This is a genomic window from Pseudomonas sp. B19(2017), from assembly GCF_002113165.1.
GTDB lineage: Bacteria > Pseudomonadota > Gammaproteobacteria > Pseudomonadales > Pseudomonadaceae > Aquipseudomonas.
Genome location: NZ_NEJR01000008.1, coordinates 57672 through 114728, shown reverse-complemented (window position 1 = coordinate 114728; position 57057 = coordinate 57672). Strand labels below are relative to the sequence as shown.

Annotated in this window: 47 protein-coding genes and 1 pseudogene (2 of these 48 running past the window's edge); 28 read left to right on the top strand and 20 right to left on the bottom strand. The window is 65.1% G+C overall.

All coding sequences use genetic code 11. The features are described from left to right. Positions 1–241 (bottom strand): annotated as a pseudogene (locus tag CAF70_RS13540) (helix-turn-helix domain-containing protein); its annotated part reaches 161 nt to the left of the window's first position; the annotation flags it as partial. Here CAF70_RS13540 and CAF70_RS13535 point away from each other — a divergent pair. From CAF70_RS13535 to CAF70_RS13525, 3 genes are all read left to right on the top strand, one after another. Further along, positions 206–757, top strand: a complete 552-nt coding sequence (locus CAF70_RS13535; RefSeq protein ID WP_085625267.1) for a carboxymuconolactone decarboxylase family protein — start codon at positions 206–208, stop codon at positions 755–757. The pseudogene CAF70_RS13540 and the gene CAF70_RS13535 overlap by 36 nt on opposite strands. 197 nt (positions 758–954) lie before the next feature. Further along, entirely contained in the window at positions 955–2991 is a 2037-nt protein-coding gene (locus CAF70_RS13530) for an NADPH-dependent 2,4-dienoyl-CoA reductase (RefSeq protein ID WP_085625266.1), read from the top strand. Between the two features lie 134 nt (positions 2992–3125). Then, the gene (locus CAF70_RS13525; protein WP_085625265.1) at positions 3126–4016 is read left to right on the top strand and encodes a 1-aminocyclopropane-1-carboxylate deaminase/D-cysteine desulfhydrase; all 891 of its coding nucleotides are present in this window, start codon (positions 3126–3128) and stop codon (positions 4014–4016) included. Here the strand turns inward: CAF70_RS13525 and CAF70_RS13520 are convergent. Next, on the bottom strand, positions 4007–4552 hold the full coding sequence (locus tag CAF70_RS13520; protein WP_085625264.1) for a cytochrome b: 546 nt from the start codon (positions 4550–4552) through the stop codon (positions 4007–4009). The two genes, CAF70_RS13525 and CAF70_RS13520, sit on opposite strands and share 10 nt — an antisense overlap. A 224-nt stretch (positions 4553–4776) precedes the next feature. Continuing rightward, a complete protein-coding gene (locus CAF70_RS13510) occupies positions 4777–5709 on the bottom strand; it encodes a DUF1853 family protein (protein WP_085625263.1) in 933 nt (310 codons plus the stop codon). Positions 5710–5797: 88 nt separating this feature from the next. Between CAF70_RS13510 and CAF70_RS13505 the strand changes: the two genes are divergently transcribed. The 11 genes from CAF70_RS13505 to CAF70_RS13455 all read left to right on the top strand — a co-directional run bounded on the left by CAF70_RS13505 (position 5798) and on the right by CAF70_RS13455 (position 17847). Further along, positions 5798–6688: an NAD(+) kinase gene (locus CAF70_RS13505; protein WP_025338255.1), complete on the top strand. Its 891-nt coding sequence runs from the start codon at positions 5798–5800 to the stop codon at positions 6686–6688. After that, entirely contained in the window at positions 6688–7659 is a 972-nt protein-coding gene (locus CAF70_RS13500) for a metallophosphoesterase (protein ID WP_085625262.1), read from the top strand. Before CAF70_RS13505 ends, CAF70_RS13500 begins: the two co-directional genes overlap by 1 nt. Next, on the top strand, positions 7656–8543 hold the full coding sequence (locus CAF70_RS13495; RefSeq protein ID WP_085625261.1) for a rhomboid family intramembrane serine protease: 888 nt from the start codon (positions 7656–7658) through the stop codon (positions 8541–8543). The genes CAF70_RS13500 and CAF70_RS13495 overlap by 4 nt, the downstream gene beginning before the upstream one ends. 13 nt (positions 8544–8556) lie before the next feature. After that, positions 8557–8817, top strand: a complete 261-nt coding sequence (locus tag CAF70_RS13490; protein ID WP_003247224.1) for a YeaC family protein — start codon at positions 8557–8559, stop codon at positions 8815–8817. Continuing rightward, positions 8814–9644, top strand: coding sequence for a DUF2797 domain-containing protein (locus tag CAF70_RS13485; RefSeq protein ID WP_085625260.1), 831 nt, complete (start codon positions 8814–8816; stop codon positions 9642–9644). Before CAF70_RS13490 ends, CAF70_RS13485 begins: the two co-directional genes overlap by 4 nt. Positions 9645–9656: 12 nt before the next feature. Beyond that, the gene (pepN, locus tag CAF70_RS13480; protein ID WP_085625259.1) at positions 9657–12314 is read left to right on the top strand and encodes an aminopeptidase N; all 2658 of its coding nucleotides are present in this window, start codon (positions 9657–9659) and stop codon (positions 12312–12314) included. Positions 12315–12579: 265 nt separating this feature from the next. Then, a complete protein-coding gene (locus CAF70_RS13475) occupies positions 12580–13599 on the top strand; it encodes a YCF48-related protein (protein WP_085625258.1) in 1020 nt (339 codons plus the stop codon). 20 nt (positions 13600–13619) lie between these two features. After that, on the top strand, positions 13620–15995 hold the full coding sequence (locus tag CAF70_RS13470; protein WP_085625340.1) for an RND family transporter: 2376 nt from the start codon (positions 13620–13622) through the stop codon (positions 15993–15995). Between the two features lie 163 nt (positions 15996–16158). Next, positions 16159–16449: a DUF5629 family protein gene (locus CAF70_RS13465; protein ID WP_085625257.1), complete on the top strand. Its 291-nt coding sequence runs from the start codon at positions 16159–16161 to the stop codon at positions 16447–16449. Next, positions 16415–17545, top strand: a complete 1131-nt coding sequence (locus CAF70_RS13460; RefSeq protein WP_256573290.1) for a lactonase family protein — start codon at positions 16415–16417, stop codon at positions 17543–17545. Before CAF70_RS13465 ends, CAF70_RS13460 begins: the two co-directional genes overlap by 35 nt. Positions 17546–17667: 122 nt before the next feature. Next, entirely contained in the window at positions 17668–17847 is a 180-nt protein-coding gene (locus tag CAF70_RS13455; protein ID WP_063913828.1) for a hypothetical protein, read from the top strand. A 130-nt stretch (positions 17848–17977) separates the two neighbouring features. Here the strand turns inward: CAF70_RS13455 and CAF70_RS13450 are convergent, their stop codons facing one another. The 9 genes from CAF70_RS13450 to CAF70_RS13410 form a co-directional block, all read right to left on the bottom strand. Next, on the bottom strand, positions 17978–18571 hold the full coding sequence (locus CAF70_RS13450) for a glutathione S-transferase (protein WP_085625255.1): 594 nt from the start codon (positions 18569–18571) through the stop codon (positions 17978–17980). After that, a complete protein-coding gene (locus CAF70_RS13445) occupies positions 18568–22212 on the bottom strand; it encodes an AAA family ATPase (RefSeq protein WP_085625254.1) in 3645 nt (1214 codons plus the stop codon). The genes CAF70_RS13450 and CAF70_RS13445 overlap by 4 nt, the downstream gene beginning before the upstream one ends. Next, positions 22209–23447 (bottom strand): exonuclease SbcCD subunit D C-terminal domain-containing protein, encoded by a 1239-nt coding sequence (locus CAF70_RS13440; protein ID WP_085625253.1) that lies wholly within the window; start codon positions 23445–23447, stop codon positions 22209–22211. The genes CAF70_RS13445 and CAF70_RS13440 overlap by 4 nt, the downstream gene beginning before the upstream one ends. Positions 23448–23788: 341 nt before the next feature. Continuing rightward, positions 23789–25423: a BatD family protein gene (locus tag CAF70_RS13435; protein ID WP_085625252.1), complete on the bottom strand. Its 1635-nt coding sequence runs from the start codon at positions 25421–25423 to the stop codon at positions 23789–23791. Further along, on the bottom strand, positions 25420–27138 hold the full coding sequence (locus CAF70_RS13430) for a tetratricopeptide repeat protein (protein WP_085625251.1): 1719 nt from the start codon (positions 27136–27138) through the stop codon (positions 25420–25422). Before CAF70_RS13430 ends, CAF70_RS13435 begins: the two co-directional genes overlap by 4 nt. Next, positions 27135–28211: a VWA domain-containing protein gene (locus CAF70_RS13425; RefSeq protein ID WP_085625250.1), complete on the bottom strand. Its 1077-nt coding sequence runs from the start codon at positions 28209–28211 to the stop codon at positions 27135–27137. The genes CAF70_RS13430 and CAF70_RS13425 overlap by 4 nt, the downstream gene beginning before the upstream one ends. Next, positions 28204–28698 carry a DUF4381 domain-containing protein gene (locus CAF70_RS13420; RefSeq protein WP_085625249.1) on the bottom strand — a complete coding sequence of 165 codons (495 nt, stop codon included), beginning with the start codon at positions 28696–28698 and terminating at the stop codon, positions 28204–28206. Before CAF70_RS13420 ends, CAF70_RS13425 begins: the two co-directional genes overlap by 8 nt. A gap of 13 nt (positions 28699–28711) precedes the next feature. Beyond that, positions 28712–29656 (bottom strand): DUF58 domain-containing protein, encoded by a 945-nt coding sequence (locus CAF70_RS13415; RefSeq protein WP_085625248.1) that lies wholly within the window; start codon positions 29654–29656, stop codon positions 28712–28714. 4 nt (positions 29657–29660) lie between these two features. After that, positions 29661–30620, bottom strand: coding sequence for a MoxR family ATPase (locus tag CAF70_RS13410; RefSeq protein WP_013971644.1), 960 nt, complete (start codon positions 30618–30620; stop codon positions 29661–29663). Between the two features lie 232 nt (positions 30621–30852). Here CAF70_RS13410 and CAF70_RS13405 point away from each other — a divergent pair, with 232 nt between their 5' ends. After that, positions 30853–32160, top strand: a complete 1308-nt coding sequence (locus tag CAF70_RS13405; protein WP_085625247.1) for a DUF2235 domain-containing protein — start codon at positions 30853–30855, stop codon at positions 32158–32160. Between the two features lie 67 nt (positions 32161–32227). Here CAF70_RS13405 and CAF70_RS13400 read toward each other — a convergent pair whose 3' ends face one another. Both CAF70_RS13400 and CAF70_RS13395 read right to left on the bottom strand, forming a co-directional pair. Continuing rightward, a complete protein-coding gene (locus CAF70_RS13400; RefSeq protein WP_085625246.1) occupies positions 32228–33424 on the bottom strand; it encodes an MFS transporter in 1197 nt (398 codons plus the stop codon). A gap of 59 nt (positions 33425–33483) precedes the next feature. Continuing rightward, positions 33484–34698, bottom strand: coding sequence for a benzoate/H(+) symporter BenE family transporter (locus CAF70_RS13395; protein ID WP_085625245.1), 1215 nt, complete (start codon positions 34696–34698; stop codon positions 33484–33486). Between the two features lie 101 nt (positions 34699–34799). On the opposite strand from CAF70_RS13395, the gene CAF70_RS13390 reads away from it, so the two are divergent. Beyond that, positions 34800–36311: a PLP-dependent aminotransferase family protein gene (locus CAF70_RS13390; protein ID WP_085625244.1), complete on the top strand. Its 1512-nt coding sequence runs from the start codon at positions 34800–34802 to the stop codon at positions 36309–36311. Between the two features lie 37 nt (positions 36312–36348). On the opposite strand, the gene CAF70_RS13385 is transcribed toward CAF70_RS13390, so the two are convergent. Together CAF70_RS13385 and CAF70_RS13380 are read right to left on the bottom strand one after the other, a co-directional pair. Continuing rightward, on the bottom strand, positions 36349–37236 hold the full coding sequence (locus CAF70_RS13385; protein WP_085625243.1) for a dihydrodipicolinate synthase family protein: 888 nt from the start codon (positions 37234–37236) through the stop codon (positions 36349–36351). A 44-nt stretch (positions 37237–37280) separates the two neighbouring features. After that, complete coding sequence (locus CAF70_RS13380) at positions 37281–38063, bottom strand: aldolase (protein WP_015269467.1); 783 nt, start codon at positions 38061–38063, stop codon at positions 37281–37283. Between the two features lie 236 nt (positions 38064–38299). Between CAF70_RS13380 and CAF70_RS13375 the strand changes: the two genes are divergently transcribed. The 3 genes from CAF70_RS13375 to CAF70_RS13365 all read left to right on the top strand — a co-directional run bounded on the left by CAF70_RS13375 (position 38300) and on the right by CAF70_RS13365 (position 42384). Next, a complete protein-coding gene (locus CAF70_RS13375) occupies positions 38300–39847 on the top strand; it encodes an AMP-binding protein (RefSeq protein WP_085625242.1) in 1548 nt (515 codons plus the stop codon). A 14-nt stretch (positions 39848–39861) separates the two neighbouring features. Continuing rightward, on the top strand, positions 39862–41028 hold the full coding sequence (locus CAF70_RS13370) for an acyl-CoA dehydrogenase family protein (RefSeq protein ID WP_085625241.1): 1167 nt from the start codon (positions 39862–39864) through the stop codon (positions 41026–41028). Positions 41029–41130: 102 nt separating this feature from the next. Continuing rightward, positions 41131–42384: an MFS transporter gene (locus CAF70_RS13365; protein ID WP_085625240.1), complete on the top strand. Its 1254-nt coding sequence runs from the start codon at positions 41131–41133 to the stop codon at positions 42382–42384. Positions 42385–42408: 24 nt separating this feature from the next. Here the strand turns inward: CAF70_RS13365 and CAF70_RS13360 are convergent, their stop codons facing one another. Next, positions 42409–43341, bottom strand: coding sequence for a LysR family transcriptional regulator (locus CAF70_RS13360; RefSeq protein ID WP_085625239.1), 933 nt, complete (start codon positions 43339–43341; stop codon positions 42409–42411). A gap of 214 nt (positions 43342–43555) precedes the next feature. Here CAF70_RS13360 and CAF70_RS13355 point away from each other — a divergent pair, with 214 nt between their 5' ends. From CAF70_RS13355 to CAF70_RS13340, 4 genes are read left to right on the top strand one after another with little or no spacing between them, the layout of a single operon-like run. After that, positions 43556–45409: a DUF1302 domain-containing protein gene (locus CAF70_RS13355; RefSeq protein ID WP_085625238.1), complete on the top strand. Its 1854-nt coding sequence runs from the start codon at positions 43556–43558 to the stop codon at positions 45407–45409. A gap of 22 nt (positions 45410–45431) precedes the next feature. After that, positions 45432–46742 carry a DUF1329 domain-containing protein gene (locus tag CAF70_RS13350; RefSeq protein WP_085625237.1) on the top strand — a complete coding sequence of 437 codons (1311 nt, stop codon included), beginning with the start codon at positions 45432–45434 and terminating at the stop codon, positions 46740–46742. After that, complete coding sequence (locus tag CAF70_RS13345) at positions 46742–47128, top strand: YidH family protein (RefSeq protein ID WP_085625236.1); 387 nt, start codon at positions 46742–46744, stop codon at positions 47126–47128. Before CAF70_RS13350 ends, CAF70_RS13345 begins: the two co-directional genes overlap by 1 nt. Continuing rightward, positions 47121–47414, top strand: a complete 294-nt coding sequence (locus CAF70_RS13340; protein WP_085625235.1) for a DUF202 domain-containing protein — start codon at positions 47121–47123, stop codon at positions 47412–47414. The genes CAF70_RS13345 and CAF70_RS13340 overlap by 8 nt, the downstream gene beginning before the upstream one ends. 82 nt (positions 47415–47496) lie before the next feature. Here CAF70_RS13340 and CAF70_RS13335 read toward each other — a convergent pair whose 3' ends face one another. Both CAF70_RS13335 and CAF70_RS13330 read right to left on the bottom strand, forming a co-directional pair. Continuing rightward, positions 47497–49458, bottom strand: a complete 1962-nt coding sequence (locus CAF70_RS13335) for an alkyl/aryl-sulfatase (protein ID WP_085625234.1) — start codon at positions 49456–49458, stop codon at positions 47497–47499. Positions 49459–49559: 101 nt separating this feature from the next. Further along, positions 49560–50483 (bottom strand): LysR family transcriptional regulator, encoded by a 924-nt coding sequence (locus CAF70_RS13330; RefSeq protein WP_085625233.1) that lies wholly within the window; start codon positions 50481–50483, stop codon positions 49560–49562. Between the two features lie 83 nt (positions 50484–50566). Here CAF70_RS13330 and CAF70_RS13325 point away from each other — a divergent pair, with 83 nt between their 5' ends. From CAF70_RS13325 to CAF70_RS13305, 5 genes are read left to right on the top strand one after another with little or no spacing between them, the layout of a single operon-like run. Next, positions 50567–51805: a 3-hydroxyacyl-CoA dehydrogenase gene (locus tag CAF70_RS13325; protein WP_085625232.1), complete on the top strand. Its 1239-nt coding sequence runs from the start codon at positions 50567–50569 to the stop codon at positions 51803–51805. Continuing rightward, a complete protein-coding gene (locus CAF70_RS13320) occupies positions 51802–53577 on the top strand; it encodes an acyl-CoA dehydrogenase C-terminal domain-containing protein (protein WP_085625231.1) in 1776 nt (591 codons plus the stop codon). The genes CAF70_RS13325 and CAF70_RS13320 overlap by 4 nt, the downstream gene beginning before the upstream one ends. A gap of 30 nt (positions 53578–53607) precedes the next feature. Next, entirely contained in the window at positions 53608–54771 is a 1164-nt protein-coding gene (locus CAF70_RS13315; protein WP_085625230.1) for an iron-containing alcohol dehydrogenase, read from the top strand. Next, on the top strand, positions 54771–55223 hold the full coding sequence (locus CAF70_RS13310; RefSeq protein ID WP_085625229.1) for a thioesterase family protein: 453 nt from the start codon (positions 54771–54773) through the stop codon (positions 55221–55223). Before CAF70_RS13315 ends, CAF70_RS13310 begins: the two co-directional genes overlap by 1 nt. Beyond that, positions 55220–56404, top strand: a complete 1185-nt coding sequence (locus tag CAF70_RS13305) for an acetyl-CoA C-acyltransferase (RefSeq protein WP_085625228.1) — start codon at positions 55220–55222, stop codon at positions 56402–56404. The genes CAF70_RS13310 and CAF70_RS13305 overlap by 4 nt, the downstream gene beginning before the upstream one ends. Before the next feature lie 52 nt (positions 56405–56456). On the opposite strand, the gene CAF70_RS13300 is transcribed toward CAF70_RS13305, so the two are convergent. Beyond that, a protein-coding gene (locus CAF70_RS13300; protein WP_085625227.1) for a CAP domain-containing protein crosses the window boundary here: on the bottom strand, positions 56457–57057 show its 3' portion. The gene runs 260 nt beyond the window's last position; the window shows 601 of its 861 coding nt (coding positions 261–861); its start codon lies beyond the right edge, outside the window — the gene reads right to left on this strand; the stop codon is at positions 56457–56459.

Below are 57057 nucleotides of genomic sequence, written 5' to 3'. Positions count from 1 at the left end.
TGGCCAGGTAATCCGCAGGGGTGGCGCCCACGGTCTCGCGAAAGTGCGCAGCAAAGCTCGCGCGTGACATACCGGCACGATCCGCCAACTCCGCCACGGACCAGTTTTGCCGGGGCTCGTTGTGGATAGCCACCAACGCACGGGACAGCTGGGCGTCGGCCAGCCCGGCCATCATCCCCGAGGCGATGCTGCGGCTGGCGATGAGATGGCGAAGCAGCTGAATCACCATCAGCTCGAACAGGCCTGTATCGCCGCTCTCTCGCTGGACCAAGCCCCTGCTGGCTCGCGCGCTGCCCTCGAAGGCATTCAAAAAGGTCTCGGCTTCATTCCCAACGCATTCAAGACCCTGGCCCACTCCCCGGCCGCACTCAACGGTTACCTGGGCCTCGCACAGGCCCTGGGTAAAAGCTCACTGAGCGCCGCCGAACGCGAGGTTGTGGCCCTGGCGACCTCGGAAATCAACGGTTGCGATTACTGCCTGGCCGCACGCGCCTTCTTTGGCGCCAAGGCGGGCTTGAGCGATGAAGCCATCAGCCAGGCTCGCAGCGGCACCCTCAGCGCGGTCGCAGCGCTGGCGCAGCAGATCACCGCAAGCCGCGGCCAATTGAGTGACGAGCAGGTCGCTGCAGCGCGAGAGGCCGGTCTTGACGATAGCAAGATCGTGGAGGTGGTGGCGCAAGTCACGCTGCTGACCCTGACCAACTACCTGAACAACATCGCTACGACCGATATCGACTTCCCACCGTCGGCACGCTAGGAGGGTAACCGCCATGAGTCAAGTGCAGTGCTTGAAGAGCAGCGCGGTGAAACCCTGTGCACCAGGATCATCAACTTGTCAGTTTTGATCATTGAGCCCGTTCAAACGGCTGTTTAATGTCGCAGGCAGACAAACGACGGGGCCCGCCGCCCGGTGCGGCCCCGCATCCCGTGAATATGCCATCTGGGGACCTTTCCATGGCCGCCGACCGCTACCCGCACCTGCTCGCCCCGCTGGACCTGGGCTTCACCACCTTGCGCAACCGCACCTTGATGGGGTCGATGCACACCGGCCTCGAAGAGCGCCCGGGCGGCTTCGAGCGCATGGCCGCGTACTTTGCCGAGCGCGCTCGCGGTGGCGTCGGCCTGATGGTGACCGGCGGCATCGCGCCGAACGATGAGGGTGGGGTGTATTCCGGCGCGGCCAAGCTCAGTACCGAGGAGGAGGCCGACAAGCACCGCATCGTCACCGAGGCGGTGCACGCTGCCGGTGGCAAGATCTGCCTGCAGATCCTGCATGCCGGGCGCTATGCCTACAGCCCGCGCCAGGTCGCACCCAGCGCGATCCAGGCGCCGATCAACCCGTTCAAGCCCAGGGAACTGGACGAGGCGGGTATCGAAAAGCAGATCGCCGACTTCGTCACGTGCGCGGTGCTGGCCCAGCGCGCCGGTTACGACGGCGTCGAGATCATGGGTTCGGAAGGCTACTTCATCAACCAGTTCCTCGCCGCCCACACCAACCACCGTACCGACCGCTGGGGCGGTAGCTATGAAAACCGCATGCGCCTGGCGGTGGAAATCGTCAGCCGGGTGCGTGGCGCGGTAGGGCCGAACTTCATCATCATCTTCCGCCTGTCGATGCTCGACCTGGTGGAGGGTGGCAGCACCTGGGACGAGATCGAACTGCTGGCCAAGGCCATCGAGCAGGCCGGCGCGACCCTGATCAACACCGGCATCGGCTGGCACGAAGCGCGTATCCCGACCATAGCCACCAAGGTGCCGCGCGCGGCATTCAGCAAGGTCACTGCCAAGCTGCGTGGCGTGGTGAACATTCCGCTGATCACCACCAACCGCATCAACACCCCGGAAGTGGCCGAGGCGGTGCTGGCCGAGGGTGATGCCGACATGGTCTCGATGGCCCGGCCATTCCTGGCCGACCCGGATTTCGTCAACAAGGCCGCCGCCGGGCGCGGCGACGAGATCAACACCTGCATCGGCTGCAACCAGGCCTGCCTGGACCATACCTTTGGCGGCAAGCTGACCAGCTGCCTGGTCAACCCGCGTGCCTGCCACGAGACCGAGCTCAACTACCTGCCGGTGCGCACCGTGAAGCGCATTGCCGTGGTCGGCGCTGGCCCGGCCGGCCTGGCGGCAGCCACGGTAGCGGCCGAGCGCGGCCACACGGTGACCCTGTTCGAGGGTGCAAGCGAGATCGGCGGGCAGTTCAATGTGGCCAAGCGGGTACCGGGCAAGGAAGAGTTCCATGAAACCCTGCGTTACTTCCGCAACAAGGTCAAAAGCACGGGCGTGGACCTGCGCCTGAACACCCGGGTCGATGTGCAGGCGCTGGTGGACGGTGGCTATGACGAGATCATCCTGGCCACCGGCATCGCCCCGCGCACGCCGGCCATCCCCGGTGTCGAGCATGCCAAGGTACTCAGCTACCTGGACGTGCTACTTGAGCGCAAGCCGGTGGGCAAGGCTGTCGCGGTGATTGGTGCGGGTGGCATCGGTTTCGACGTTTCCGAGTACCTGGTGCATCAAGGCGTGGCCACCAGCCAGGACCGCGAGGCGTTCTGGAAGGAATGGGGCATCGATACCCATCTGCAGGCGCGCGGTGGCGTGGCCGGGATCAAGGCCGAGCCGCATGCCCCGGCGCGGCAGGTGTACCTGTTGCAGCGCAAGAAATCCAAGGTGGGTGACGGCCTGGGCAAGACTACCGGCTGGATTCACCGTACCGGCTTGAAGAACAAGCGGGTGCAGATGCTCAACAGTGTCGAGTACCTGGGCATCGACGATGCCGGCCTGCACGTTCGCGTGGCCGACGGCGAGCCACAAGTGCTGGCAGTGGACAATGTGGTGATCTGTGCCGGGCAGGAGCCGCTGCGCGAACTGCAGGACGGGCTGGTGGCGGCGGGGCAGTCGGTGCACCTGATTGGTGGGGCCGATGTGGCGGCGGAACTGGATGCCAAGCGGGCGATCAACCAGGGTTCGAGGTTGGCGGCTGAGCTCTGAGTTGCCGGGGCCGCTTTGCGGCCCTTCGCGGGCTTGCCCGCTCCCACAGGGGTAGCGCACCTCGGACTGTGGGAGCGGGCAAGCCCGCGAAGGGCTGCAAAGCAGCCCCAGGATTTCGCTGGTAAACTCGCAGCATGCTCCTCGACCTTCCCCAAGCTCCCCTGCACCCCCTTAACCTGCCCTGGCTGCAACAGGCCAAGGTCGAAGCCGCCATCCTGCGCCTGGACCTGATCGACCCGCTGATCAGCGGCAACAAGTGGTTCAAGCTACGCCACCACCTGCAACAGGCCAGCGCCAGCAACGCCCAGGGCCTGATCAGCCTCGGCGGCAACCATTCCAACCACCTGCACGCCTTGGCCGCAGCCGGCAAGCGCTTCGGCTTCGCTACCGCCGGCCTGCTGCGCGGTCACGCCCAGGACACGCCAACCGTGCGGGACCTGCAGGCGCTGGGCATGGAGCTTCACTGGCTGGGCTATGGCGGCTACCGGGCACGAAACGAAGCGGGTTTCTGGGAGCCCTGGCAGGCACGCTATCCGGGTTGGCACTGCATCCCCGAAGGGGGCGGCGGGCTCGCCGGTGCACGGGGCTGCGCGCTGATCGTGCAGCAAGCGCGCGGGCAAGTCGCGGCACTGGGCTGGTCGGGCTACGACGCCTGGTGGCTGGCCAGCGGAACGGGAACTACCCTGGCCGGCCTGGTAATGGCCGAGGCCGGCGCACATGTGGTGCATGGTGCATTGGCTGTACCCAGGGACCATGGAGTACCGGAAGCGGTAGCGACACTGGCCGGCGCGCATGGCTACCAGCTGCACGACGCCTGCCGTGGCGGGTTCGGCAAATTCGATGATGAGCTGCTGGCGTTCATCGCCGACTGCGAGCGGCACACCGGCGTGCCACTCGAAGCCCTGTACACCGGCAAGGCTCTGCTGGCCTTGCGTGAGCAGGTCGGGGCCGGGCTGTTCGCGCCCGGCGCCCGCCTGATCGTGGTGCACACCGGCGGCCTGCAGGGCCGACGCGGTTACTTGTAAGGCAGCATGCGCAGCAGTGTGTTGTCGCGCTGCACATAGTGATGATACAGCCCGGCCAGCGCGTGCAGGCCGATCAGCCAGTAGCCCCAGCTGCCGATACGTTCATGCCAGCCTTTGATGAACTTGGCCTGGTCCGGGTTCGGGCCGATCAGGTGCGGCAGCTCCAGGCCGAAGAACGGCACCGGCTTGTCGGCGGCGCTGAGGATAAGCCAGCCGGCCAGCGGCAGGATGATCATCAGCAGGTACAAAGCCAGGTGCATCAAGTGCCCGAGGCCGGTCTGCCAGGCCGCAGGCTTGGGCACGATGGGCGGGGTCGGGCGGCTCAGGCGGATGGCCAGGCGCAACCAGACCAGCACGAACACGCTGAGCCCAAGCATGAAGTGCAGATCTTTCATCAGGTTGCGTTCGACGCTGTCCTTGGGGAACAGCCCACGCAGTTCGATAAGGGCGTACACCGCAGCCAGCAGCACCAGCATCAGCCAGTGCAGGGCAATGGAAAGGCGCGCGTAATGGGTCGCGGGGGTGGATGAAACCATGATCGGTCCTCGTCATCAGGTCGGAATGGCGCTCTTGCTGGCGCTCAGGTAGTACTGTAATGGCTATCAGGGAACGGATTTTTGCTCTGGGTCTGTGAAAATTGTGTTGTCTGCACCGGCCTCTTCGCGGGCTTGCCCGCTCCCACAGGTACTGCACAGCGTTCAGAACCTGTGCTGTATCTGTGGGAGCGGGCAAGCCCGCGAAGAGGCCGGAACTGCTGGCATCATGCCTCGGGAGTAAATGGCCAAGTGTCAGCCACCAGAAACACCCGCTCGGCCTCCTGCCACGCCCCATCAGCCTCTTGCTCCAACCTCACCAGCAACTGCGCAGGAGCCTGCCGCTGCAGCACATGCAGCCACGCCGCAAACTGCTCCATCGGCCAGCAGTCGTTCGCCTCGACCCGCGCCGGCGCCAGCCAGGCATGCCGTTGCAGCGGTTGCCATCGCTCACCCTCGCCCATGATCCAGTCCCGCCGCCGTACCCAGCGCCCGCGCAAGTGCTGCGGGTTGGCGCCCTGCGGTGGCTGCGCATGCCCAGGCCACGGGTAGAACAGATAACCACCCAGCCACACATGCGCCTGCACCTGCTCCACACCCAGTTGCGCCAGCACCTCGCGGCTGTGCGCCCCCGCCGACATGGGCAACTGGTGCCGCGTCAGGTGCGCCAGTTTGCTACCCAGGCGGTCATGGCAGCCTGGCCCCAGCCAGGCTCGCGGGTCGTGCCCGGCGTGCTCCGGGCCCAGGTACAGCTTGATCGCCAACTCCAGGTGGTGCACGCCGTCGCGGTCGCGCAGCACCACGTCCAGCTCGCCCAAGGTGCGCCCGCCGTCGCGAATCGCCAGATTGGCCGCCAGCAGTTCGATGCCCGGCGCCTGGCCCAGGGCGAATTGCCACAGGCGTTCGTAGTAATGCCCCAACCGCCGACTGCCCAGTTGCGCCAGCCAGTCGCGCAATGGCCGGTCATCGTCATCCAGCGCCTGCAGCCAGTTTGCGAGGTGCTGCGGCTGGTCGGCCCACAGGCTGCCCGCCAGCGGGTGGCGCTGGGGGCAGGGCGGGGCGCTGAGCAACGGGGGCGACAGCAGGGCCCAGGCCAGGTCGCGCACGGTGGGACAGCGTAGCTGCCGGGGCAGGTGATGGAGCAGGGCGAATGGCATCATCCTGCGAGCATAGCCGGTTTGCCGCTACCCGGTGGTTTCGCCCATAATCGCGGCATAGTCACCCGCCGCAGAGCCTCGCAGGAGCCCCATGGAGCAATTTCGCAATATCGGTATCATCGGCCGCCTTGGCAGCTCCCAGGTGCTCGACACCATTCGCCGACTGAAAAAATTCCTCCTCGAGCGCCACCTGCACGTGATCCTCGAGGACACCATCGCCGAGGTGCTGCCCGGCCATGGCCTGCAAACCTCCACCCGCAAGCTGCTGGGCGAGGTCTGTGACCTGGTCATCGTGGTCGGCGGCGACGGTAGCTTGCTGGGCGCCGCCCGCGCCCTGGCCCGGCACAACATTCCGGTGCTGGGCATCAACCGTGGCAACCTGGGCTTCCTTACCGACATCCGCCCCGACGAGCTGGAAGAGAAGGTTGCCGAAGTACTCGACGGCCACTATCTGGTGGAAAACCGCTTCCTGCTGCAGGCCGAGGTGCGCCGCCATAACGAAGCCATTGGCCAGGGTGATGCGTTGAACGACGTGGTGCTGCACCCGGGCAAGTCCACGCGCATGATCGAGTTCGAGATCTACATCGATGGCCAGTTCGTCTGCAGCCAGAAGGCCGACGGCCTGATCGTCGCCACCCCCACCGGCTCCACCGCCTACGCGCTGTCGGCCGGGGGGCCGATCATGCACCCCAAGCTCGACGCTATCGTCATCGTGCCGATGTACCCGCACACCCTGTCGGGCCGGCCAATCGTGGTCGACGGCAACAGCGAGCTGAAAATCGTGGTGTCCAAGGACCTGCAGATCTACCCGCAAGTGTCCTGTGACGGCCAGAACCACTTCACCTGCGCCCCCGGCGACACCATCACGGTGAGCAAGAAACCGCAGAAGCTACGCCTGATCCACCCACTGGACCACAATTACTACGAGGTCTGCCGCACCAAGCTCGGCTGGGGCAGCCGTCTGGGAAGCAGGGACGACTGATGCTCGATCCGGCGCGTAGTTTCGACATCATCGGTGACGTGCACGGTTGTGCGCTGACCCTTGAACGCCTGCTCGACGCCCTCGGTTACAAGCGTGTGGCCGGTGTCTGGCGCCACCCGCGGCGCCAGGCGCTGTTCCTTGGCGACATCGTCGACCGCGGGCCACGCATTCGCGAGGCATTGCACATCGTCCACGACATGGTCGAGGCCGGCCAGGCGTTCTGCATCATGGGCAACCACGAGTACAACGCCCTGGGCTGGGTCACTCCGGCACTGCCCGGCAGCGGCAAGGCCTTTGTACGTGAACACACGCCGCGTCACGCCCGGCTGATCGACGAAACCCTGACCCAGTTCGCCCACCACCCCGCGGACTGGCACGACTTCGTCAACTGGTTCTACGAACTGCCATTGTTCGTCGACGCCGGGCGCTTCCGCCTGGTGCATGCCTGCTGGGACCCGCGGCTGATCGAGCCGCTGCGCCAGCTGTACCCCGACGGGCGCATCGACGAGCACTTCATCCAGGCCTCGGCGGTGACCGGCAGTTTTGCCGCCACCGTGTGCAACCGCCTGCTGCGCGGCACCGACATGCGCCTGCCGGACGGCCTGACCCTGACTGGCGGCGACGGCCTGACCCGCGCCTTTTTCCGCACCAAGTTCTGGGAAGAAGACCCGCAAACCTATGGCGACATCGTGTTCCAGCCCGATGCCCTGCCCGCGGAAGTGGCCAGCACCCCGCTCAGCCATAGCCAGAAAAACGCCTTGCTGCGCTATGCCGAAGACGAGCCGATGCTGTTCGTCGGCCATTACTGGCGCAGCGGCCGCCCGGCGCCGATCCGCGCCAACCTGGCCTGCCTCGACTACAGCGCCGTGCTCTACGGCAAGCTGGCTGCCTACCGGCTGGATGATGAAACCCGCATCGACCCGCACAAGTTCGTCTGGGTCGACGTCGACCGCCCGCAGGCCAACCAATGAACGTTATCGAAGTGATGCGCCTGCCGCTGTCGGTCGATCTCAGTGGCTTCGTCCAGCTGCTGCAGCGCCTGCAGGTGCCGCACCGGGTCAGCGAGGAGGGTGATGCCCAGGTGCTCTGGGCCCCCGATACCCTGGCCGAAGACGTCCGCGAACTCTACCAGCGCTACCCCGACGGCAACGCCGACCTTGAGCTCGCTGCGGCCCCTGTGGGAGCGGGCGCGCCCGCGAATGCCCCCACACAACCCTCCCTGGCAGAACAGGCCAAAGCCTGCAAAGTCACCACTGTCACGCTGCTGCTGTGCTTCATCGTCGCCGGCCTCACCGGCCTGGGCGACAACTTCACCACCATCAGCTGGTTCACCTTCCTCGACTTCCGCGTCCAGGGCGACTACCTGTACTTCAGCCCGCTGGCGCAAAGCCTGGACGAAGGCCAGTGGTGGCGCCTGGTATCGCCCATGCTGCTGCACTTCGGCGTGCTGCACCTGGCCATGAACAGCCTGTGGTTCTGGGAGCTGGGCAAACGCATCGAACTGCGCCAGGGCCCGTGGGCGCTGCTGGGCCTGACCCTGCTGTTCAGCCTGGTGTCCAACCTGGCCCAGCACTACAGCAGCGGGCCGAGCCTGTTCGGTGGCCTGTCCGGTGTGCTGTACGGACTGCTCGGGCATATCTGGCTGTTCCAGTGGCTTGCGCCAAACCGTTACTTCAACCTGCCCAAGGGCGTGCTGGTGATGATGCTGATCTGGCTGGTGGTGTGCCTGAGCGGCGTGATCGACACCCTGGGCCTTGGCCAGATCGCCAACGCCGCCCACGTCGGCGGGCTGCTCATCGGATGCCTGACCGGGCTCTTGGGTGGGGCGCTGGCGCGGCGTAAACTGTCGGCTTGAATCAGGAGACACTATGTCCACTTTCGCGCAAATGATCGAAAACATCACCCCGGAAATCTACCAGAGCCTGAAGCTGGCCGTGGAAATCGGCAAATGGTCGGACGGCCGCAAGCTCACCGCCGAACAGAAAGAGCTGTCGCTGCAGGCAGTGATCGCCTGGGAAATGAAAAACCTGCCCGAAGACCAGCGCACCGGTTACATGGGGCCGCAGGAGTGCGCGTCGAAGTCTGCACCGATCGCCAACATTCTGTTCAAGTCGGACTCGGTACATTGATCGAACTCGCTCGTGGCTCGTTGAGCAAGATGGCGGTCAGCCTGCAGGCACCGGTGGTGCAGTACAGCTTCCGCCTGGATGACACGCAAGTGCCGGTCAACCCGCTGATCGGCCAGCGCCTGCGCCTGGAATACCTCGGCGCCATCCACTGCAGCCATTGTGGCAAGCGCACCAAGACCAGCTTCAGCCAGGGTTATTGCTACCCGTGCATGACCAGGCTGGCCCAGTGCGACGTCTGCATCATGGCCCCGGAAAAGTGCCACTACGACGCCGGCACCTGCCGCGAACCGTCGTGGGGTGAACAGTTCTGCATGACCGACCATGTGGTCTACCTGGCCAACTCGTCGGGGATCAAGGTCGGTATTACCCGCGCCACCCAGCTGCCCACCCGTTGGCTCGACCAGGGCGCCAGCCAGGCCCTGCCGATCCTGCGTGTGGCCACCCGCCAGCAATCCGGCCTGGTCGAGGACTTGCTGCGCAGCCAGGTGCCGGACCGCACCAACTGGCGCACCCTGCTCAAGGGCGACGCCGAGGAGCTCGACCTGGTTGCCATTCGTGAACAGGTCTTCGATGCCTGCGCCGCTGGCCTGGGCGAACTGCAAGGCCGCTTTGGCCTGCAAGCGATCCAGCCGCTGCGCGACGCCGAAGTGGTCCAGATGAAATATCCGGTCGAGGCCTACCCGAAAAAGATCGTCAGCTTCAACCTCGACAAGGACCCGGTAGTGGAAGGCACGCTGCTGGGCATCAAGGGCCAGTACCTGATCTTCGACACCGGTGTGATCAATATTCGCAAGTACACGGCCTACCAGCTGGCCGTGCTCCAGTAAAAGGACCTCTACATGCGTACCGAACAACCGCAAGTGATCTACCTCAAGGATTACCAGGCGCCCGAGTACCTGATCGACGAGACGCACCTGACCTTCGAGCTGTTCGAGGACCACACCCTGGTTCACGCGCAACTGGTCATGCGCCGCAACCCGGCACGCGGTGCCGGCCTGCCGCCACTGGAACTCGATGGCCAGCAGCTGGAGCTGCTGCGCGCCGCGCTGGATGACCAGGAATTGCAGCCGGGTGACTACCAGCTCGACGCCGACAGCCTGACCGTGCAGCCCAAGGCCGAGCGCTTCACCCTCGATACCAGCGTGAAGATCCACCCCGAGAGCAACACCGCACTGGAAGGCCTGTACAAGTCGGGCAAGATGTTCTGCACCCAGTGCGAGGCCGAAGGTTTCCGCAAGATCACCTACTACCTCGACCGCCCGGACGTGATGAGCACCTTCACCACCACGGTCATCGCCGAGCAGCATCGCTACCCGGTATTGCTGAGCAACGGCAACCCGATCGGCAGCGGGCCTGCTGAAGACGGTCGCCACTGGGCAACCTGGGAAGACCCGTTCATGAAGCCGGCCTACCTGTTCGCGCTGGTGGCCGGCGACCTGTGGTGCGTCGAAGACAGCTTCACCCGCCAGTCGGGCCGCGACGTTACCCTGCGCATCTACGTCGAACCCGAGAACATCGACAAGTGCGACCACGCCATGGTCAGCCTGAAGAAGTCCATGCGCTGGGACGAAGAGGTCTATGGCCGCGAGTACGACCTGGACATCTTCATGATCGTCGCGGTCAACGACTTCAACATGGGCGCCATGGAAAACAAGGGCCTGAACATCTTCAACTCCAGCTGCGTGCTGGCCCGTGCCGAAACGGCTACCGATGCCGCCCACCAGCGCGTCGAAGGCGTGGTCGCCCACGAATACTTCCACAACTGGTCGGGCAACCGGGTCACCTGCCGTGACTGGTTCCAGCTGTCGCTGAAGGAAGGCTTCACGGTGTTCCGCGACGCCGAGTTCAGCGCCGACATGAACTCGCGCACGGTCAAGCGCATCGAGGATGTGGCCTACCTGCGTACCCACCAGTTTGCCGAAGACGCAGGCCCGATGGCCCACCCGGTACGCCCGGACAGCTTCATCGAGATCTCCAACTTCTACACCCTGACCGTGTACGAGAAGGGCGCCGAAGTGGTGCGCATGGTGCGTACCTTGCTGGGTGCCGATGGCTTCCGCAAGGGCAGTGACCTGTACTTCGAGCGCCACGATGGCCAGGCGGTGACCACCGACGATTTCATCAAGGCCATGGAAGACGCCAACGGCGTCGACTTCACCCAGTTCAAGCGCTGGTACAACCAGGCCGGCACCCCGCGCCTGGACGTCAGCGAGGCCTATGATGCGGCCGCGCAGACCTACAGCCTGACATTCCGCCAGAGCTGCCCGCAGACCCCGGACAAGGCCGAAAAACTGCCGTTCGTGATCCCGGTGGAACTGGGCCTGCTGGACGCCGCAGGCAACGACCTGCCGCTGCAACTGGCCGCTGAAGCTGCGGCGCAGGGCACCAGCCGCGTGCTGTCGGTGACCGAAGCCGAGCAGACCTTCACCTTCCAGGGCATCCAGGCCAAGCCGCTGCCGTCGCTGCTGCGTGGTTTCAGCGCACCGGTCAAGCTGAGCTTCCCCTACGACCGCGATCAGCTGATGTTCCTGATGCAGCATGACAGCGATGGTTTCAACCGTTGGGAGGCGGGGCAGCAGTTGTCGGTGCAGGTGCTGCAGGAGCTGATCGGCCAGCATCAGCGCGGCGAAGCACTGAAGCTGGACCAGCGTCTGATCACCGCACTTGGCACTGTACTCGGCAACGAGTCGCTGGACCCGGCCATGGTTGCCGAAATGCTCTCGCTGCCAGGAGAGGCGTACCTTACCGAAATCAGCCAGGTGGCCGATGTGGACGCTATCCATGCTGCCCGCGAATTCGCCCGCCGGCAGATCGCCGAGCAGCTGTTCGACGCCCTGTGGGCGCGCTACCAGGCCAACCGCGAAGTGTCGCGGAACACCGCCTATGTGGCGTCTGCCGAGCACTTTGCCCGCCGCAGCCTGCAGAATATCGCGCTGTCGTACCTGATGCAGAGCGGCCAGCCGCAGGTGCTAGAGGCGACCCTGGAGCAGTTCGAGCAGTGCGACAACATGACCGAGCGTTTGACCGCACTGGCGGTACTGGTCAACTCGCCGTTCGAGGCTGAACGGGCCAAGGCCCTGGAGGCCTTTGCCGAGCACTTCAAGGACAACCCGCTGGTCATGGACCAGTGGTTCAGCGTGCAGGCGGCGAGCACGCTGCCGGGCGGGCTGGCGCGGGTCAAGGCGCTGATGCAGCACCCGGCGTTCACCCTGAAGAACCCGAACAAGGTCCGTGCGCTGATTGGCGCCTTTGCCGGGCAGAACCTGGTCAACTTCCATGCGGCGGATGGCTCGGGGTATCGCTTCCTGGCGGACCTGGTGATCGAGCTGAATGCGCTGAACCCGCAGATCGCCTCGCGGCAGCTGGCACCGCTGACTCGCTGGCGCAAGTATGACGCTGCGCGTCAGGCCCTGATGAAGGGCGAGCTGGAGCGGATTCTGGCTTCTGGCGAGCTGTCCAGTGATGTGTATGAGGTTGTGAGCAAGAGCCTGGCTTGAGTTTTCTGTAGCCTGAGCTGGCCTCTTCGCGGGTAAACCCGCTCCCACAGGTACTGCACTGCTTTCATGGGCGGTGGAGGACCTGTGGGAGCGGGTTTACCCGCGAAGCTTTTTGGGCCGACAACAAAACATAACACCCCGCTCGTTGTGTTCCCGCAAACATCCCCGCTACGATCCTCTCAAGCTATTGTAGGCCTCTAGATCAGGCTTTTCGCAGTATCTGCAATGCATTGACCCGCTAAATAAAAACACAAAGGGGACAGTCATGAGGGAACAGAACAGGCGCTTTGCCTGGCCATTGGCAGCCGGCGCGGTACTGGCGCTGGGGCTTGGCATATGGGCCGACAGCGTGCAAGCCGCTGCCGCCGACGAATACTCCACCGAATCGGCCAAGGCCAGCCAGAGCCTGCTGATCGACGCCACCCACGCCGGCAAGCGCCTGGTAGTGGTGGGCGATCGCGGTCATATCCTGTTCTCGGACGACCAGGGCAGCACCTGGACCCAGGCGCGGGTGCCCACCCGGCAACTGCTCACCGCGGTTTTCTTCCTCGACGACAAGCGCGGCTGGGCCGTGGGCCATGATGCGCAGATCCTCACCAGCAGCGACGGCGGTGCCACCTGGAGCAAGCAGTTCGAAGACCTTGCCCGTGAAGCGCCGTTGCTCGACATCGCCTTCCTCGACGCCCGGCACGGCTTTGCCGTGGGTGCCTACGGCGCCTTGCTGGAAACCACCGATGGCGGCCAGCACTGGCAGGACGTGGCCGAGCGCCTGGATAACCCCGACCAGCTGCACCTGAACGGTATCGCCCAGGTGCGTGACGCGGGCCTGTTCATCGTCGGCGAGCAAGGCGGCATGTTCCGCTCCGCCGACAACGGCCAGAGCTGGACCAAGGTCCAGGGCCCCTACGAGGGTTCGCTGTTCGGCGTGATCGGTACTGCCCGGCCGCACACCCTGCTGGCCTACGGCCTGCGCGGCAACCTGTTCCGTTCGACCGATTTCGGCGACAGCTGGCAGCCGATCGAACTCAAGGCCGCACGTGGCACCCTCGAATTCGGCCTGGCAGGCGCTACGCTTGTCGAGGGCGGTAGCCTGGTGCTGGTCGGCAATGGCGGCAGCGTGCTGCGCAGTACCGATGATGGCCAGACCTTCACTGTCTACAACCGCGCCGACCGCATCGCCCTGGCCGGCGTCAGCGGCCGGGCCGATGGCGGCCTGCTGCTGGTAGGGCAGGGTGGCGTACACCTGGCTGACCCGCAGGGTGCTGACCAGGAGGTGCGTCCATGACCAGCAGGGAGAGCATCACCATGCACCCGCATCACCAGGACAAGGCCACGCTGCTCGAACGCCTGATCTTCAACAACCGCCCCGTGGTCATCGCCCTGTGCGTGCTGGTCAGCATCTTCCTGTTCTGGCAGGCCACGCAGATTCGCCCGTCCACCAGCTTCGAGAAGATGATCCCGCTGCAGCACCCGTTCATCGAGCAGATGATGGAGCACCGCAACGACCTGGCCAACCTCGGCAACACCGTGCGCATCTCGGTGGAGGCGGTCAATGGCGACATCTTCGACAAGGACTACATGGAAACCCTGCGGCAGGTCCATGACGAAGTGTTCTACATCCCTGGCGTCGACCGTGCCGGGCTGAAGTCATTGTGGAGCCCCAGCGTGCGCTGGAGCGAGGTCACCGAAGAAGGCTTCTCTGGTGGCGAGGTGATCCCCAACACCTACAATGGCTCGCAGGACAGCCTCGACACACTCCGCGACAACGTGCTCAAGTCAGGCCAGGTAGGGCGCCTGGTGGGCAACAACTTCAAGTCCAGCATCGTCGATGTGCCACTGCTGGAGAGCTACCCCGACCCGCAGGACCCGGGCAAGCAGGTAAAGCTGGACTACCAGCAGTTTTCGCACCAGCTGGAGGAGAAGATCCGCGACAAGTTCCAGGCGCAGAACCCCAACGTGAAGGTGCACATCGTCGGCTTCGCCAAGAAAGTCGGTGACCTGATCGACGGCCTGGTGATGGTGGCGATGTTCTTCGGCGTCGCCCTGGCCATCACCTGGGTGTTGTTGTACTGGTTCACCTGGTGCCTCCGCAGCACCATCGCCGTGCTCATCACCACCCTGGTGGCTGTGGTCTGGCAGCTGGGCCTGATGCATGCGGTGGGCTTTGGCCTGGACCCGTACTCGATGCTGGTGCCGTTCCTGATCTTCGCCATCGGCATTTCCCACGGGGTGCAGAAGATCAACGGTATCGCCCTGCAGTCGAGTGACGCCGACAACGCCCTGACCGCCGCCCGGCGCACGTTCCGCCAGCTGTTCCTGCCGGGGATGATCGCCATCCTCGCCGACGCCGTGGGCTTCATCACCCTGCTGATCATCGATATCGGGGTGATCCGTGAACTGGCCATCGGTGCTTCCATCGGTGTGGCGGTGATCGTGTTCACCAACCTTATCCTGCTGCCGGTAGCCATCTCCTACGTAGGCATCAGCAAGAAGGCTGTCGAGCGCAGCAAGCAGGACGCTACCCGCGAGCACCCGTTCTGGCGCCTGCTGTCGAACTTTGCCAGTGCCAGGGTGGCGCCGGTGTCGGTGGTGCTGGCGCTGGTCGCCTTCGCCGGTGGCCTGTGGTACAGCCAGAACCTGAAGATCGGCGACCTCGACCAGGGCGCGCCGGAGCTGCGCCCCGACTCGCGCTACAACCAGGACAACAACTTCATCATCAGCAACTACTCGACCAGTTCCGACGTGCTGGTGATCATGGTCAAGACCCCGCCGGAAAGCTGCTCGATCCACTCGACCATGGCGCCGATCGACGAGCTGATGTGGACCATGCAGAACACCCCTGGCGTGCAGTCGGCCATTTCCCTCGTGACCGTGTCCAAGCAGGTGATCAAGGGCATGAACGAGGGCAGCCTGAAATGGGAAACCCTGTCGCGCAACCCGGACATCCTCAACAACTCGATCGCCCGCGCCGATGGCCTGTACAACGGCGACTGCTCGCTGGCGCCGGTGCTGGTGTTCCTCAACGACCACAAGGCCGAAACCCTTGAACGGGTCACTGCCGTGGCCAAGGCGTTTGCCGACAGCCACAACAAGGAAGGCCTGCAGTTCCTGCTGGCGGCGGGCAACGCCGGGATCGAGGCAGCGACCAACGAGGTAATCAAGTCGGCCGAGCTGACCATCCTGATCCTGGTGTATATCTGCGTGGCGGTGATGTGCCTGATAACCTTCCGCTCGTTCGCCGCCACCCTGTGCATCGTCCTGCCGCTGGTGCTGACCTCGGTGCTGGGCAACGCGCTGATGGCCTACATGGGCATCGGGGTCAAGGTGGCGACCTTGCCGGTGGTGGCGCTGGGCGTCGGTATTGGTGTGGACTACGGCATCTACATCTACAGCCGGCTGGAAAGCTTCCTGCGTGCCGGGTTGCCGTTGCAGGAGGCGTATTACGAGACCCTGCGCTCGACCGGCAAGGCTGTGCTGTTCACCGGGTTGTGTCTGGCCATCGGCGTGTGCACCTGGATCTTCTCGGCGATCAAGTTCCAGGCCGACATGGGGCTGATGCTGACCTTCATGCTGTTGTGGAACATGTTCGGGGCGCTGTGGTTGTTGCCGGCGTTGGCACGGTTCCTGATCAAGCCGGAAAAGATGGTGGGCAAGGAGGGTGGGTCGATTTTCGCCCATTGAATTGCAGGGGGCCGCTTTGCGGCCCATCGCGACACAAGGCCGCTCCTACAGGGAACGCGTATTCGCAGATTGACGCGATCCCTGTAGGAGCGGCCTTGTGTCGCGATGGGCTGCAAAGCAGCCCCAGGGTTATAATACCGCCACATCCCTCACAGGTACCCCCATGTCCCCCCTCGCCACCGCCCTGCAGTCCTGCGACATGCTCCTGATCGACGGCCTGCACGCCTTCGACTTCACCTCCGACGAATCCGGCCTCACCATCGAATGCATGGACGGTCGCCAGCTCCGGCGCTGGTCCTTCACCCCCGAGCAGATCACAGCTGCCATCGCCGTGGGTGACGAGTGGCAACTCGACGATGCCAACGGCGCGCATCGGCTAGTCTGTATGAGTGCCTTTCGCGCCCCGGATGATGACCAAGATGAACCGGACCTGGACGAGCCTGCTGACCGCTAGCCTGATGAGCCTGACACTCCACGCCCACGCCGCCACCTTGCTGGTGGGCAGTTACACCGATGGCGCCAGCCAAGGCATCTACCGCTATCAGTTCGACGAAAAGACCGGCCATATCGACCCTGAGCCGCAGCAGGTGGTGAAGAGTGTCAGCCCTTCGTGGCTGGTGTTGTCGGCCGATCAACGCCAGCTGTTCGCGGTCAACGAAGCCCCGAACGGCCATGTCAGCAGTTTCGGCGTCAGTGCAAAGGGCGAGATCAAGCTCCTCAACCAGGTATCCAGCCAAGGTGACGAGCCGACCCATGCCAGCCTCAGCCGCGACCAGCGTTATCTGTTCGTGGCCAACTACGCGGTCAAGCCCGAGCCCGGCGGCAGCCTGGTGGTGGTGCCGGTTGCCCGCGACGGCAAGCTCAAGCCGGTGGTGCAGCAGGCCCGGCACAAGGCGAGCGGGGTCAACCCCGAGCGCCAGGCCAGCGCCCACGTGCATTCGCTGGTGCTGTCACCGGACGGTCGGCACCTGTATGCCAGCGACCTGGGGGCTGACAAGGTATTCATCTACCGTTACGACGGTGCCAGCGCCGACCACCCGCTGACGCCGGCGATCCCCGCGTCGGTGGATTTGCCGCCGGGCAGCGGGCCGCGTCACCTGCTGTTCGACGCCAAGGGCCGACACGCCTACCTGACCCTGGAGATGAGCGCCGAAGTGGTGATGTTCGATGTGCAGGAGGGCAACCTGGTCGAACGCCAGCGCCTGCCCCTGACCGAGAGCAAGGAAGCTGCGGCGAAAGCGGCAGGTGGCTTGCACCTGTCGGCGGACGGGCGCTTCCTGTATGTGAGCAACCGCGGCACGGCCAACGAGATCGTTGCTTTCAGCGTGGGCAAGCAGGACGGTCAGCTGACATTCCTGCAGCGCCGTTCGGTGGAGGGGGATCACCCCCGCGAGTTCGCCCTCGATCCAGGTGACAACTTCCTGCTGGTGGCCAACCAGAAGAGCAACCAGATCGTGGTGATACGTCGCGATCCGCGTAGCGGCAAGCTGCTGGAGACGGTGCAGACGCTGAAGCAGGAGGCACCGTCGGACCTGAAGTTCATCGAGTGATATCGATCGGCGTGATAATCGATACTGCCGCAATGAATTTTTGCCTGCGGCTTCGGCGGCGTAAGTTTGACCCAAGGCCCAAACGGGCCAACGTCAAACCACCGCCGTCGAGGTCAGCCCAGATGAACTTCAATCTCTTCCCGGTCATTGCCGCATCCGCCATTTCCGCTTCGGTCGTGTTGCCGACCCATGCCCATGCCGACAGCAGCGGCAAGGCGTCCGCTACGCATAGTTATACCGAGCAATACCTGCGCCAGAGTGCCAATTTCCATGCGGCCCTGAGTGGCAAGCACCACCACTGACGCAAGCCTGACACGGACCCTGTGGGAGCGGGCGTGCCCGCGAACACCGGCAAAGCCGGTGCCATGCACCGCGCTGTCTGCTTCGCGGGCACGCCCGCTCCCACAGGGGCCGTGTAGTGCTTATAGTTGTTTACTTGGTCATCACTGCCTTGAACAGGTCCGAAGCCAACCAGCCCTCCAGCCAGCTCCGCACCTGCGGATAAGCCGCCTCGGCGAACCACTGCGGTTCGACCCCGGCAAACTGGCGCATCAGGGGCAGCAACGCGGCATCGGCAATGCTTGGGTGGTCGACCAGCAGGTAGGGCCGGCCCGCCAGCAGGGCTTCAAGCTCCGCCAGCCAGGCCTCGGCCTGCTGGCGGTAATGCTCGCGGGTATGCTCGGGGTAGCGCTCGGCATACTTGTACAGGTTGACCTGCGCCTTGAACGTGCTGTCGTTGCGCGCAATCAGTGCTTGCGCCTGCTGCGCCGCCACAGGGTCGGCCTGCAGCCGCCAGTCCTGCGGGTCGTTTTGTGCCAGCGCCCAACGCATGATGTCCAGGCTTTCTTCGAGTACCCCGGCACCGGTATCCAGTACCGGCACGGTGCCCTTGGGTGACAAGGCCAGCAGTTCTGCCGGCTTGTTCTTCATCGCTACCTCGCGAATCTCCACCTCGCACCCCGCATAGCGCAGGGCCAGGCGCGCGCGCATGGCCCAGGGGCAGCGGCGGAACGAGTAGAGGATCACCCGCACACCTCCACGTCACTCAGGCCATTGCCTTGGCGGCGTACCTGGATCTGCACCGGGATGCGTTCGTGCATTTCCTGCACGTGGGAAATCACCGCCACCTTGCGGCCCTGAGCCTGCAAGCCGTCGAGGGCATCCATGGCCAGTTGCAGCGACTCGGGGTCGAGGCTGCCGAAGCCTTCGTCGATGAACAGTGATTCGATGCGCAGCGTGCTGGAGGCCATCGAGGCCAGGCCCAGGGCCAGGGCCAGCGACACCAGGAAGGTTTCCCCGCCGGACAGCGAGTGTACCGAACGCAGTTCGTCACCCATCTCGGTGTCCAGCACCAGCAGGCCGAGGGCGCTGCCACCGCGCTTGAGGCGGTAACGGCGGGCCAGCTGGCGCAGTTGGGTGTTGGCGTGGTGCAACAGCAGGTCAAGGTTGTAGCCCTGGGCGATCTTGCGGAACACATCGCCCGAGGCCGAACCGATCAGGGCGTTCAGGCGAGCCCAGCGTTGCCACTGCTGGTGGGCCTGTTCGATTTCCGCCGCCAGCGCCTGGTGCGCCTGTTGGCGACGCTGGTCATCGGCCTGCTGTGCACGCAGTTCGGCGCATTGCTGCTCATGGCCGGCCAGGCGCTCGCGCAGTTCGGTCAGGGCCTGTTCCAAGGCATCGGCCGAGGTGTCCACGGTCATTTGCGCGGCATGTTGTTGCAGGCGTTGTTCACGTTCCTGCAACAGCACACGGCCTTGTTCGATGGCTTTTTCGGCGCCTTGCAGGCGTTGGCGCAGTTCATTGACCTGCGCGTCATCCATATCCAGCAGGCGATCCAGGCCGGCGTCGTCCAGTTCCGGGTGTTCACCGCGCCACTGGGCGATCTGGCCCTTCAGCTGCTGGCACTCGCCGTCCAGCGCTTGTTGCTGCTGGGTGTTGGCCTTGAGTTCGCTGGCCAGTTGCACGCCTTGGGTACGCAGGTCCTGCAGGCGCTGGGCAGTTTCGGCGTCGAGGGCGCGGGCCTGCTCCAGCGCGGCGTCCATGTGCTGTTGCCAGGCTTCGGCGCTGGCGTGCTCGCCAAGCAGTTCGCCGAGCGCAGCCTGGGCCTGTTGGCGCTGCTCGTCGAGGGTGGCCAGTTTCTGCTGCAGTTGCTGTTGGGTCTGCAAGCGCGCCTGCTGCTGGTCGCGCAGCTTGTCCAGCTGGGCCTGGCGGGCTTGCTGTTCCTGCTGTTCGTCCTTGCGCTGCTCCAGTTGCTGCAGGCGTTGGGCGATCTGCTGGTCCAGGGCGAGGAAGGCATTGGCCGGGTCGTCGTTCAAGGCCTTGAGGGCCTCTTGGGGCAACACGCTGGCCAAGTCGTCAAGGCCTTGCTGCAACTGCTGCTGGTCGTTGGCCAGGGCCTGATGTTGTTGCTCCAGATGGCGCTGGGCCTGCTGTTGCGCCTGCTCGGCGGCCTGCAGTTGCTGGTTGAGACGGGCTGCATCTTTTTGCAAGGCGAGCAGGGCGCGCTGGCGTTTCTCGTCCTGGCTGATTTCTTCGTCCAGGCGTCGCAGCTGGCTGTCGAGCCAGGCACTGCGGGCCCTGTCGTCCTGCGGGGCGAGGGCAGGCCACAGGCTGTGCGCTTGCACCTGGGCCACCAGTGGTTGCAACTGCTCGCCGAGTTGCTGCTGTTGCTGTTGGTAGTCCTTGAGTTGGGCGTTGACCACACCCAGCTGGGTGCGCAGTTCCACCAGCTTGCCGTTCAGGGTTTCGACCTGCTTGTGCGCGGCGTCTTCCTCGGCCTGGTCATGGCGACCCAGGCTTTGCAGCAGTGCTTCAGGCTGGTGGAACGGGTGCTCGGCGCTGCCGCACACCGGGCAAGGTTCGCCGTCGCGCAATTGGCCACGCAACTCTTCGACGCTGGTATTGCGTGCCAGGCGCTGGCGTTCCAGCAACTGGCGGGTGAGGTTGAGTGCCTGTTCGGCGTTTTCCAGCTCGGCCTTGGCGGCGGTGCCTTCGGCAATCAGTTGCTGGCGTTGCTGCATGGCTTGCTGCTGCCGCTCGCGCACGGCCTCCAGCTGCTGGCGCAGTTCCAGCTCTCGGCCATGCAGGCGTGCCAGTTCTTCCACCGCGCGCTGCTGCTTGCGGTTGTCCTGCAGCATGCCACCGAGCAGGTCGATCTGTTCTGCCAGGGCCTGGGGTTCGGCCTTGGCTTCGCGGAACAGCAGCTCGAATGCATCGCGCTCGGCCTGCAAGTGCGCATTGGCCTGGCTGGCCTGGGCCTGCAGGCCGGGCAGTTCCTCACGGCCCTTGGCCAGGCGGCCACCAATCAGCATCACTTGCTTCAGTTGCGGCAGGTAGGCTTGCCAGGCATTGGCCAGGCCCGCAAGGTGCTGGCTGTCGGCAAGCGCGACGTCGATTTGCGCCAGTTGCTGCAGGCTGCGCTGCTGGTGCTCTTCCAGCTGCTGCAGGTGCTGCTGGCCTTCGGCGACCTGCTGCTCGGCCTGCTCGCTGGCGCTGCGCTGTGTTGCCAGCTCCTGCTCCAGGCGGGCCAGGTTGTCCTGGGCGGCAAAGGCCTGGCGCAGGCGAGGGGCGTTCTCGCTGTGTTGCGCCTGGCTATCGGCAAGCGCCTGGCGCGCAGCGTCCAGCGCCTGTTGGAGCTCGCCGGTGCGCACATGCAGTTCGGCTTGCTGCTGCTGTTGCTCGGCGATCTTCGCTGCCACCGGTGTCAGTTGCGCGGCCAGTGTCTGCTGGCGGTGGAACTGGTGGCGCTGCGGGGCCAGGCGCTCCAGGCGCGCGAGGTCCAGGCGCTGGTCAGCCAGTTGTTGCCAGTCCTGTTCGGCAGCCCGCAGCGCGGTGCCGGCTTCGGCGTGCTGGGCTTGCAGTTGGCGCTGCTCGTTCAGCCAGTTGCGTTGCTGTTCCAGCTGGCGCTCACTGGCCTGGTCGGCCTTGAACTGCTGTTGCGCCTGCTCCAGGCGCTGGTCGAGCTCGGCACGGGCTTCGGCGGCCATTGGCAGCAGGTGGCTGGCACGCTCCTTCAGGGCATTGTGGGCCTCGCCGGCTTCGCGAGCCTTGCTGAAGGCGCGCTGGCCCAGGCGGGTGTAGATGGCGGTATTGGTGAGCTTTTCCAGCAGCTCGCTGCGTTCTTTGTCGTCGGCCTTGAGGAAGGCGCCAAATTCGCTCTGGGCCAGCATCACCGCGCGGGTGAACTGTTCGAAGTTAAGGCCCAGGCGGGCTTCGACCAGTTGTCTGTATTCGTTCTTGCCGCTGCCCAGTACCTGCTCGCTGTCCAGGTCGTAGAAGCTCTGGCGGCTGTGCTGCAGCTTGCCGTTGGCTTTGTCACGGGCGCGGTTGGCCTCCCAGCGGGCGCGGTAGCGGCGGCCATCGATGCCGACGAAATCGACTTCGGCAAAGCCGCTGCCGGTGCCGCGGCGCAGCAGGTTGCGCGGGTCGGAGGTGGGGATTTCACCGTCGGCGTCTGGCACCTTGGCTTCGCGGCCAATGTCGTTCAGCCGTGGCACGTTGCCGAACAACGCCAGGCACAGGGCGTCGAGCAGGGTACTTTTGCCCGCCCCGGTAGGTCCGGTGATGGCGAACAGACCGGCGCTGGCCAGCGGTTCGGCGGTGAAATCGATATCGACCGGGCCGGCCAGGGATGCCAGGTTCTTCAGACGGATGGCGAGAATCTTCATGGCTGCTCCTCTTCCTGCTGCACGTCCTGCAACAGCAGGGCGAAGTCGGCCAGCGCCTGCTCGTCGGCGGGGTTGCCATAGGCCTGCTCCCAGGCGCGGCTGAACAGGTCCTGCGGGGTCATCTGGGCCAGTTCGACAAAGGCCAGGTCATCGTCTTCGGCGTTGTTGCGGCCGGCGTATTCGGCGCTGATGCGGATCAAGCGCACGGCCTTGCCTTCCAAGGCTGTTTCGATCTGCTGGCGCAGGTCGGGTTGCGGCTCGTCCAGTATCACCCGCACTTCCAGCCAGGGCTGGCGGTTGGGGTCTTCGAGCAGGTCGACTACCGGCAGGTCGGCCAGTTGCTGCAGCAGTTCGCCCAGCGGCGCCGGGCCAACCCGTTGCAGGGCCACGGCGCGCGGTATCGGGCGTGGTTCGACGCTGACCAGGTCGGTGCCATCCAGCTCCACTTCCAGCACCTGGTGCGGGTAGTTGATTTCGGCGAACGACAGCGGGATCGGCGAGCCGCTGTAGCGGATGCGCTCTTCGCGGTTGACCTTCTGCGGCTTGTGCAGGTGGCCGAGGGCGACGTAGCTGATGGCCTTGTCGAACAGCTTGGCCGGCAGCGCTTCGGCGTTGCCGATGATCAGGCTGCGCTCGGAGTCTTCCGATACTGCGCCACCGGCCATGTGCGCGTGGCTGATGGCGATCAGTGCCTGGTCCTTCTTGCGTTTTTTCTGCGCGGCGGCGATCAGTTGCTGGTGCACCTGGGTGATGCCTTGCAGGTAGTCGTCGCCCAGTTGCGGGCCGGTCACTTCGGCCGGGCGCAGGAAGGGCAGGGCCAGGCACCAGGCGGCGACCTTGCCGCGGCCATTGGTCAGCGGAATCAGCAGGCGCTCGGCGTCGAGCTGGCCCTCGTCCAGCCAGTGCACACGGCCCAGGGCATGGGTACGCAGGCGGCGCATCAGCGCGGCGGGCAACTCGATACGCGAGCCGGAGTCGTGGTTGCCGGCGATCATCACGATGTCCAGCTTGGGCTGTTGCTCGTGGGCCTGGACGATGAAGTCGTAGAGGCGTTCCTGGGCTTTGACCGGCGGGTTGACCGTGTCGAAGATATCGCCAGCGATCAGCAGCGCATCGGGCTGGCGCAGGCGCAGCTGGCCGAGCAGCCAGTCGAGGAAGCAGGCGTGTTCGAAATCGCGTTCCTGGCCGTGCAGGCTTTGGCCCAGGTGCCAGTCGGAGGTATGAAACAGACGCATGGATGACCTGTTGGTGTCGAGTCGAGCAAGCGGGGAAAGGGCGGTATGGTAACCCAAGCATGGGGCCGCTGTGCGGCCCAATCGCCGGCAAGCCAGCTCCCACAGGTTCTGCACTGTCCTTGAGCTTTGTGCAGTGCCTGTGGGAGCTGGCTTGCCGGCGATGAGGCCGGTCGACTTTATCTCAATGCCAGGTGATATCGCCGGTCTGCCGGGGTGGCTGGCACCGGCTGCGCCGGTGTTCGCGGGTGAACCCGCTCCCACAGGTATCTCACCGCCCTTGAAAGCAGTGGTGTCCCTGTAGGAGCGGGTTTACCCGCGAAAAGGCCCGCACAGGCAGCCGATTACTTGGGATAGAGCGGCGGCAGGCTGCCGTTCTCGCCGGTCGGCAGCAACACCTGCTCAGCCGGCGGAATCGTACCGATCGCCCGCCACAAATCCTCACCCTGCCAATACTGCCCGCTCTCGCTGTACAACGCCCCGTTCAGGCCATCCAGCGCATCCGACAACGGCACGAACCGCGCCGCCATCTCGGCCAGGGTCTCCGGTTGCTGGCGGGCCCAGGCGTCCAGCGCCTGGCGGGTGGCCTGCGGGTCGTTGGCCTGGCACGCGCGCTTGAGATCATCCAGCAAGGTACGCGGGCTCGGCCCGGCCTGCGCGGCGCGCAGCACCGCTGGCTGCGAGCGGGCGCGCCACCACAGGGCAAAGCCCAGCAGGGTGGTGAGGGCGAACACCAGGGTGGCCAGCTGCCAGGGCCACAGCAAGCTGCTGGCACTGCTGTTGTCGCCGACCGGGGTATCGGCGCTCAGCGCCGGGTTGTCCTGCACGTTCAGCGTGCGCGCCGGCAGGCTGCTGTGCTCCAGGTGGTCTTCGCGGGTATTCCACCAGGCCACTTCCAGCACCGGCAGGGCCAGCATGCCGCTGTGGGTCGGCACCAGGGCTTCGCGCTCTTCACGGTTGGCGATCATGCCGCGGTCGCTGATTTCGTTGCGCAGCAACGGCTGGTCGGGGTAGCGGCGCAGGCCGGTGATTTCGGTTGCTGGCAGCGGTGGCAGCTGGGTGCTGGACAAGCCTTCGGCACGCAAGGTGATGTTACGGGTCAGCGAGTCGCCAATCTGCACTTGCTGGTTGCCAGGGTCGGGGTTCCAGTGCTCTTCCAGGGTCAGGCTGCGGGCAGGTAGCCACGGCACACCAGCCGGCCAGGCCGCCGGAATCGGCCGTACGGCCAGGCGCAATGGCAGTGAGCTGACCTGCACCTGGCGGCCGGTCCGGGCCGTGCCGTTGGCTTGCGGGGCTTCGTCCGGGCTGGCGGCGGCGGTGGCGGTGAAGGTCAGCGGCGGGATGTCGAGGGTGCCGCTTTGCTGGGGATACACGGCATAGCGGGTTTCGATCACGCCATGGCGGACGCCGTTGATTTCCTTTTCATAGGTGCGCGATTCACCCAGCGGTTCGACTTTGGCGTTCTCCAGTTGCAGCGGGCTGAGGCTGCTGTCGTCATACAGCGCCACCGAGTGGTAGATGCGCAGGGTAAGCACGGCCTGGGCCTGGACGTAGACCTCGTTGCTGTCGAGCGTGGCTTCGATGAACACCTGCGAGGCGCTGTCCTGGCGGCTGGCGTCGGCCTGCAGCACTTGCAGTTCGATGGCCTGACTGTGCGACTGGCCCAGTTGCAGCTCGGGGATGCGCAGGCTGCCGCTGCGCCGCGGCAGCAGGGTAATGATCCAGCGGGTGCTGGCGCGGGTTTCGCCGTCGAGGCTGTGCAGGCTGTTGAGCTGGCGCGTGCCGCGCACTTCGAAGTCACCCTCCAGCGCGCGCAGGTCGGGCTTGCCGAACTGGGTGACATCCTGGCTTTCCAGGGTCAGCTCCAGGCTTTCGCCGGCTTCCAGGCGGGTACGGTCAACGCTGGCCTGCAGCAGTGGTTCGGCCTGGGCCAGCACGGCCCACAGCAGGCTGAGGAGAAAGACGCCGAAGCGACTCATCGTGGGGTTTCCTGATGCAATTGCTGTTCATACCAGAATTTGCGCCGCAGCAGCTCCGCCGGGTTGTCGGGGATCTCCCGCAGCCATTGTTCCAGGGCCTGGCGCTGTTCGGCATCGAGGCTGGTCGATACCGGGCGCTGCGGCGGCTGGATGACGCTGTCATCCGCGCCGGCCTGGTTGCCGGGTGCTGCCTGGCTGTTGCTGCTGCCTTCGCCGGGCTGTTCGGCGTTGGCGTGTTCGTCGTCGCCGGCCGTGCCTTGGGCCGGGCTGCTGGCCGAGCTGCTGTTGCCTTCGGTTTCGCTGCCGGGCGTGCCTTGGGCATCGCTGCTGGCCGGTTGTTCCTCGGCCTTGGCCTCGCGCTGTTGCAGCAGTTGCTGCACCAGCGCCTGGTTGTCCAGCGCCGCCTGCAGGTCGGGCTGGCGCTCCAGGGCTTGTTCGTAGGCGTCCAGCGCGGCTTCCAGTTCACCGCTGCGGGCCAGGGCATTGCCTCGATTGTAGTGGGCGGCGGCCGTGTCGCCTTGGGAAAAGGCTTCGGCGGCACCAGAATAATCGCCCGCCTGGTACAGGGCCATGCCGCGCCATTGCGGGTCCTGGAACTGGCGCGCGGCACTGGCCGGGCGGTTTTGCTCCAGCAGGCGCTGACCTTGCTGGTCGGGGCGCAGCCACAGGTCGTTGAATTCGAAGGCCTGGCTGGGCTGGGGCAGGGCCAGCAGCAGCGGCAGGCAGAACAGCCAGCCACGCCGGCCGGCACAGGCGGCCAGTAGCAACAGCGGCAGCAGCAGCCAGTAACCTTGGTCGGCCCAGCTGTCCAGTTGCAGGGTCTGGCCGCCACTGCGCCCGGCGCGCGGGTTGTCGAACAGGCCCAGGCCGCGCAGGTCGAGGTCGTCGATACGGGCATGCCGGTAGCGCCCGCCGGTGCCGCTGATAAAGCTCTTGAGGCTGGCGCTGTCCAGACGCGGCAACAGGATGCCGCCCTGGTCGTCCTTGAGGTATTCGCCGTTGGCCTGGCGCACCGGTGCGCCTTCGCGGCTGCCGATGCCCAGCATCAACAGGCTCGGGCCCTGGCGGCCGAGGGCCTGGGTGATGCCTTGGCGCTCCGGGGCGCTGAGCGACGAGCCGATCAGCAGCAGGCGGCCCTGGCCCAGGCCGCTCTGGGCCAGCAGGGCCAGGCCCTTTTGCACGGCCAGGTCGGCACGCTGGCCAGGTTTGGGCATGATCGACGGGTCGATCGCCTCGAGCAGGTTGCGGGTGGTGGCCAGGTCATCGGACAGCGGCACCAGGGTATGCGCGGAGCCGGCATAGACCACCAGCGCGGTCTGGCTGTCACGGCGGTGCTCCAGCAGGTCGAGGATTTTGCGCCGCGCCTGTTCCAGGCGGTTGGGCGGGCTGTCCTCGGCGAGCATCTGCGGGGTCAGTTCGAGCAGGATCACCAGCGGGTCGGCCGGGCGCTGGCGGTTTTCTTCCACGCGCTGCCAACTGGGCCCGAGCAGGGCCAGGATCACCAGCATCCAGGCCAGGCCCAGCGCCACCCACGGCAGTTTACTGGTGCTGCCGCTGCCACCGCCTAGCAGTACGCCATGGAACGCTGGCGGCAGAATCATCTGCCAGCGCCCGGCGCGCTTGCGCCGGTGCCACAGTTTGTACAGCAGCCAGCCAAGCAGGGGCACGGCCAGCAGCCATAGCGGGCGCAACCATTCGGGCCACAGTTCGATCATCGCCGCCTCCTCAGGCGCAAGCGCTTCAGGCGCTGGCGCCACTCCGGGTGCGGTTGCAGGAAGCGCGGCTTGCGCAGCAGGCGCTGCAACAGGTTGTCGGGCCATTGCACGGCCACCACCAGCAGCACGCTCAGCAGCAGGGCCAGGGCCAGGGGCCAGGCATACAAGGCTTTGGCCGTACGCGCCTGGGTCGGTTGCTGGGCTACGGGTTCGAGCTGGTCGAGGGTGTCGCCGATGGCGTCCAGTTCGGCGCCGTCATGGGCGCGGAAGTAGGTGCCATGGGTGATCTCGGCAATTTCCTTGAGCGAGGCTTCGTCCAGGTCCAGGCTCGGGTTCAGGCCGAGCAGGCCAGGGGTGCCGCTGGCTTCGGGGTTGGCGCCGATGCCGATGGTGTAGATACGCACGCCTTCCTGGGCGGCCAGGCGGGCGGCGGTCAGCGGGTGGATCTGCCCGCCATTGTTGGCGCCGTCGGTGATCAGCACCAGCACCCGGCTTTGTGCCGGGCGTTGGCGCAGGCGCTTGACCGCCAGGCCAATGGCGTCGCCGATGGCAGTGTTCTTGCCGGCGATGCCGATCTGCGCCTCGTCGAGGAAGGTACGCACGGTACGCCGGTCGAAGGTGAGCGGGGCCTGCAGGTAGGCCTGGCTGCCGAACAGGATAAGGCCCACGCGGTCGCCCTCGCGGTCTTGCAGGAAGTCGCCGAGCAACGCTTTGACCAGGTCAAGGCGGCTGATCTCTTCGTTCTGCCACTGCATGTCGGGGAAGTCCATCGACCCGGACACATCCACCGCCACCAGCAGGTCGCGGCCGCTGGCGGCCACTGGCACCGGCTCGCCCAGCCATTGAGGGCGGGCGGCGGCGCACAACAGCAGCAGCCAGATGACGACAAAGGGCGCCTGCTGGCGCCAGGTCGGCAGGTTGAGCCTTGCGCGGCGGCCGGCCAGGCCCTCCAGTTCGTCGAGGAAGCCCACCTTGAGCACCGGTTCGCCGCTGTCGGCGGCCGGCAGTACCAGGCGCGCCAGCCACGGCAGCGGAAACAGGGCGAATACCCACGGCCAGGCCAGTTCAAACATGCTTGCGGATCCAGGTTTCGACGGCCTGGCTGAGCCCGGCGATGGCCTTGTCATCGAGCTTGCACTCGGGTTTGTAGGCGCCTTCGACCAGCACCATCCAGCGGGTCAGGCCGGCGGCCGGGCAGCGGTTGTCGAGAAACGCCAGCCACTGGCGGCCGTTGAGGGTATGGCTGTTGGCGCCTGGGTAGTGGCTGCGGCACAGGCGCTTGAGCAGGGCGTTGATCTGTTGCAGCCAGGCCCCGGCCGGGGCACCGTCGTAGGGGCGCGGCAGGCGGGCCAGCTCGGCCAGCGCCTCTACGCGTACCGGGTCCAGGGGTTGTTCGGCACGCACGATGCGGCGTTTGCCCGGGCGCCAGCGGCGCACCCGCCACAGGCCCCAGGCCAGCAGCGGCAGCACGGCCAGCAGCAGCCACCAGCCGGGTGCCGGTGGCCACAGGCCGATCGGCGCGGGGGCAATCAGCGGCTGCAGTTGATCAAGCGGGTTCATTGGCCGCTGCTCTTCATGACGCGCTCCGTGGCCGCTGGGCGTTCAGGTATTCGCGCAGCTGCTCGATCATTTCGCTTTGGGTGCTCAGGGGCATCAGCAGCACGCGCAGCTTTTGCGCCATCAGCTCCCAGCGCTCGATGCGCGCTTCGGCCTGCTGGCGGTAGGCCTGGCGCAGGTTGGCGTCCAGGGTGTCGAGCTCCAGCTGCGCGCTGCGTTGGGCGAAGCGCAGCAGGCCGGCGGCGGGCAGGGCGTGGTCGAGTGGGTCGGACACTGGCATCAGCAGCAAATCGCAATGGCGCGAGAGCATGGCCAGGTGCTGCTCGACCTGGGCGCTGAGCGAACGTTCATCGCAGATCACGATTGCCAGGCTGCCAGGGCGCAGCACTTCGCGGGCGCGGCGCAGGGCCAGGCCGAGGCTGTCGGCGCCGGGGTTGGCCTCGGTGTGCAGCGCCTGGTTGACCTTGGCCAGGCGGTTGAGCAGTTGCAGCAGGCTCTGCTTGCTGCGCCGGGGCTTGATCTCATGGTGTTCGTTGTCGCCGAACACCAACCCGCCGATGCGGTCGTTGTGGCCCAGTGCGGCCCAGCCGAACAGCGCCGCAGCCTGGGCCGCCAGTACCGACTTGAACATCAGCCCCGAGCCGAAGAACAGCCGCTGGCTCTGCTCGACGAGGATGAAGATGGGCCGTTCGCGCTCTTCGTGGAACAGCTTGGTGTGCGGCTCCTGGGTACGCGCGGTGACCCGCCAGTCGATGTTGCGCACATCGTCGCCGGCCTGGTACACGCGCACCTGGTCGAAATCCACGCCGCGCCCGCGCAGCTTGGAGTGGTGCAGGCCCACCAGCGGGCTGCGCTGGCCAGGCCGGGAAAACAGCTGGATTTCGCGCACGCGGTGGCGCATGTCGATCAGCTCGGCAAGGCCGATGCGGATGCCGGGTTCGGACAGCGACGCAGTGGGCATGGGCTCAGGCAACGGCGACGACGTCGAGGATGCGCTGGACCACGCGGTCCTGGTCGATCCCCGCCGCCTCGGCCTCGAACGAGAGGATGATGCGGTGGCGCAGTACGTCGAACAGCACCGCCTGGATGTCTTCGGGGCTGACGAAATCGCGCCCCGCCAGCCAGGCGTGGGCGCGCGCGCAACGGTCCAGCGAAATGGAACCACGCGGGCTGGCACCATAGGCAATCCAGTCGGCCAGTTCCGCGTCGAACTTGGCCGGGGTGCGGGTGGCCATCACCAGTTGCACCAGGTATTCCTCCACCGCGTCGGCCATGTACAGGCCGAGGATTTCCTTGCGGGCAGCAAAGATGGCCTGCTGGCTGACCCGGCGCTCGGGCTTGGTCTCGCCGCCCAGCGCTTCGCCACGGGCCTGCAACAGGATGCGCCGCTCTACCGCCGCGTCGGGGAAACCGATTTTCACGTGCATCAGGAAGCGGTCGAGCTGGGCTTCGGGCAGCGGGTAGGTGCCTTCCTGCTCGATCGGGTTCTGCGTGGCCATGACCAGGAACAGCGGCGACAGGTCGTAGGTGCTGCGCCCCACGCTGACCTGGCGTTCGGCCATGGCTTCGAGCAGCGCCGACTGCACCTTGGCCGGGGCGCGGTTGATTTCGTCGGCCAGCACCAGGTTGTGGAAGATCGGCCCCTGCTGGAACACGAAGCTGCCGGTTTCCGGGCGGTAGATTTCGGTGCCCGTGATGTCGGCCGGGAGCAGGTCGGGGGTGAACTGGATGCGATGGAACTGCGCCTCGATGCCCTCGGCGAGCTCTTTGATGGCTTTTGTCTTGGCCAGGCCCGGCGCCCCTTCGACCAGCATGTGGCCGTCGGCCAGGAGCACGATCAACAGCCGCTCGACCAGTTTCTCCTGGCCTAGGATCTGGGAAGAAAGAAAGGTGCGCAGCGCGATCAGCGCTTCACGGTGTTCCATCGGTGACGGTTTCCTGGTGTGGGGCCGCAGGCGGCTGGAGGCAACTGCCCTGGCAAGGGGTGATACTTTAATCCATCCGGGGGGGTGGCGACCAATGGCGGCAGGGAAATTTATCCTTGCCGGGGGCCATGCAGCTGCGGAAATGTCCTGCATATGGCTGGCCATTGGCTGATGGTCTGCAGCAGCGTGCTGGCGCCTGCTTGTGCTTTTTGTACAAGCAGGAGACATGAGGATGGACCTGAACAGCTGTAGCACTGCACGCACCTCGCCGGTCACCCTGCGTTTTGGCGTGTTCTTCGATGGCACCGGTAACAACCTGAACAATGTGATGCCGGTGGATGCGCCGGGGAGCAAGGGGGCCAGTTATGCCAACGCCTTGAGCAACGTCGCCCTGTTGCATGCGCTGTACCCGACGCAGGGGGCCAATGCTGACGGAACCATGGCTTTTCTGAAGCGCTATGTCGAGGGCGTAGGCACCCTGGCCGGGGAGGCGGACCATGCCTATGCCTCGGCCACCGGGTGTGGGCGCAGGGGGGCCGAGGCGCGGGTCGACGAGGCCTTGGCGGGGATTGCCGGGCAACTGCGGGAGTGGGGCCAGGCGCACCCACAGGCAAGGCTCGAGCGGGTCGAGTTCGACCTGTTCGGTTTCAGCAGGGGCGCGGCGGCGGTGCGGCATCTGGCCAACCTCCTGCACGATGGCGGCGGCGAGCGCTTGGCTGTGCACTGCGGCATTGGCATCAACTTCATCGGCCTGTTCGACACGGTGGCGGCGATCATTGCGCCGCTGCAAGGCGATTTTGACCCCGCCGACGACCGCCATGGTGGCTTGCGCCTGGGACTGGGCGTGGGCATTGCCCGGCAAGTGGTGCAACTGGTGGCGGGCGACGAGCAGCGGCACAATTTCCCGCTGGTTGGCAGTGGCCATGACATCGTGTTGCCGGGCGTGCACTCGAACATCGGTGGTGGTTACCCAGCTATCACGCAGGAGCAGGTGCTACTGTGCAAACCGCAGTCTCAGCGGGTGCCGGTGGGTATGCGCGCCGAGCATACACGTGTGCATGCCTCGGTCAGTGCGTTGCTGGCGTCGTCGTTTGGTGAAATGGGCGCGCCCAGGCCGCGGGTGCTGGCCTGGGAGGTACCGATTGCCGGTGGCCTGCCTGGCGAGGCGCAAAAACAGGTCTATGCGGCGGTATACCGCGAACGGGAAGTGGCCGGTCAGCTGTCCCGGGTGTACCTGAGCATCATGCGGGAGCTGGCGGTGCGCGCTGGTGTGCCGTTTGCGCAACTGGGCGGGCAGGCCGAGCATCGGCTGCCGGATGAACTACTGGGCATCAGCCGCAAGTTGCATGCGTTTGCCCTGGGTGAATGCGAACAGCCCGGGATGACCGAGGATGAGCAGCGATTGTTGCGGGACAGGTACGTGCATGCATCCGCGAACTGGAATGCGTTGAAAGGGTTGCACAGCAGTGTGCTGGATGTGCTGTTCGTCAATCGGCCGGGTGCAGGTGGGCGGGTGGTGCATGCGAGCCCGGCGTCTTGATTGCTCGAATTCTCCCTGTGGGAGCGGGCGCGCCCGCTCCCACAGGGATTTGCGCCGGGCCCAGGGTTCATGCAGGGCATCGGCGTTTCCTGGCCGAATACGCTTCCTGTGCCAAGGTCAGCAGCACCGTCAGCAGCATGAACACGATCGATGCCATGAAGATGCCATGAGGCAGGCGTTGGTCGAGCATCCAGCCAAACGCCACTGGCCCGAGGGCACCGCCGATGCTGAAGCCGGTCGAGACCAACCCGAACGCTTTGCCCTCGGCGCCGCTCGGTGCCGCCGCCTTCACCAGCATGTCCCTCGATGGGGCGATGATCCCGGTCAGCAAGCCAATGGCACCGAGAACCACCACCAACCCCCAGCCACGAAGTAGCCCCAGGGCCACCAGCGCCGTCAGTGCCGCGGCCAGGGCAAAGGCCAATGCCGCCACCAGGCCATGACGTCGGGTCCGGTCAGCCAGTGCTCCGCCGCATAGCACACCCACGGCACTGCTGAGCAGAAACGCCGTGAGCGCCGTGTTGGCCCAGGCCAGAGTCAGGCCTTGGCCCTGGACGAGCGCGGCTACGGAGAATTTCTCGATGGCACTGGTGCTCAGGTTGAGCAACATGAACAGCACCGTCAGTACCCCGAGCATGGGGGTGAACAGTCGTACACGGGCTGTTGCGGGGCCAGCGCTGGCTGTGATTGCAGGCCTGGCGACCTGATAGACGCCACTGCCTGGCACCGATATCAACAGCAAGGCGGCCAGCCCCACTGCCGCGCCTGCCGCCAGGGCTGCCTGCGTGCCGCATACGGCGGCGATGCCGAGAAACACCGCTGGCGTTACCGCCGAGCCGAGGAAGCCGGCAAAAGTATGGATCGAGAACGACCGCCCCAGGCGGCCTTGTTCGATGCCGTTGGCCAGCAGCGCATAGTCGGCCGGGTGGTACACGCCATTGGCCAGGCCGGCCAGGGCCATCGCCACCAACAGCAGCGTGTAGCCGGGGCTGACAGCAACCAGCAGGAAGCTGAAGCTGCCTAGCAGCAAGCCTGCCTTGAGCACCTTGCGCGCACCGTAGTGGTCGACGGCATAGCCCAGCGGCGCCTGCACCAGGGCGGAAACGATGTTGAACACGGCCAGGGCCACGCCGAGTTCGACGAACCCTACCCCCAGCAAGCTGGGGAGTACGGGTAGCAGCGCCGGGATCAGCATGATGTGCACATGGCTGACGAAGTGCACGGCAGCAATCTGGGTGAGAAGCTTGGGGCCAGCTTTGGGCATGTCGATACCTGTTGCAGGGCGTGCGCACCTGGCGCACGGCAGGGCAAGGGAAACCCCGCTTACCGGGGAGAGTGGCTGAAACCGGGGAATCGGCCGTTCAGTACGGCATAGGCCAGCAAGCCTATGACCAGCCCCCAGAACGCCCCACCTATGCCAAACAGGCTGATGTTGGCCGCCGCCGCCAGGAAAGTGATCAGTGCTGCTTCGCGCGAACGGGCATCGACCATTGCGCTGGCCAGGCTGGTGCCGATGGTGCCCAGCAGTGCAAGGCCGGCCAACGTGGTGATGAAGGTGGCCGGCAGGGCCATGAACACACTGGCCAGGCTGACTCCGAACACCCCCACGAGGATGTAGCAGACACCGGCAGCGATACCCGCGACCCAGCGTTTGTCCGGGTCTTCGTGGGCTTCCTTGCCGGTGCAGATGGCGGCGGTGATGGCCGCGATGTTGAAGGCGTGGGAGCCGAACGGTGCCATCAGCAAAGACCCTAGGCCGGTGACCGCCACGATCGGGTTGGCGCTGGTCTTGAAACCGTCGTTGCGCAGCACCAGCATGCCGGGCATGTACTGGCCGGTGAGGGTGATCAGGAACAACGGCAGGGCCACACTCAGGGCGGCGTTTACGGAGAAGGTGGGCACGGTGAACACCGGCGAGGCGAATTCCAGCTTGAGTGTCGCCAGGTCCACCTGGCCCTGGAGTAGCAGGTAGCCCAGGCCCAGCAGCAGAATGCCTGGCACGGCATAGCGGGCGGTAAAACGTTTGAACGCCACATAGGCCGCAATCAGCAACCCGGCCAGCGCGGGGTCGACCGACAGGCCACCGAATGCACCGATACCGAACTGCAACAGGATACCTGCCAGCAACCCGGCGGCAATCCCGCCGGGAATGACCCGCACCAGACGCTCGAAACAACCGGTCAGCCCCAGTATCACGAAACCGGCGGCCGACAGCAGGTAGGCACCAATGGCCTCGCTGTAGGGCACGCTGGCCAACGCCGTGACCAGGAACGCCGCGGCCGGCGTGGACCAGGCGGTGATCACCGGTTCGCGGCTGTACCAGGACAGGGCCAGGCCACTGAGGCCGACGCCGATCGACACGGCCCAGACCCATGACGAGGTCAGTTCCGGGCTCAGCCCGGCCAGCCTGGCGGCCTGGAACACCAGGATGAAGGTGCCGCCGTAATTGACAATGACCGAAACGATTCCTGCCACCACGGGGTGAAGGATGTCGGTCAGCCGTAGCGGGGTTGAAGCGGTATGTGCAGGCGCGTCCATGGGGGGCTCCGGTGATCTGGCACAAGGGTTGGAAAGCCCGGTTTTTATAGCGCTAGAATGGACGGATTAGCCCAGCCACTTTTTCATATCTGGCCATACCAATGTTCAAACATGCACAGCTGGAATCAGTGAAAGCCTGGATCAGCGACCCGACGCGCCGATCGCTGCCCTTGCACGTACGGATCCAGCGGGCGATACGCCAGCTGATTCTCGAAGGGGCGTTGCCGGTAGGGAAGGCCCTGCCTGCCTCCCGCGCGTTGGCGACCTCGCTGACGGTGTCGCGCGACACGGTGGAGGCCGCTTATGGCCAGTTGCATGCCGAGGGCTTCATCGAGCGCCGGGTAGGCAGCGGCAGTTTCGTTTCACCGCGTGCGCAGCAACTGCCAGCGCGCGCCCGCAGCCGACGGGTACAAGCCCTGGGCGAGCCGCCAGCGCTCAGCCGCCGGGGGCAGGCGCTGTGCCAGGACGGCGGGGTGCGCAACTTCTTCTCACCGCGCCCGTTTGCGCCGGGTGTGGCAGAAACGCGCAACTTCCCCTTGCAGACCTGGGAAAAGCTGCAGCGGCAGGTATTCAAGGAACATGGCACCCAGGCGCTGCTGCACAGCAACGCGCAAGGCACCGAGCCACTGCGGCGGGCGATTGCCGATTACGTCAATCTCGAGCGTGGCGCACAGGCCACGGCCGATCGCGTGCTCATCCTCACCAGTTCGCAACAGGCGTTCAGCCTGTGTGCCCACGTGCTGGCCGATGCCGGCGACCAGGTGGTAATCGAAGACCCGGCGTACCACGGGGCCAGGAAGGCGCTAGCTGTTGCGGGCTTGCAGTGCATCCCCGTAGCCGTGGACCCGGATGGCATGCAGGTGGCGCAGATCCCGCGTTTGGCCGCCCATGCCAGGGCGGTTTTCCTGACCCCTTCGCACCAGTTCCCCACCGGCGTGACCTTGTCCCTGGACCGGCGCCTGGCGGTGATCGAGTGGGCACGTCAACAACGCGCCTGGATCATCGAGGACGACTACGACAGCGAGTTTCACTATGCCGGCAAGCCCACCGCCTGCGTGCAAGGCCTGGATGCCCACGACCGGACGGTCTACATCGGCACGTTCACCAAGTCGCTGTTCGCCGGCTTGCGCATTGCCTACATGGTCCTGCCGCCGCAACTGGTCGGGCCGATGACCGCAGCGAGGACGTTGCAGGACGGGCATACGGCATCGTTGGCACAACTGACCCTGGCCAGGTTCATCGAAGGTGGGCACTTCGGTGCCCATGTGCGTTTGATGCGGGCGATCTATGCCGAGCGCCGCGATGCCCTGGCGGCGCTGGTGCAGGCGCAGTTGTCCGACTTTGTTGTCGCGCGCGTGCCGGCGGGTGGCATGCAGATGCCCTGTGTATTCACCAGGCCGATGCCTGAAGAACAGGTGGTGAAGGCGGCGCAGGCAGCAGGCATCGACCTGTTGGGGCTCAGTGCCCTGTATGCGTCGTCGAGGGGGGAGGCGGGAGTGTTGATGGGGTTTGCGGCGCATACCCCGGGCGAGCTGGCGCTGGCCGTGGCGAAACTGGCGAAGGTATTGCACCAGGTCGAGGCCAGCCAAGGCGGCGCAAGGCTGTTGCGCTGAGGCCCGGCAGCAGGACGCCACCGGGCAGTTGTCGCGGTCAGTTGGCCAGTTCTACCAGCAGGCTTTTCAGATGGTCGCTGCCTTGCGCATCCAGCGGCTGCAGGGGCAGGCGTGCAGCGCCGACAGCGTGGCCGAGCATGTTCAAACCGGCCTTGATGGTGGTGGGCAGGCCACGGCGAGTGATGTACTCCAGCAGTTCGTACTGGCGGTAGAACAGCGCGCGGGCTTCGGCCAGGTTGCCTTGCTGCACTGCGTCCCACAGCGCCAGGTTCAGCGCCGGGATCAGGTTGGGCGCGGCGGTGCACCAGCCTGTGGCGCCAGCTACCAGGGCTTCCAGTGTGAGCGGATTGCAACCGTTGTAGAAGGCCACCTGGCCATCGGTGGCCTTGAACAGGCGGTGCATGCGCTGGATGTCGCCGGTGCTTTCCTTGACCATGGTCACATTGGGCACTTCGCCGAGAATGCGCAGGATCAGCTCCACCGACAGGTCGGTGCCGCTGGTGCCCGGGTTGTTGTAGAGCATGATCGGAATGTCGATGGCCGTACCCACCGCCTTGTAATGGGCAACCACTTCGGCTTCGGTGAGCTTCCAGTAGGAGATGGGCAGCACCATCACCGCCGTGGCACCGCATGCCTGTGCCAGGCGGGCGCGTTGCACGGTGCGCGCGGTGGTCAGGTCGGAGACGCTGACCACGCTGGGCACGCGGCCGGCAATGCGCGCCTGGCTGAAGCGCACCACGGTTTCCCATTCGCTGTCGGACAGGTAGGCGCCTTCGCCGGTGCTGCCCAGCGGTGCGATGGCGTGCACGCCGTCTTTTATCAGGCGGTCGATGGACAGGCCCAGGGCATCCAGGTCGAGCGCGCCGTCTGCCGTGAAGGGAGTGATGGTGTAGCCGATAACGCCGCGAATTACAGGTGTAGACATAACCAGGCACCTTTGCCGTTGTTGGGGAAAGAGTACAGCTTCAGTCAGCCCAGGCAGTCGCCATGGGCACGCAAGGCACGGCGCGCGTAATAGCTGAACGCGGCACCATGACGTTTGGGGGTGGAGATCCAGTCGTGGGCTTCCTTGCCCAGGGCATCCGGAATCGGGCGAATTTCACCGGCGCCCATGGCCAGCAGCTGCATCTTTGCCGCGCGCTCGAACAGCATGGCAAGGACGCAGGCTTCCTCGATCGAGCGGCCGGCGATCAGCAAGCCGTGGTGGGAAAGCAGGATCGCGCGCTTGTCGCCGATCGCCCTGGAGATGATTTCACCTTCTTCGTTGCCCACAGGTACGCCAGGCCATTCCTTGAGGAACGCGCAGTCGTCGAACAGTGGGCAAAGGTCCATGTGCGAGATTGCCAGTGGCACTTCCAGCATCGACAGGGCGGCGCTGTGCAGTGGGTGGGTGTGGATGATGCAATTGACGTCGGGGCGTGCGCGGTACAGCCAGCTATGGAAGCGGTTGGCCGGGTTGGCCATGCCGCGGCCTTGCAGCACGGTGAGGTCTTCGTCGACCACCAGCAGGTTGGAAGCGGCGATCTCGTCGAAGCCCAGGCCAAGTTGTTGCGTGTAGTAGGTGCCAGGCTGCTCGGCGCGGGCGGTGATCTGCCCGGCCAGGCCGGAATCGTGGCCGCCGTCGAACAGAATGCGGCAGGTGAGGGCGAGTTTTTGTCGAGGGGTGTAGGTGTTGTCGGCCAGCGCTGTCAGCATCTGCTGCTGGGCGAGTTTGACGAGCTGGTCCTTGGGGGTCTGCATGGTGGTCGTCATGGGCTGTACCTGCATGAAGGGCCTATACGGGCTGATTGGCGCGAAGCGCTATCAGGACACAAAATCGATATTAATGACACAAAGTGTCATTTGCAAGCGATGTGTCATCGTCACTGCCGTTCATGCGATGTGGTCCAGTGCAAACCGTTATGGCCCGCATACGTAACTGGTATTACTTGCTCGGACCGCACGCTGTTTAGCATCGACCGGGTCTTAACCGCGACGAGAACAACAACGTGAACCTCGCAACCCTAACCAGTCGAAGTGCAAGATACTGGCCCGAGCGCTTGGCGGTGATCGACCGCCACACCCGCCTCACTTTCGCCCAGCTTGAACAGCGGACCAATCAATTGGCCTCGGCCTTGTTGGCCCATGGCATTGCCGGCGGCGAACATGTCGCGATCCTGGCTCCCAACCGGGTCGAGCTGGTGGAGGCTGAGGTGGCTTTCTACAAGGCCGGCCTGGTCAAGGTCCCGGTCAATGCACGCCTGGCGCTGGATGAAGTGATCCAGGTACTGAACGACGCCTGCAGCGTCGCGCTGATCGCCGACCCGCAAGCTGCCGAGGCTTTGCTGGCGCGCAGGCAGGAGGTGCCTGCGCTACGCCTGATCGTTACCCTCGGCGAGCAGGGCGGCGACATCGGCTACGGCGCGTTGCTGGCCCAAGGCAGCAGCGAGCCGGTCAGTTGCGATCTGCCTGACGATGCATTGGCTGTATTGCACTACACCTCGGGCAGCTCCGGTGTGCTCAAGGCAGCAATGCTCAGCGTCGGCAACCGCAAGGCGCTGATCCGCAAGAGCATCGCCAGCCCCACCCGGCGTGCCGGCCCAGGCGACATCATGGCCCATGTCGGCCCCATCACCCATGCCAGCGGCATGCAGCTGATGCCGCTGCTGGCGGTGGGGGCCTGCAGTCTGTTGCTGGAACGCTACGATGACCAGTTGCTGCTCGAGACTATCCAGCGCGAGGGCGTGACCCGGTTGTTCCTGGTGCCGGCCATGATCAACCGTCTGGTCAATTTCCCCGGGGTCGAGCGCTATGACCTGAGCAGCCTGCGCCTGGTGATGTATGGCGCAGCGCCAATGGCGCCAGCGCTGGTCAAGCGGGCTATCGAAGTGTTCGGGCCGATTCTGGCCCAGGGCTACGGCGCTGGCGAAACCTGCTCGCTGGTGACGGTGCTGACCGAGCAGGACCACCTGTGCGAAGGCGGCGACTACCGCCGGCTGGCCTCGTGCGGACGATGCTACTTCGAGACCGACCTGCGTGTAGTGGACGACGATTTCCGCGATGTCCAGCCAGGCGAGGTGGGCGAGATCGTGGTCAAGGGACCGGACATCATGCAAGGCTACTGGCGCGCACCGCATCTCACCGCCGAGGTTATGCGTAATGGCTACTACCTCACCGGCGACCTGGCCACGGTGGACCAGCAGGGTTACGTGTTCATCGTCGACCGCAAGAAGGAAATGATCATTTCCGGTGGCTTCAACATCTACCCCAGCGAAGTCGAACAGGTGCTCTACAGCCTGCCGCAAGTGTTCGAGGCTGCCGTGGTGGGCGTGCCCGACGAGCAGTGGGGCGAAGCGGTGCGGGCAGTGATCGTGCTCAAGCCCGGCATGCAGTTACAGGAGCACGAGGTGATCGAGCATTGCGCCCAGGCTCTTGCCGGGTTCAAGAAACCGCGTGGGGTGGACTTCGTCAGCGAGCTGCCGAAGAACCCCAACGGCAAGGTGGTGCGCCGCCTGATTCGAGACGCCTACTGGCAAAACAGCGAACGCCGCATCTGACCTGAGGAATTGCCATGTATCAGCCAAGCGAAAAGGCCAAACAGATCATCGAGGCCATCGGCGGCTTCGTTCGCAACGAAATCCTGCCCCTGGAACAACGCGCCGGCCTCAGCTGGGCCGAACCGCACCCGCGTGAGGTGCTGCAACAGGTGTGGCAACGCTCGTGCGAGCAGGGCTTCTACAACATCATGCTGCCCGAAACCATTGGCGGTGCGGGTTTGAGCGTGTCCGACCTGTGTGCGGTGAAGGAGGCCACGGTGCTGACGGGCTCTATGCTGGCGCCGCACATTCTCGGCGAGCTTTCCGGGCCGCCGCGAGTCGGCCACCTGTTCAAGGTGGCCAGTCCGGCCCAGATCGAGGCTTTCTTGCAGCCGGTGTGCCGAGCCGAAAAGGCTGTGTGCTTCGCGTTGACCGAAAGTGAAGCCGGGTCCGATGCAACGGCGATCAGGACTACCGCCCGGCGCGACGGCGAGCATTACGTGCTGAGCGGGGCCAAGCGCTACATTTCCGGGGCGCCTTATGCCGATATCGCAATACTGCTCGCGGTCACCGGCCCCGGGCGTGGCGCCCAGGGGATCTCGGCGTTCTTTGTCGAGCTGGATGCGCCGGGCGTGCGGGTGGAAAGCGATTACTCGGTCATGTCCGGTGGCGGCGCCCATGGCGACATCCTTCTCGATGAGGTGCGAGTGCCGGTGGCCAACCGAATTGGCGAGGAGGGGCAGGGCTTCAAGCTGGCAATGGGGCGCATCACTCTCAATCGTCTGCTGCATTGCCCAACCATGCTGGGCCTGGCGGGCCTGGCGCTGAACCTGACGGTCGACTACGCCCGCACACGCAAGCAGTTTGGTCAGCCGATCGCGATGTTCCAGTCGATCAATCACATGATCGCCGACATGGCCACCGAACTGCACGCGGCACGCAGCATGGTATATGCCACTGCCGCGGTGAACGACGCCGGTGGCGATATCCGCACCCAGGCGCCGATGTGCAAGCTGTTCGTATCGGAAACGGCCTTCCGTATCGCCGACCGCGCGGTGCAGATTCATGGGGGGGCCGGGCTGTTGCGGGGCAACCCGGTGGAGTGGATCTTCCGTGCGACCCGTATGATGCGCATTCTTACCGGGACCAGCGAAATCCAGCGCAACACCATTGCCAAGGGCGTGCTCATGCCCGAGCAGTGAAACTGCACGCCCGGTCTCGAGTGGCCGGGCTCTCCCACAAGAACAATAAGAGAGATCGACATGACTCATACTGACTCCCGCGCGCGTGCAGGCACGGCCTGGATGATTGCGGTACTGCTGGCACTGCTTATGCTGGTGAACTTCCTGGACAAGGTGGTCATCGGCCTTGTAGCGGTACCCATGTCCAGGGAACTGGGTTTGTCCCCTGCCGAGTTCGGCCTGGTGGGCGGCGCGCTGCACTGGTTCTTCGCCATCTCTGCAGTGGTCGGTGGCTTCATGGCCAACCGCCGGCCGACCCGCACTCTGCTGTTGGGCATGGGTGCGTTCTGGGCGCTGATCCAGTTGCCCATGCTGTTCGTCACCTCCCTGTGGGCGATTGTCGCTTGCCGGGTGCTGTTGGGCATCGGCGAAGGGCCGGCGTCACCGGTGGCAACCCATGCCTTGTACAAGTGGTTCCCCAACGACCGGCGCAACTTGCCGGTGGCGTTGTTGCATACCGGTAGTGCACTTGGGCTGCTGGTGGCAGGCGCAATGATTCCATGGATAAGCGTGCACTATGGCTGGCGCATGAACTTCATCGTGCTGGCCTTGATCGGTGCGGCGTGGTGCGTGCTGTGGTGGGTATTGGGGCGCGAGGGTACTCTTGACCGCGGCCGCCCCGGTCAGCCCAGGGAAGAACAGGCGCACATCGCCTACCGCCGTCTGCTCGGCGACCGCACCGTGCTGGGCAATTACCTGTGCCACTTCGCCGCCAATTGGTCGCTGGCCCTGACCTTGACGTGGGTGCCAAGTTATCTGGAGACCGGGTTGGGCATCGACCCGATCATGACCGGTCGGGTGTTCGTGCTTTTCGTGGTGGTGACCACGCCGCTGAGCCTGTTCATGGCCTGGCTGTCGCAGCGCATGATGCGCGCCGGGGTGGCGACACGCTGGTCGCGCGGAGCCTTCGTGTCCCTGTGCCTGATTGCCAGCGGGTTGCTGTCGGCGGCATTGTTCCTGCCGGGCCTGGGGAATGTCGAGCGAATCATGAGCCTGACTTTCAGTGGCGGGCTGGCGCTGGTCATGTACTCGGTGGGGCCAGCCATGCTGGCGGAGTTCACGCCCAGCGGGCAGCGTGGCGGTATCCTTGCTATCGGCAATGGTATCGCTTCGCTGGCCGGGCTGGCGGCACCCATCGTCACGGGGTTTCTGGTGCAGGGCGCCGGAGCCGATCACCCGGCGGGGTATGGCCAGGGCTTCCTGGTATGCGGGGCGGTGCTGGTCATTGCCGGGTTGACAGGGTTGGTATGGATGGACCCTCAGAAAACCCGCCAACGGCTGCTGCAGGTGGGCACGGCTGCGCTGGCCCGGGCCTGACCTGCGCTGCGTTCAGAGGCTCTGCTACGGGAGGGGGGCACGCTCGATCAGGGTGCCTTTCCAGCGCTCGCTGCGCACCGCATCCACGAGCAGCCCGCGCACCAGGTCGCGCATGCAGGCGGCGGCGAACGACAATGGCTTGTGCTGCGAATGGGCCAGGGCAATGGTACGAGTGATGCGCGGTTCCACGATCAGCCGCGCGCTGGCCGGGGCGGCCAGGTCCAGCAATGGCGGCCAGTTGCTGATAGTCGCTGCCAGGCCGGCGCGCACCAGGCTGGCTATGCCGGGTGCAGACTGCTGTTCATAGCTTGAATCCAGGGCCACGCCGGTTTCCATGGCCGCCTGCTCGATGCGCCTGCGCAGGTGCAGGCTGCGCGGCGGCATTACCAGCCGGCTCGACGCGGCCTCGGCCAGGGTGATCGGTGAATCGTCCGGACCATGCGCAGGCAGGCCGACCCAGTACAGGTCTTCGGAGAACACGGGCTCGGCGACAACGTTCGCCAGCTCCTCGGCATTGGGCACCACACCGAAATCCACCTTGCCCAGCTCGATCGCCTGGCCGCCTTCGCGGCTAAGGCCGTCCCATACGGTGAGCTTGATACCAGGAAAGCGCGCCTGCGCCTGGGTGATGATGGCTGGCAACAGCAGCGCCGAAGCCGTGGCCGGAATCGAGATGGCCACGTGGCCCTTGGGGTTGCCGCGGCTGGACTTGAGTTCGTCCTTCACCGAATCAAGCTTCTGTATCACCGAGCGTGCCACTTCGTACAGCTGGCGCCCTGCATCGGTCAGCTCGATGCCGTCATGCTGGCGCGCCAGCAACTGTATTTCCAGTTCGCTTTCCAGCAGTCCTATCTGACGGCTCAATGCCGGCTGGGCAATGAACGCGTGCCGCGCGGCGTTGGAGAAACTGCCGGCTTCGACAATGGCAATCAGGTAACGCAGCTGTTTCAAAGTCATGGCAATTCTCAGGCTATGCCGAAGTGGTATGGCAACTATCGAGAGACGTTATTTGTTCAGCTCTAGTGGCCTACTTAGTATCGGGGAACACCGGACCGAGGATAACAGAAACGTTCACTTATTTATCCAGCCCCTTTTACACAAGCCTTGGCGCCGTGTTTCTGCGCTAACTCGCAACTCACTCTCGAATAAACACAATAAGAGGTTAAGAGTGATGGCATTTCGTGCTTCTGGTCTTTCGGGACCGTTGTCGCTGCTTGCGTCGTCTGTACTTTTTTCTGTACCTGCCCTGGCTGTTCAATTTAATCTGGGAGAGTTAGAAGGACAGTTTGATTCAGCGTTTTCATTGGGTACCAGCATTTCCACTGCCAACCCGGACCCGGCTTTGCACAATAGTGCAAACAGTGATGACGGCCGCCTGAACTTTGCCTCGGGCGATGTATTTTCGGCAGTGTTCAAAGGTACCCATGATCTGGAACTCAAACATGCCAACCTGGGTGTGTTCCTGCGTGGCACCTACTGGTACGACACGGCGCTGCGCGACCATGACCAGCGCTTCAAGCAGGTCGAGGACAACAACCGCAAGCGCTCGGCCAAGACCGCAGGTACCCAGTTGCTCGACGCCTTTGGCTACTACCTCTACGACATTGATGGCCAGCCAGGCTCGGCAAGGCTGGGCAAGCAGGTAGTGAACTGGGGCGAGAGCACCTTCATCCAGGGCGGGCTGAACGTCATCAATCCCTTCAACCTGGCGGCGCTGCGCCGCCCAGGCTCCGAGGTGAAGGACGCGCTGGTGCCGGTGAACCTGTTCTATCTCACGCAGAACCTGACCGAGGCGTTGTCGGTCGATGGCTTCTACCAGTTGGACTGGGACCAGACCCAGCTCGACAACTGTGGCACGTTCTTCTCCAATAACGACTTCCTGCCCGATGGTTGCGATGGCCTGGACGTGGGAGCCAGGTTGCTTGGCAACCCGGCTGCCGTGGCCGGCCTTGTACCCTTTGGCGTGAACCTGACCAGCGAAGGCGTGCGCATACCCCGGGGCAGTGACCAGGATGCCCGCGACGGCGGGCAGTGGGGTGTTTCGTTGCGCTGGTACGTGGCGGCGCTGGACACCGAGTTCGGTGCCTACGCAGCCAACTACCACAGCCGCACGCCTTATCTGGGGACGGTCAGCAGCCCTTATTTCGACAACAGCCGCTTCGCCCCCCAGTTGTGCGCCAACCTGGGCATCGGCCCGGCCGGCTGCGCCGGGTTCCTCGGCTCCGCAGCCGGTCAGTCGCTGGTCGGCGCATTGCGCCTGGGTACCTCCCAGTACCGTGTGCAGTACCCCGAGGACATCCGCATGTACGGGTTGTCGTTCGCCACTACCCTGCGCAGCGGTACGGCCCTGCAGGGTGAGCTGAGTTACCGGCCGAATATGCCCATGCAACTCAACGGTACCGACATCATCCAGTCGCTGCTCAACGTCGAGGGGCGTTCGCCTTTGCTGGGCGACGGGCTGCGGCCAGACAGTGCCAGCACCCTGTTCGACGGCTACCGGCGCAAGGAGGTGACCCAGCTTCAGGTGACCGCCGTACATGCCTTCAGCCAGGTACTGGGGGCCAACCAGATGCTACTGGTGGGCGAAGCCGGGGCCACCTACGTCGGCGGGCTGGAGGGCGGCGGAGGCCCGCGTTACGGCCGCTCGGGTACCTTCAACAGTGGCGCGCTGGCAGACAACAGCGTATGCCGGGCGATTTCCAAGACGCCAGAGCACTGTAACGACCAAGGCTTCATGACCCCGTTCTCCTGGGGCTACCGGTTACGCGCGACTTTGACCTACCCCAACGTGATCGCCGGCTTCGACCTGCGGCCGAACCTGTCCTGGTCGCACGACGTGCACGGTACAGGCCCGGTGGAAGGCTCGGCTTTCAGCGAAGGCTCCAAGGCCGTGAGCGTCGGGCTGGATGCGACGCTTGCCAGTACCTACAGCCTGAGCCTTTCGTACACCGACTTTATCGATGGCGACTATGGCACCCGCGGTGACCGGGACTTTGTCTCGCTGAGCCTGGGCGTCACCTTCTGAGGGCATGATGATGAATATGCGAATGGTGATGATCGGCCTGTTCTGGGCCAGCGGCGCGCTGGCTGCGACAGGCCTGCCAGACAACCTGACCCCTGTGGGCGCCGAACGCGCGGCCAGCCCGGACGGCCGGATCCCGGCCTGGCAAGGCGGGTTGAGCGTCGCCCAGCAGCGTCTGGGTGATAACGGCACGCCGCTGGATCCGTACGCCGCCGAGCAGCCGCTTTACCGGATCACGGCGGCCAATTATCAGCGTTACCAGGGCCAGCTTTCCGATGGCCAGGTAGCCTTGCTCAAGCGCTTCCCGCACAGCTTCGAACTGCCGGTCTACCCCACCCATCGCAGTGTCGCGGTGCCTGCCGGCGTCGCCGCCTCGGTCGCCCGCAACGCAGCGCAGGCACAGCTGGATGACCAGGGCAACGGCCTTCGCAGGTTCAATGGAGTGATTGCGTTTCCCCGGCCGGACAACGGCCTGGAAGTGATCTGGAACCATCTGACCCGGCACCGCAATGCCAGCTACATTCAGATGTCCGACAGCGTCACACCATTCAAGAACGGCCGCTTCGTGCTGATGAGCGCGCGCCAGGATGTAGCCCGCCCGGAAGGCCTGGGCGGGCTGGGTGCAAGCAATGTGCTGTATTACTTCACCTACCGCATGACGGCACCATCACGGCTTGCCGGTGATGCCATGGTGGTTCACGAAACCCTTGACCAGGTAGCCGAGCCCCGCTTGTCCTGGGTCTACAGTGCCAGTCAGCGGCGTGTGCGGCGCGCGCCGAACATCGCCTACGACACCACGGGGCCAGGCACCGCAGGCCTGCGTACTGCCGACAGCCGCGACATGTTCAATGGCGCCCCCGACCGTTACCAGTGGAAGCTGCTGGGCAAGCAGGCCCTGCACGTGCCGTACAACAGCTACCGCCTGGCATCGCCCGAGCTGCGCTATGCCGAGCTGATCAGGCCTGGTCATGTCAATCCGGCGCCCACACGCTACGAGCTTCACCGGGTGTGGGTGGTGGAGGCGACGCTGAAGCCCGGCGCCCAGCACATCTACGCCAAGCGACGCTTCTATGTGGACGAAGACACCTGGGCCATTCTCGAAACCGACAGCTACGATGCTGGCGGCCATCTGTGGCGTACATCACAGGCCCACAGCTTCTACCACCCGAGCGGCGAGGTGGCGGTCAATGCAATGGAGGTCACCTATGACCTCAAGAGTGGCCGCTACCATGCGTCGGGGCTGATCAACGAGCAGCGTCGACCGTTCGACTTCAATGTTCGCACCAGCCTTTCGTATTTTTCTCCCGGCGCCCTGCGCAGCTTTGGCGTGCGCTGATGGACGTGTTTGAACCACGGCCGGGCTGGGCTCGGCGTCTGCTGGGGCAGGGCGAGGCGCCCGACCCTCGCTTCACCTTGGCCAACGAGCGCACTTTCCTGGCCTGGATCCGTACCGCGCTGGCGTTGCTGGGAGGTGGCATTGCCATCGAGACCTTTGCCGGCCAGGCCCTGCAGGCACCGCTTCGGCTCTGGCTTGTCGGCAGCCTGATGTTGCTGAGCATGTTGCTGAGCGCCGGCGCCTGCCTGCGCTGGCTGCGTGTGGAGCGTGCCTTGCGTCAGCGCCGGCCATTACCGCTGCCGGCGCTGGTGCCGCTGTTGGCACTGGGTTGCCTGATCGCGGCGTTGATGGCCGCTGTCGTGTTGTGGCCGCGCTGGCATGTCTGATCCGGGCTTGCAGGCCGAACGCACCGAACTGGCTTGGCGGCGTACCTGGCTGGCACTGGTGGCAGTCGCGGGGTTGGCTTTGCGACAGGGCGACCTGGCGCTGGCGGCAGTGGTCGGCTTCGCAACGCTGACGCTGTTGGCCCGCCAGGGGCGGCGCTACAGCGAGGGGCTGGCGATGTTGCGGGCCGAGCGCGGTCAGCCTGCGATTTTGCCGGTAGTGGTGCTGGGTAGCGCGGTGTGCCTGATGGCGCTGGCAGGGTTGTACCGGTTGGCGAACGGGGGCTGAAACCCCTCCCACAGGTACGATGTGAATCCAGACGCGATTGCGGTACCTGTGAGAGCGGGCTTGCCGGCGAAGACGCCGGCGCTCAAGGGGTCACGATGTTGAAACGGGAATCGGCATTCTCCAGGCCGCCCATGAAACGCAGGAACTTCACCCGCTCGCCTTCGATGGAGATCTCGCCCAGCGTGGCTTCCTTGAGGAACCCGGTCTGCTTCAGGGCAATGCGGTCCAACGTCTGTTTGCTCATGCTCACCTGCACATCGGCCTGGGCGTGACGAGTCAGGTCGCGATGGGTGAGCACGCCGTTGCGCAGGGTCAGGGCGTAGTCTTCGCCCAGGTCGGTGAAGCGCCAGTTGATGCTCAGATCGCTCTCCGCCGCCTTGAAGGCATCCACCCGTACCCCAAGGTAATCGAAGAACAGGCTTGGGGTCAGTGCCCGCACCATGTCGTCGGCATTGCCGCCACTGCCGGTAGCGGCGGCTACTCCACCGCGCAGCTCCTGGGCGCCGCTAAGGTAGGCGTTGCGCCAGGTAGCGTTCTCGCTCTGGTAACCCAGCTGTTCCAGCGCATCGGCCTGCAGTTCGCGCGCTGCGGTATTGCCCGGTTCTGCGAATACCAGATGGTTCACCAGCTGCGCGACCCAGCGGTAGTCACCTTCGGCAAAGGCTTGGCGTGCCTGGGCCAGCACCTGATCGGCGCCACCCATTGCCGCCACGTAGCGCTTGCCGGCAGCTTGCGGCGGTAGTGGGTCGAGGTTGGCCGGGTTGCCATCGTAAAAGCCCATGTAGCGTTGGTAGACCGCACGTACGTTATGGCTAAGCGAGCCATAGTAGTCGCGGCTGTACCACTTGCTGGCCAGGCGCGGCGGAAGGTTGGCCAGGCTCTGGGCGATTTCCATTGGTGTCTGGCCCTGGTTGATCAGGCGCAAGGTCTGGCTATCGATGAAGGCATACATGTCGCGCTGGTCGGCCAGGTACTCGCGGATTGACGGCCCGCCCCAGGTCGGCCAGTGATGCTGGGCAAACACTACCTCGGCCTGATCGCCGTAACGCAACAGCGATTGGTCCAGGTAGTGCGCCCAGACTTTCGGGTCGCGTACCAGCGCACCGCGCAGGGTCAGCACATTGTGCTGCACGTGGGTGGCGTTCTCGGCCATGCACAGAGCCTTGAACCCAGGGAAGTAGATGTTCATCTCCGCTGGCGCTTCGGTGCCCGGGGTCAACTGGAACTCTACCTCCACGCCGCTGAAGGTCATGCGTTGCAGCGGCTGGCTGATTTCCAGCGTCGGCGCTATCAGGCTGACGGTGGCGTTGGCCGGCACCCCTTTGCCCAGACCGGCATCCACCTGGCCGCGTGGCCCGCGGGGCAGGGGGGCGCCGTACATGTACTGGGCGCGGCGCTTCATGGCCGGGCCGGCCAGCACGTTTTCGCCGATGGCATGCTCGAAGAAGCCTTCGGGTGCAATGACCTGGACCTTGCCGGCCTTTACGTCTGCCTCGTCGATCACCCCGCGCGCGCCGCCGAAATGGTCGATGTGCGGGTGGGTGTAGATCAGCGTGGTCACCGGCTTGCGCGGGCGGTGCCGAAAATACAGTTCAAGGCCCGCCCTGGCGGTTTCGACGGCCAGCAGCGGATCGAGCACGATCAGCCCGTCATGGCCTTCAACGATGGTCATGTTGGCCAGGTCCAGGCCGCGGACCTGGTAGATGCCTTCGGTGACCTTGAACAGGCCGGCGATGGTGTTCAGCTGGGCGATGCGCCACAGGCTGGGGTTTACCGTGGCCGGGGCCTGCGTCGGGTCGAGAAAACGATACTGACCCAGGTCCCACACAGTCTTGCCATCGGCCGTCGCGACCGGCCCGTCGAAGCGTTCGAGCAGCCCGCGCCGGGCAGCTTCGAAATCCCCGTGGTCATCGAAAGGCAGGCGTTGCAGCCATTGCTGGTTGCTGGCCTGGGTGGCCGGGGTGGCGTCCTTTGCCGCCGTAGTGGCCAGGCTCGGGAGGGGCGCCAGCAGGGCGAGCGCCAGCATCGACAGTGGGAAGCGCATGGTGTGTCCTTGTTGTTATGGTGGCGGACCACTGTAGGGGACGGGTTCAGGCACCAGCCAATACCAGAGCGGCATGGTTGCCATCGCATTTGCTGATGGCCTCAGGCAGACGGAAGCTCCAGGATCTGCTCCACCAGCCAGGCCAGGGCGGGGTCGTGCCGACGATGGGTCAGGTGCACCAGTTCCAGCTCGAAGGGCTCCAGGGCGAAGGGCAGTTCGTGCACCGCCAAGGGCAGCAACTTCGCGAACTGCTGCGCAAGTTGCCGCGGCAGCACCACGCACATTTCGGTGGCGGCGGCCAGATGCGCTGCTTGAAGGTAGTTGGGGGTGGTGTAGGCAATTTGCCGGGTCAGGCCTTGTTCTGCCAGCCATTGGTCGACCATGCCGCGGGTCTGGCCACCGTGTACCCAGATGTGCCGCAAACCGAGAAACGCCTGAAGATCCAGTGCCTGGTCCGGCGCCAGCTGCGGATGCTTCTGGCGCAACGCGACTTGCAGGGTTTCACGCCTCCAGGGGCGGCGGCTGAAGCGCGCCGGTACCTCATCGAAGCGCCCCAGTACCAGGTCGAGGTCGCCGCGGTCCAGCGCTTCGGCCGGCAGATTGGGAGCCAGGTGCACCACATCGATGCGCAAGTGCGGGGCCAGTACCTGCAGGCGCCCTAGCAGCGGCGGCATGCACAACTGTTCGACGAAGTCGGTAAGGGCGATACGCAGCTGACGGTGGCTGCGCTGTGGCTCGAAGGCATCGCCAGTGGCCAGGGTCTGCTCGATTTGTTGCAGCGCCGCTCGAATCGGCCCTTCCAGTGCCAACGCCCGTGGTGTAGGGCGCATGCGCCGGCCCACACGAACCAGCAGCGGGTCGCCCAGCTGGTCGCGCAGCCGCGCCAGGGCGTTGCTGACAGTGGGCTGGGTCAGGGCCAGGCGTTCAGCCGCCCGTGAGACGTTCTGCTCGCGCAGCAACATGTCGAAGACCCGCAGCAGGTTCAGATCGAAGTTAGAAATATTCATGGGCAGAATATATGGCATACGAAATTGAAATTTCAAAAATACCTGCGGCCTGCTTAGGGTGATGCCTGTCCTCATACTTACAACAAGCAGGAGCGTTGCGCGTGAATACCCCCTTTCCGATCAACCAGGTGGCCGTGATAGGCGCAGGTACGATGGGCCGCGGCATTGTCATCAGCCTCGCCAGTGCCGGGCTGTCGGTGCTGTGGCTCGACAGCAACGCATCAGCCCTGGACGCTGGCCTGAGCATGGTCAGCCAGGCCTGGACCCAGCAGGTGGAGAAGCAGCGTGTCACCCAGGCCGAGGCCGAAGCCTGCCAGGCACGGGTGCAGGCGGTGGATGGCTACGCAGCGCTGGCCCAGGCCGATCTGGTGATCGAGGCAGTGTATGAAAGCCTTGAACTCAAACAGGAAATCTTCCGGGCCCTGGATCAGCACCTCAAACCGGAGGCGATCCTGGCCAGTAATACCTCGGCGCTGGACATCGACGCGATCGCGGCGGTAACCCGGCGACCGTCGCACGTTCTGGGCCTGCATTTCTTCAGCCCCGCGCATGTCATGAAGCTGCTCGAAATAGTGCGCGGCGCGCACACCGACAAGGCTGTGCTCCATACCGCCCTGGCGCTGGGCGAGCGCCTGGGCAAGGTGGCGGTAGTGGCCGGCAACTGCCCCGGTTTCATTGGCAATCGCATGCTGCGCAGTTATGTGGCCGAAGCACGCAAGTTGCTGCTCGAAGGCGCGCTGCCGCACCAGGTGGATGCGGTGCTGCAACAGTTCGGTTTTGCCATGGGCCCGTTTCGCATGTACGACGTGGTCGGCATCGACCTGGAATGGCGTGCCCGCCAGCTGGCCAGGCAGGGCATGCACGATCCGCTGGTGCAAGTGGATAATGCGCTGTGTGATCTGGGCCGGCTGGGTCAGAAGACGGGGAAGGGCTATTACCGTTATGCACCTGGCAGCCGCCAGGCCGAGCATGACCCCGAGGTCGACGCCCTGGTGCTCAATATCTCCAACGACCTGGGTTACCGACGCCGAGGCATCAGCGCCGAGGAAATCGTCGAGCGCTGCCTGCTGGCGCTGGTCAACGAGGGCGCGAAGATTCTGCAGGAAGGCATCGCTGCCAGCAGCGCCGACATCGACCGGGTGTGGCTCAATGGTTATGGCTTCCCTGCGGCCAAAGGCGGCCCGATGCGCTGGGCCGATGACCAGGGTGCAGCATTCGTCCTGGCCCGGCTGGAATACCTGCAAAGTGTACTGGGCGAGCACTGGCGCCCGGCCGCTCTGCTCTACACGCTGGTGGCCAGCGGCAAGCGTTTCGAGCAGCAGGCGGAGGTTCAGGCATGAACTACCAGGCTCCCTTGCGCGACATGCGCTTCGTGCTGCACGAGCTGTTCGACGTTGCCGCCCATTGTCAGCAGCTGGGTATCGAACTGGACCGCGACACGCTCGACGGCATACTGGAAGAGGCCGCGCGCTTTACCGGCGAGGTAGTCGCTCCGCTCAACCGCAACAGTGACGAGCAGGGCTGCCAGCTGGTTGAGGGGGAGGTCATCACGCCCGATGGTTTCCGCGACGCCTACCGGCAGTACGTGGCCCATGGCTGGGCCAGCATGACCGGGCCGCAGGCTTACGGCGGGCAGGGGCTGCCGCAAATGGCCTCCGCCAGCTTCCACGAAATGCTGATGGCCGCGTCGTTGTCGTTCCGCATCTACTCCGGCCTCACCGAGGGTGCCGTGCTGGCCCTGCATCGCCATGGCAGCCCGGCGTTGCAGCAGTCTTATCTGGCGCGCATGGTCAGTGGCGAGTGGGCCGGCACCATGTGCCTCACCGAGCCGCAGGCCGGCACCGACCTGGCCTTGCTGCGCACCCGCGCCCAGCCGCAGGTCGACGGTTCCTGTCGCATCACAGGCAGCAAGATCTTCATCAGTGGCGGCGAACAGGACCTGACCGACAATATCGTTCATCTGGTACTTGCACGCCTGCCCGATGCGCCGGCCGGGGTGCGGGGCATCAGCCTGTTCCTGGTGCCCAAGCTGCTGCCGGGCGGCGAACGCAACGCGTTGGGCTGTGGCGCGCTGGAGCACAAGATGGGCATCAAGGGCGCCTCGACTTGCGTTATGAATTTCGACGGTGCCCAGGGATGGCTGGTAGGCGAGGCCAACCAAGGCCTGGCGTGCATGTTTACCATGATGAACGACGCCCGTTTCCAAGTCGGTCTTCAGGGGCTGGGTATCGCCGAAGCGGCCTTCCAGGGTGGCCTGGCCTATGCACGCGAGCGCTTGCAATCGCGCGCGCTGACCGGCCCGGCGGCGGCGGACAAGCCGGCCGATCCGATCATTGTCCACCCGGATGTGCGACGCATGCTGCTGACCCAGAAAACCCTCACCGAGGGCTGCCGTATGCTGGCCATCTATACCGCCCGGCAGCTCGACCTGGAACACGCAGCGGCGAGCGATCAGGCACGCAAGGGCGCAACCCGGCGGGCGGCACTGCTGATCCCGATCGTCAAGGCGTTTTTTACCGATGTCGGGCAGGAGGTAGCCAGCCTTGGCGTGCAGCTATATGGCGGACACGGCTATATCCGCGAGTGGGGCATGGAGCAGTTGATGCGCGACAGCCGCATCACCCAGCTCTATGAAGGCACCAACGGCATCCAGGCTCTCGACCTGGTGCGCCGCAAGCTGCTGGGCGACGGCGGGGCCGAGCTGAACTTGCTGGTCGATGAACTGGCCCTGCATGTCGAGGCGGCTGGTGTCGGTGGTGGTCTGCATGCCATGGCGACAGCGGTCGGGCAGCGCCTGGAGGAATGGCGTGCGCTGGCAGGCCATGTAGTCGAGGCTTGCCAGCGTGACCCTCAGGAAATGGGCGCGGTCTCGGTGGACTTCCTGGCCTACTCGGCCTATGTGCTGCTTGCCGCGTTGTGGCTGCAGGCGGCCGTGCGCGCCGAGACGGCGCTGGCTGGCGGCAGTGCCGAAACGGATTTCTACCGGGCCAAGCTGCACGCGGCGCAGTTCTACTGGCGACGCGTCCTGCCCCGCGCCACCGCGCACCGCGAAGCCCTGCTGGGCGGTGCAGATTGCCTCATGGCACTGCCAGCGAGCGACTTTGCCTTCTGACGCAGGGCCAACGACGACAAGGAGAGCCAGATGCAGCCTTTCAGCTTTGCCACTACCGGGCAGATCCTCTGCGAAGCGGGCGCGGTGCAGCGCCTTGCCACTCTGTGCCGCGAGCGCGGCGCACGGCGCGTGCTGATCGTCAGTGACCCCGGTATCGCCCGCCTGGGTATGCTTGATGATCTGCTGCCGGGATTCACGACGGCCAAGGTCGGCGTGGCTATCTTCAGCGAGGTTACCGCCGACCCCAGCGAAGCCTGTGTACTGGCCGCCGCCCAGCGGGCCCGGCATATCGGTGCCGACCTGGTGGTGGGCTTTGGCGGCGGCAGTTCGATGGATGTTGCCAAGCTGGTCGCGCTGCTGGCCCACCGCGACTGCAACCAGCCGCTTGCCGAGCTCTATGGCATGGACAAGGCCAAGGGCCGACGCCTGCCGTTGATCCAGGTGCCGACCACGGCCGGCACCGGTTCGGAGGTAACGCCGATCGCCATCGTCACCACCGGCGCCACCAGCAAGATGGGCATCGTCTCGCCGCTGCTGCTGCCGGACCTGGCGGTACTCGATGCCGTGTGCACCCTCGGCCTGCCCCCGGCGGTAACCGCCGCAACCGGTATCGATGCCATGGTGCATGCCATCGAAGCCTATACCAGCCGTCTCAAGCGCAACCCGCTGTCGAGCCTGCTGGCGCGCGAGGCCCTGCGGCTGCTGGCGGAAAACCTGGATCAGGCCGTGCACAACGGCGGCAATCTGGACGCGCGTCAGGCCATGCTGCTGGGCGCCTGCCTGGCCGGCCAGGCGTTTGCCAATGCTCCGGTGGCGGCCGTGCACGCGCTGGCATATCCATTGGGTGGGCACTTCCACATTCCCCATGGCCTGTCCAATGCATTGGTGTTGCCGCATGTGCTGCGTTTCAACCTGCCCGTGGCGGTGACGGACTATGCCCAGCTGGCGGTGCCCCTGTTGGGCGCACGGTTGCAGCCTGGCGACCTGTACCGGCAGGCTGATCAGTTCGTCGAGGAACTGGCCGCGCTGGGCGCCCGCTGCGGTTTGCCTGGGCGGCTGCGTGATGCCGATGTTCCGCGCCATCGCCTGCCGCAACTGGCAGAAGATGCCATGCAACAGCAGCGCCTGCTGATCAACAACCCGCGTGAAGTCACCCAGGCCGATGCACTGGCCATCTACGAGGCTGCCTACTGATGAGTGTGCATCGGCAACGTGACTACTACCGGCACTACACGCCAATCGCCACCCGTTGGCATGACAATGACGCCTACGGGCACGTGAACAACGTGGTCTATTACGGCTTTTTCGACAGCGCCGTGAACCGCCTGCTGATCGAGCAGGGCGGACTGGATATCCACCATGGCGCGGCGATTGCGCTGGTGGTCAGTTCGGCCTGCGACTACCAGTCGCCTGTAGCGTTTCCGCAGGGCATCGAGGTGGGCCTGGCGGTAAGCCGGCTGGGCAACACCTCGGTGCAGTACCAGTTGGCCGTATTCATCCAGGGCCAATCCCTGGCTTGCGCTACCGGACGCTTCGTCCATGTATTCGTCGACCGGGAGGGCCGACGCCCGGTCCCGGTGCCTGCCCGCTTGCGGCAGGTGTTGAGCGAACTGCAGCCTTTATCCCCTGAGGAATTTCGACCATGAAAGACGCCGTGATCGTAGCCACTGCCCGTACACCCATCGGCAAAGCCATGCGTGGCGCCTTCAACGACCTGAAAACCCCCAGCATGACTGCCGTCGCCATTCGGGCAGCCGTCGAGCGGGCTGGTATCGAGCCGGCGCAGGTGGAGGATCTGGTGCTGGGTACCGCCATGCAGAGTGGTACTGCCGCGATCAACCCTGGCCGACTGTCGGCGCTGGCTGCCGGTTTGCCGCAATCGGTCAGCGGGCAGACCCTCGACCGCCAGTGTGCGTCGGGCCTGATGGCCATCGCTACAGCGGCCAAGCAAATCATTGTCGATGGCATGCAGGTGACCATCGGCGCCGGCCAGGAGCAGATCAGCCTGGTCCAGCAGGTGCACAACCAGCTGGCCAGCGAGGCCTATGACCCTGCTGTGCTGCGGATGAGCGAACATGCCTACATGCCGATGCTGCAAACCGCCGAGTTTGTCGCCCGCCGCTATGGCATCAGCCGGGAAGCGCAGGACGCCTACGCCTTGCAGTCGCAGCAGCGCACTGCAGCGGCGCAGGCGGCGGGGTTGTTTGCCGATGAAATCGTGCCCGTCTCGGCACGCAGGAAGGTGGTCGACAAGCTGTCCGGTGCGGTGAGCCATGAGGAAGTCTGCCTCAGCCAGGATGAAGGTAACCGGCCGGCGACCACCCTGGCAGACCTGCAAAGGCTGGAGCCTGTTATCGAAGGCGGCTGCGTGACGGCCGGCAATGCCAGCCAGCTGTCTGATGGCGCCAGTGCCTGCGTGCTGATGGAAGGCGCACTGGCCGCAAGGTCGGGCAAGGCGCCGCTGGGGCTGTATCGTGGTATCGCCGTGGCCGGCCTGGCTCCTGAAGAAATGGGTATCGGCCCGGTGCTGGCGGTGCCCAGGTTGCTGCACCAGCACGGCCTGAAGGTGGACGACATCGGTCTGTGGGAGCTGAACGAAGCGTTCGCCTGCCAGGTACTGTACTGTGCCCAGCGTTTGCAGATAGACCCTGCGAAGCTGAACGTCAATGGCGGTGCCATTGCCATCGGCCACCCCTACGGCATGAGCGGGGCGCGGATGGTCGGGCATGCGCTTCTGGAGGGCAGGCGGCGCGGGGTGAAGTACGTGGTGGTGACCATGTGCGTTGGCGGCGGGATGGGCGCGGCAGGGTTGTTCGAAGTGCTGTAGAGCATCCGTCAGGCCAGCCCCGGCCTCGGCGGCTGGCCGCAGCCTGAACCAGTCAGGGCGCGCCGAACAGCATCGTCCAGTACACGCCGTTATCGCTACGCGAGTTCTCGGCAAATGCCGCGCCCACCTGGGTAAACATCGGGTTCATCAGGTTGGCGCAGTGCCCGGGGCTGGCCAGCCAACCTGCCATCGCCTTGCTCGGTGACCCTTGGCCTGCGGCAATGTTCTCGCCGATCTGCCGCCCACGGTAGCCGGCATCCCATGCCCGATCCGCGGGTAGATCACCGTCGAGGTCGCGGTGCGCGAAGAAATTATCGTTGGCCATCGCGCGGCTGTGTCGCTGCGCCGCCGTTCCCAGGGCGGTGTTCCAGGCCAGCGGGCGTGCAGCGGCAAAGCGCTTGCGACCACACAGGCGTGGTTTCGCCCTTGCGGCGTTCACCTGTGCCAGCAACGCTTTGCTTGCCGATCGCCTATCGTCGAGCTGGGCATCGAGCAGGGGCCGAGCCAGCAGCACCCGCCACTCGTTGCGTGAGCGACTTACGCCGATATCGGCATATTGGCTATCGAGCAGGGCCGTGCAGTAGTCGCTGCGGAGCATGTCAAAGGCCTCCTCGGCATCTCGTGCACCGACCAGGCGGATGGCGCGCACCTTC

Bases quoted from the DNA above. Each gene is read 5' to 3' on its own strand.
- CAF70_RS13470 (WP_085625340.1), top strand. From the start codon at position 13,620: ATGCACCCGCATCACCAGGACAAGGCCACGCTGCTCGAACGCCTGATC.
- CAF70_RS13340 (WP_085625235.1), top strand. From the start codon at position 47,121: ATGTCTGATCCGGGCTTGCAGGCCGAACGCACCGAACTGGCTTGGCGG.
- CAF70_RS13410 (WP_013971644.1), bottom strand. From the start codon at position 30,620: ATGGAACACCGTGAAGCGCTGATCGCGCTGCGCACCTTTCTTTCTTCC.
- CAF70_RS13430 (WP_085625251.1), bottom strand. From the start codon at position 27,138: ATGATCGAACTGTGGCCCGAATGGTTGCGCCCGCTATGGCTGCTGGCC.
- CAF70_RS13535 (WP_085625267.1), top strand. From the start codon at position 206: ATGGCGAAGCAGCTGAATCACCATCAGCTCGAACAGGCCTGTATCGCC.
- CAF70_RS13425 (WP_085625250.1), bottom strand. From the start codon at position 28,211: ATGTTTGAACTGGCCTGGCCGTGGGTATTCGCCCTGTTTCCGCTGCCG.
- CAF70_RS13455 (WP_063913828.1), top strand. From the start codon at position 17,668: ATGAACTTCAATCTCTTCCCGGTCATTGCCGCATCCGCCATTTCCGCT.
- CAF70_RS13400 (WP_085625246.1), bottom strand. From the start codon at position 33,424: ATGCCCAAAGCTGGCCCCAAGCTTCTCACCCAGATTGCTGCCGTGCAC.
- CAF70_RS13385 (WP_085625243.1), bottom strand. From the start codon at position 37,236: ATGTCTACACCTGTAATTCGCGGCGTTATCGGCTACACCATCACTCCC.
- CAF70_RS13490 (WP_003247224.1), top strand. From the start codon at position 8,557: ATGTCCACTTTCGCGCAAATGATCGAAAACATCACCCCGGAAATCTAC.
- CAF70_RS13305 (WP_085625228.1), top strand. From the start codon at position 55,220: ATGAAAGACGCCGTGATCGTAGCCACTGCCCGTACACCCATCGGCAAA.
- CAF70_RS13435 (WP_085625252.1), bottom strand. From the start codon at position 25,423: ATGAGTCGCTTCGGCGTCTTTCTCCTCAGCCTGCTGTGGGCCGTGCTG.
- CAF70_RS13355 (WP_085625238.1), top strand. From the start codon at position 43,556: ATGGCATTTCGTGCTTCTGGTCTTTCGGGACCGTTGTCGCTGCTTGCG.
- CAF70_RS13350 (WP_085625237.1), top strand. From the start codon at position 45,432: ATGGTGATGATCGGCCTGTTCTGGGCCAGCGGCGCGCTGGCTGCGACA.
- CAF70_RS13465 (WP_085625257.1), top strand. From the start codon at position 16,159: ATGTCCCCCCTCGCCACCGCCCTGCAGTCCTGCGACATGCTCCTGATC.
- CAF70_RS13505 (WP_025338255.1), top strand. From the start codon at position 5,798: ATGGAGCAATTTCGCAATATCGGTATCATCGGCCGCCTTGGCAGCTCC.
- CAF70_RS13370 (WP_085625241.1), top strand. From the start codon at position 39,862: ATGTATCAGCCAAGCGAAAAGGCCAAACAGATCATCGAGGCCATCGGC.
- CAF70_RS13365 (WP_085625240.1), top strand. From the start codon at position 41,131: ATGATTGCGGTACTGCTGGCACTGCTTATGCTGGTGAACTTCCTGGAC.
- CAF70_RS13495 (WP_085625261.1), top strand. From the start codon at position 7,656: ATGAACGTTATCGAAGTGATGCGCCTGCCGCTGTCGGTCGATCTCAGT.
- CAF70_RS13440 (WP_085625253.1), bottom strand. From the start codon at position 23,447: ATGCGTCTGTTTCATACCTCCGACTGGCACCTGGGCCAAAGCCTGCAC.
- CAF70_RS13315 (WP_085625230.1), top strand. From the start codon at position 53,608: ATGCAGCCTTTCAGCTTTGCCACTACCGGGCAGATCCTCTGCGAAGCG.
- CAF70_RS13345 (WP_085625236.1), top strand. From the start codon at position 46,742: ATGGACGTGTTTGAACCACGGCCGGGCTGGGCTCGGCGTCTGCTGGGG.
- CAF70_RS13475 (WP_085625258.1), top strand. From the start codon at position 12,580: ATGAGGGAACAGAACAGGCGCTTTGCCTGGCCATTGGCAGCCGGCGCG.
- CAF70_RS13415 (WP_085625248.1), bottom strand. From the start codon at position 29,656: ATGCCCACTGCGTCGCTGTCCGAACCCGGCATCCGCATCGGCCTTGCC.
- CAF70_RS13405 (WP_085625247.1), top strand. From the start codon at position 30,853: ATGGACCTGAACAGCTGTAGCACTGCACGCACCTCGCCGGTCACCCTG.
- CAF70_RS13420 (WP_085625249.1), bottom strand. From the start codon at position 28,698: ATGAACCCGCTTGATCAACTGCAGCCGCTGATTGCCCCCGCGCCGATC.
- CAF70_RS13310 (WP_085625229.1), top strand. From the start codon at position 54,771: ATGAGTGTGCATCGGCAACGTGACTACTACCGGCACTACACGCCAATC.
- CAF70_RS13500 (WP_085625262.1), top strand. From the start codon at position 6,688: ATGCTCGATCCGGCGCGTAGTTTCGACATCATCGGTGACGTGCACGGT.
- CAF70_RS13330 (WP_085625233.1), bottom strand. From the start codon at position 50,483: ATGCCATATATTCTGCCCATGAATATTTCTAACTTCGATCTGAACCTG.
- CAF70_RS13530 (WP_085625266.1), top strand. From the start codon at position 955: ATGGCCGCCGACCGCTACCCGCACCTGCTCGCCCCGCTGGACCTGGGC.
- CAF70_RS13510 (WP_085625263.1), bottom strand. From the start codon at position 5,709: ATGATGCCATTCGCCCTGCTCCATCACCTGCCCCGGCAGCTACGCTGT.
- CAF70_RS13395 (WP_085625245.1), bottom strand. From the start codon at position 34,698: ATGGACGCGCCTGCACATACCGCTTCAACCCCGCTACGGCTGACCGAC.
- CAF70_RS13320 (WP_085625231.1), top strand. From the start codon at position 51,802: ATGAACTACCAGGCTCCCTTGCGCGACATGCGCTTCGTGCTGCACGAG.
- CAF70_RS13335 (WP_085625234.1), bottom strand. From the start codon at position 49,458: ATGCGCTTCCCACTGTCGATGCTGGCGCTCGCCCTGCTGGCGCCCCTC.
- CAF70_RS13520 (WP_085625264.1), bottom strand. From the start codon at position 4,552: ATGGTTTCATCCACCCCCGCGACCCATTACGCGCGCCTTTCCATTGCC.
- CAF70_RS13390 (WP_085625244.1), top strand. From the start codon at position 34,800: ATGTTCAAACATGCACAGCTGGAATCAGTGAAAGCCTGGATCAGCGAC.
- CAF70_RS13525 (WP_085625265.1), top strand. From the start codon at position 3,126: ATGCTCCTCGACCTTCCCCAAGCTCCCCTGCACCCCCTTAACCTGCCC.
- pepN (WP_085625259.1), top strand. From the start codon at position 9,657: ATGCGTACCGAACAACCGCAAGTGATCTACCTCAAGGATTACCAGGCG.
- CAF70_RS13360 (WP_085625239.1), bottom strand. From the start codon at position 43,341: ATGACTTTGAAACAGCTGCGTTACCTGATTGCCATTGTCGAAGCCGGC.
- CAF70_RS13380 (WP_015269467.1), bottom strand. From the start codon at position 38,063: ATGACGACCACCATGCAGACCCCCAAGGACCAGCTCGTCAAACTCGCC.
- CAF70_RS13445 (WP_085625254.1), bottom strand. From the start codon at position 22,212: ATGAAGATTCTCGCCATCCGTCTGAAGAACCTGGCATCCCTGGCCGGC.
- CAF70_RS13460 (WP_256573290.1), top strand. From the start codon at position 16,415: ATGAACCGGACCTGGACGAGCCTGCTGACCGCTAGCCTGATGAGCCTG.